Origin of the sequence: Methanolobus sp. (genome assembly GCF_016278365.1) — an archaeon.
GTDB lineage: Archaea > Halobacteriota > Methanosarcinia > Methanosarcinales > Methanosarcinaceae > Methanolobus.
This window is the reverse complement of record NZ_JADQBZ010000011.1, coordinates 114,679-172,349: the sequence shown is the minus strand read 5'-3', so window position 1 is coordinate 172,349 and position 57,671 is coordinate 114,679. Positions and strand designations below refer to the sequence as shown.

Below are 57,671 nucleotides of genomic sequence, written 5' to 3'. Positions count from 1 at the left end.
AATCCTGCCTTTAACTACTTTCTGTACCATTCTACCAATACAGCCTGTCAGTTCCATTGACATTCTGTTGAGAGATATTTTCTAGTATTTAGTATCCATAGTTAATACGATGAGTTAATACGATGAAAGGAATATCCTGCGTTTCAAATACATTTTCAGCAAAATGCAAAGTGGCAGTCCTTGACCTGACGCATGCAGGTATTATCATAGCCCGGAAGCTGGCAGAAATGGGTTTTGATGTCACTGCTGTTGATGTTTATAATACTGTATCTGAGGATGTTCTCTTTTCCATGCATGAGGATTCTTTTATGGCAGTCTCCAGAACTCCTGTCCCAGTTGGCCCTTTTGATCTCATAGTGAGTCCTGTCCATCTGGATCCCGGATATCGTATGCTCATGGATGCAAAGGAGCAGGGCAAGGAGATCATCAGCCATCACAAGGCTGTGGGAATGATCTTTTCCGCAAATAAGATGCTTGAAGGGGTAAGGGTGATCGAGGTCACCGGCTCTAAAGGTAAGACCAGTACTGCATCCCTTCTGGCAGATATGCTCTCAAGGACCATGGTCGTGGCCCTTCACACCACCCGGGGTCTGGAGCTCTGGACTGGTGGTAAGGCCAGGATATTGCATCTGGGTCTCAGTATAGCGCCCGGGAGCATACTGCATGCTGTTGATATATTGAAGTCCATGGATATCCGTCCCGGCTGCTGTATATTCGAAGTCTCCATCGGAGGCACCGGATATGCTGATATCGGCGTGATAACTACGCTGGAGCCGGATTATGCCATTGCAAAGTCCACCTCACAGGCAAGCGACGCAAAACTCAGGATGCTTGACTACGGAAAAGATGGAAGCGTATTCTTCCTGAATTCCCAGGACAGCAGGTCTGTCAGCAAAGCCAGGGAGTTAGGCAGGGATTTCTTCACATTCACTGACTACGGTTCACAGGACACTCAGGCCGACCTGCGGCTGACTTTTAACGGGAAAAGTGTTGCTTTGAATGCAGGAGAAATAAGCATCTGTGCCGATGTTGACTCTTCCTACAATGTCTCCTCCTATACTCTGGCCTTTGCGGCTGCTGGCGCTGCAGCGTTGCATATGGGAGTATCCGGAGGGACAATTGCCGAGGTTATCTCAGGCTTCACCGGACTTCAGGGAAGGATGCAGGAAAAGAGCATTAATGGCAGGTCGCTCATTGATAACTCCAACTCAGGAATGGATATAAGATCCGCTGAACGGGCTCTGGAGTATGGCCTCTCGGGGCTTACCCCTAAAAATGCAGGAAAGGTGCTGATGGTGCTTGGAGAGGAGGCTGCACAGGTCTGTGAAGGTCTCCCTCCCGAAAAGGTGGCGGAGTTTGTCGGAAGGCGCATTGAGGATATCGACCGTCTGATACTCGTTGGGGATAGGATGAGGGATATCAGGCATGAGCGGATAAGCCATGCTGTGCACCTGGAGGATGGGCTTGAACAGGCAATGGGGATGTCGGGAAAGGGCGATCTGGTCTTATCCTGCGTGAAGTGCTTCAGATAATAATTGGCTTCTTTGCTGAAGTCATCTTCTTTTCAACTCCAAATCAACAGGCTTTTATGTTGAGAATATTATCGATATGGTTACTTATGTGGTGCACAGGATTACAGGCATTTAAAGACATGATTTCCTATATTTCTTATAGGACCGGGAACTACTCATTTCAGAAAAATTACCCGGACTTAAGTATACAATTTCACACTTATCCCGACAAAGATATTAACCAATTTCACTATTCATACTAATCAAAGCTGACAAGGTTATTCACTATGATGGGAAAAAATCTATCTATCATGCATCCGCGGCCAAGTTCTATCGTCGCTGCGTTATACACATTACGCGATCTGAATGTAGATGTTGCTATCCTGCACGGTCCGCCTGGATGTTCTTTCAAGCACGCGAGGCTTCTGGAAGAGGATGGGATACGTGTTGTGACCACAGCCCTTGACGAGAACGGCTTTGTTTTCGGAGGGCGTCAGGAACTTTCTTCTTTGTTGGTCAAGGTCAATGAGATGTTCAAACCAAAGCTCATAGGTGTGGTCGGGACATGTGCCAGCATGATCATCGGGGAGGAACTGCGTGAGCCTGTGGAGGACGCCAATCTGGACGTGCCTGTAATCGAAGTGGAAGTGCATGCGGGATATCCGGATAACACAAAAGGTGTGCTTATGACCTTGGAATCTGCTTTCGAAGTGGGTGTAATCGGCAAGGAAGAGCTTGAGAGGCAGAAAGTGCTTCTCAGGGAGGCCACTTTGGTGGAAAAGCGCCATGGTGCCGCCAGCAAGGAGTATCTTGAGCCATCCAGGGGCGATGTCAAGTACAAGGTCGCAGAAAAGGTTGTCCGGCTCCTGCAGGAAGGCAAGAGGGGCATAACCATCATGAACGCCAAGAAGGAGACTGGCTATATGTTCGCAGACGTCAGCGCAGCTGTGAACGAAGTGGCTCTGGCCGTGGGAAAGGAAGGCAATGTGGTCAATATGGCCAATATCGATGATTCCCTTGGGCTTCCCAGAGTGCGTCACCATGCGAAGTGCATCACGGATGACCTTCAGGAAAGAGGTATAATTATCCATGAGGTCATCGGTGGAATGGATGAGTATCCAATCACAGGGGTGAAGGTGAGCGAGCTCATAAAGCAGAAGTACAGCGACTATGATTTTGCTATCATCACCGGTGTACCTCATGCAATCCCCATGGAAGCTCTGGAAGGTATGGAAGTCATCTCCGTAACCAACGGGCCAAGGCAGGTCCTGCCTCTGAAAGAGATGGGTCATCAGCATGTAATCGTGGAAATAGATCTCCACCCAAAAACTCTCGGTGTCAATCACATAGTCGAATCCGAATTCGGTGCGACCCTGCGTGAAGTTGCAAAGGATATGCTTGGCAGATAATGTTACTGCCAAATGATTATCGTCAAGTATCAAGGTGATCTAAATGAAGGACCAGAAAAGGATAGCCATCTACGGCAAAGGCGGTATCGGTAAGTCCAGTACAGCTTCAAATGTTGCTGCTGCATGCGCCGATGAAGGCTACAAGGTAATGATAATCGGATGCGATCCCAAGAGCGACTCATCCATCACCCTGCTGGGAGGCAAGAGGATACCGACAATCCTCGATCTTCTGAAGCAGCATCTCGATGTAAACGAAAAGGATATAGTCTTTGAGGGATACGGCGGAGTTAAATGCGTAGAGGTAGGTGGGCCTGAGCCGGGTATTGGTTGTGCGGGCAGGGGTATCATTGTCGCCATCCAGAAGTTGCAGAAGGTATGCCCCTCTATAAACGATATGGACCTTATAATCTATGACGTCCCGGGGGATATCGTATGTGGCGGCTTTGTAGCACCCATACGCAAGGGACTGGTCACTGAAACCTACGTCCTCACATCCGGAGAATACATGCCCCTCTATGCAGCTAATAATATCTGCAAGGGCCTTGCCAAAATAGACACGCCCCTGTCCGGCATAATCTGTAATTCAAGGAGCGTCACCCGTGAAGAAGATATTGTACGCAAGTTCTCCGAAGAGATAGGCAGCAGGCTGGTGGCTTTTATCCCCAAGGAACAGGTAGTTCAGGACTGCGAGAGGGATGGCTTCTCGGTACTCGAGAAAGCTCCAAAATCAGACATTGCACAGGTGTACAGGAATCTTGCCAGGTCTATAATGTTCAACAACCAGTCAATTTTACCCGGTTCACTGGATGACGAAAGGCTTCGTGAGCTCACAAGATAAAGGTCCGTTTATATCAAAATATGATAATCATGCAGCAAACCCCTCCCACAGATGAGAACCCTGAAGCAAGTCAGGTTCCGGCACCAACATTTAAGGAAATACCCCGAATACTCCTGTCGGCAGGCAGCTCCTCTTCGGGCAAGACCACAATAACTATCGGTCTGCTTGCAGCCCTTACCGAGGCTGGTTACAATGTCCAACCTTTCAAGGTGGGGCTTGATTATATCGATCCCAGTTACTATTCAGAGATAACCGGGCGAAGGGCTCGCAATATGGATGGTTTCCTGATGAACGGGGAGAGTGTCAGGGATGTGTTCATCCACGGCTGCGAGGTTGACGGAGAGGCTGACATTGCTGTTATAGAAGGTGTCCGCGGACTTTTTGAAGGCTTTGACAGTTTTACGGATGTCGGAAGTACTGCACAGATAGCCAAGATACTCAAGTGCTCGGTGGTATTGATCATTAACGCCAGAAGCATCACCCGTTCTGCAGCAGCCCTTGTCAATGGTTTTAAGGATTTTGATAAGGATGTACATATCGCAGGTGTCATCCTCAACAACATCGGCGGCCCGAGGCATGCCAAAAAAGCTAAAGAAGCTATAGAGTTCTACACCGGCATCCCGGTTATCGGGGTAATCCGCCGCAACGGTTCGATGAAAATATCCATGAGACATCTGGGTCTGGTTCCCGCTATAGAGGAGCGGCGCAGGGCTGATAATTTTGACGAGCGCATCACATTTATCAGGGATACGATAAAAGAAGGTGTGGATATTGACCGCCTGCTGGAGATTGCGCACAATGCCCAGCCTCTGGAGAAACCCGCAAATACGGCCTTCCTGGCCAAAGAAACACATGGTGAGCGTCCTGTCATCGGCATAGCCCTGGACGAGGCATTCAACTTTTATTACCATGACAACCTGGAACTGTTACAGCTTGCGGGTGCAGACCTCCGGTATTTCAGCCCCATACATGACAGCAAACTTCCGGATGTCGATGGCCTGTACATTGGTGGCGGCTACCCTGAACTTTTCGCGGCCGAGCTTGAGGATAACGTTTCCATGCGCGAGGACATACTCACCGCCTCCCGTTCTGGCCTGCCCATCTATGCAGAATGTGGCGGCCTGATGTACCTCACGGAAAAACTGACTACCGGTGTCAAGGACAAAGGCACATATCACATGGCAGAGATGCCGGAATCCACACACGAGATGGTGGGAGCACTCCCCGGTCACACTCTCATGGGCCACAAGCGCGTTGTTAGCTACAACATCGGCTCTCTTGAAATAGATACTGTCATCGGCAAGAGGGGCAACTCCTTCCGGGGCCACGAGTTCCATCATTCTGAGGTCACCGATATTCCCAGAGATGCGAAGTTCTCCATCAAACTTTCCCGGGGTACCGGCATCGTTGACGGCTGGGATGGGCTGACGGTGAATAATACTTTAGGTTGCTATGCTCATCTGGTAGCGAGCTCGTACAGGGAGTTCGCGGGGAGTTTTGTGGAATCTGTTGGTAGGGAGTGATTAGCGTAGATGAATTATTAAACCGTCTGTAAGCTTACTCGAAGTTCTTAATTCTTGGTATGGCTCTATGCAACTCATAATTGATATATAGGAACGACTTTTATTATATAATATGCAAAATTATATTGTCGGAGATATTAAGGTACCAGGAGGAAGGGTAGGATGCCGCATTGTTGGTAACAACAATCAAGGCACCCCTCTGATCATTGTCCATGGAGGCCCCGGGGCAAGCTACGATTATCTGGAACCGCTTGAAGCTCTTGCGGATGAGCGTCCTGTCATCTTCTATGACCAGCTAGGTTCACACCGTTCTTCGGCACCCGAAGACCCTTCGATCTGGACACTGGAGCGGTATGCCGATGAACTCGCAGCTGTGAGAGATTCCCTCGCTCCTGGCCCGGTTCATATTCTCGGCCAGTCATGGGGTGCTATGCTTGCCATCGCTTATCTGTCCCGGCATGAGCCAAAGGATATAGCTTCCCTCACTTTCTCCGGACCGTGTATCTCAGCTCCCATGTGGTTAGATGACCAGCGCAGGCTTCTCGCTGAAATGCCGGCAGATGCCCGATCAGTAATAGATGAATGTGAAATCAGGGGCGTTTTTGACAGTCCGGGGTATGAGTCCGCGATGATGGAGTACTATCGACGCCACCTCTGTCGCCTTGATACCTGGCCGGAATGTTTGCTCAAGACATTTGAGGTCATGGCGACCCCGGTTTATAATTTCATGTGGGGGCCTTCCGAGTTCACCCTGACCGGGACACTGAAAGAAACAGATCTGACGCCGAATCTTGCGTATATTAAGGTCCCTGTTCTTTATACATGCGGGGAATTTGACGAAGCCACTCCTTCAACGGTCCGGCATTTCCGGAACCAGACAAAGGAAGCGACCATTAAGGTCTTCCCAGGTGCTTCACATTCACATCACCTGGAGGCAGAAGAAGATTATATCGCTACAGTAAGGTCGTTTTTGAAAAATCATTCTTCCAAGTCCGGTCTTCTATTACCCGGGGGACTAGCCACAACTTAAGCCCGGTCAGGACCCTCAAGAGTCATATTCCTTTCTTTCCCTTCTGGAAGACGAATATGTATAGTATCGGTAGTATCCCTATGCTGTTGATTATCAGCATTGCGATGAACCAGTATTTTTGCTCGTTCTTCGCAGCTTTCCACAGGGCAATGCCTTTCCATATAAGTTCCCAGAGTGCAAGGACGATTATAAGGGCAAGAAATCCGCCCGACTGAGTATCTGTCGCCAGAACCGACATGTCAACCATATCTACCACCGAAAGATAGTTATCTCTTATTTGTTAAAACTTTACCGGGGAGAATAAATAGCACACAAGCCTAATTGTATCAGGAAGGGTTTAACTTGGACTGGGATGTTGACTGGAAAAAGCTGATAGCATCGATTGTTGTATGCCAGCTTGCAGGACTGCTCGGAGCTATATTCACAAGTTCCGCAATTCCCACGTGGTATACAACCCTTGAAAAACCTCTCTTTGTACCTCCAGAATGGACGTTCTCTGTAGTATGGACATTCCTTTACCTGCTTATGGGTCTGGCTCTATACATTGTATGGAGAAAGGGCTGGGATCGCCGCGATGTCCGGTTGGCAACGGGTGTGTTCGGGATACAGTTGTTCCTGAATTTCCTCTGGTCTGTGCTGTTCTTCGGCCTGCGTTCGCCCCTGTTGGGGATAATCGAGATCGTATTCCTGTGGTTTGCTATCGTAGCAACGATATGGCTCTTCTACAGAATCTCACGGCCTGCTGGCGTGTTGCTCATGCCGTATCTTGCATGGGTATCTTTTGCAGCCTTGCTGAACTATTATATCTGGCTGCTTAATTCGTGAGGAGCGGTGCATATGTTTTACTACTCTTTATGGTACACTTTCTGGAAAGTCATAGTAATGCCCGAAAGTTGAAACGTAAAAAGACCTAAATAAATAATTAAAATAAAATAAGTAGTTAACTAAAAATCAAATGTCTTGATAAGCTCATCAAGACAATATAATGGTCAAAGCAAAAGCACTTGAAATTATTTTTTGCTTACTTTCTCCTCTTTTAAGACTTTCTTTGCAATGATGAACACCACAAATGCAATTATAATGAAATTGACCAATTCTCCTACAAATGCACCCCAGCTGATCACAATAGGGCCAAGTTCTAAAGTTGCTGTTTTCCATGCACCGTCAGCTATGAATGGAGTGATGATCGGCATAATTATGTTCTCTGCAAAGGATTTCACAAGAGCGGTCGCCGCAAGACCTATTATAAAAGCAATTGCTAGCGGGATTACTTTATACTCGTATAGAAAATCTCTAAAGTCGCCAAAAAGTCCCATTTTTCTACCTCTTTTTAATACTTTTCGATGACACTGTTAAGTATTACTGTTCGGATATTTAATTACTATGAAGGCCTGAATGTTTAAAATATTTGTAATACTAATATCACTCCTGGCAGAAAAACCTCTATGACATTGGTATGTTAGTTATAATATGCCTTTCAGGCCATTTGCAGCGGTGTAGACACTACCCACTCCTGTGATGTACTGGGCTATCCTGACAGCTTCCATTATCTCCTCTTTTGTAGCTCCCTCGCTCATCGCCTGCATGGCAAGCATTCTTACTCCGTCAGCTGCACCCTCAGCAGCATCCAGGGCCATGGCTATGAGAAATTTATACTTGAGAGGGATGGCACCTTGAGATAGCGCAGTTTCACGTGTCTTTCCAATCAGGCTGGCCAGCTCCGGGTCAGCATCTATTATTACTTGAAGTGGATTTTCCATTCTTTTGTCTCCTTCACTTTAAGCTTAAGTTTCTATACTTCAGATGCTTTCTGTATGGTTAACTCTTTTGTACCTGTCTTAACCGGGTGACATAATAGTGCTCTTGGCGTGGGTAGCCCATCATGGTTAAATAGCTTGTCCTATATCTGGACCCTGTAGCTATTTTCTAATTCAGCAGGTGACATTTTTGATAGGGAAACTCGTAAAGGACCGTATCCTTGCAGGCAAGCAGGCAATAAATGAGCTCTATAACACCGGTTATTACGGACGCCCCAAAGGTGATAACCTTGAACTGACTCTTGTTGAGGCAGCTTATCTTCTCTACAAGAAAAAGCTGGATATAGAATCCCAGGACCGGATTCTGGGATTTGAAGAGTTCTTTACTGAAGCTTCAAAGATGCAACAGCATTTTGAATTGAAGTATATTGTTTACAAGGACCTCAAGGAAAGAGGTTTCTATGTCCAGCCCAGTGTGACGGATTTTAGGGTATATCCAAGGGGCGGGCACCCGGGAAAGACTCCTGCAAAGAGCTTTGTCTATGTTAGGTCAGAACGCATCCCCATGCCGCTTCCAGATCTGCTCACGTCCCTCCGTGCCGCTGATAATGTTCACAAGCAGATGGTATTAGCAATAGTCGATGAGGAAAGCGACCTTACATATTATGAAGTAAGGAAGCTGAACGTAAAGGGTGGGATGGAGGGTATCTCTGTACCGGAAATACCTGTCAGGTCTACCCTGCTCGAAGACCGTGTGATCGTGTGGGATGCAGCCTCCTCGCAGCACCTGCATCAGACCGGTTTTTACGGCAAGCCACTTGACGATGAACGCCTGCAGTTGTCTCTGGTGGAATCCGCTTACCTGATGGAGCGCGGCTGCATCAGCATAGGGAACAGCGAGACAGGAGTAATTCTTGATATCGATGCTTTCTCAGGCGTGGCTTCATCCATCGAGCCGGATTTCCTGCGTAAGTACAAGGCATACGCTAATCTCAGAGATGGAGGGCTTGTGCCAAAGACCGGGTTCAAGTTCGGTACACATTTCAGGGTATATTCGCAGGTAAGTCTCACCGAAAAAATGCCTCATTCAGAATACCTGATGCATGCTATCCCATGGGATCATGTGTTCATGCTGCCTGTGATGTCCAGGGCTGTAAGGCTTGCCAATAGTGTAAGAAAAAGGATGTTATATGCTGTCGAGGACAGGGGTTCTGTTACCTATGTCGATATCGGCAGGATTAAGATGTGAAGTGTGGATTCGGTTTGCACTCTGTTTGAATGCCTGTTGACTGTTACGCTTATATACGATACTTACTCTACCTTCAAAAGATGTTTAACATAATTGCAGTGGATATCTCCGGTCGTCATAGGGTCGACGGATACTATTTGATGGTCTGCGCAGCTGTTGCTGCTTCAGTCACTGCCGATCATATAGAGAAAGTCCACCAGGTACATATCCGTTCCTTCAGAAGTGAATCCGCACCAGATGTTCCCTCTGTAGTGCGCATCATGGAGGAAACAGTTTCTGAGATTCGCTTTGGAGGTACAATAGTCACAGAGCCGGGTGACATGTACAATAAACCCCAGTGGCTTGTTGACAGCATGTTCTCAGGTAATTTCAAGTACGAGGAATCATTGAGCGAGAGACTCTGCATGCAACTTGCGCACCACATATCCCTTAGTGCCAGGAAACTTCTTCTCAGGGAACTGGACATCTAATCCCTTATATCTTTAATGACAATACTCCATTGTTATGAAACGCGCTATCCTGGTAAAGAGAAATGATCCCCGTAGTGACGAGCACAAGAACGAGCTTCAGATGCTCGAATTAAAAGAGCTCGCCTACTCAGCGGGTTACACTGTCGTTGCTGAACTGGTCCAGGCAAGACATCCTGATAGCAGGTACCAGGTAGGCAGGGGGAAGGTGGAGGAACTGGCTCGGATAGTGCAGGGACTGAACGCGGACAAGGTAATTTTCCATAACCCCCTGAGCACGATGCAGATATACAATATCTCTGAGACATGTCGCCGGGAAGTTATTGATAAATTCCAGCTCATCCTTGAAATCTTCGCCACCCGCGCCACGACTCCCCGCTCCAAGTTGCAGGTGGAGCTTGCAAGGTTAGAGTACGAACTTCCCAGAGCAAGGACAATCATCTCGATTCTAAAGAAGGAAGAAAGGCCTGGTTTCATGGGCCTAGGAGGCTATGAGAACTCATATGCCCAGGATGTAAAGAACAGGATCAATCGCATCAAGAATGAACTGGAGAGCATGGAAAGGGACAGGGATTCCTTACGCAGCCTGAGACATTCGAAGGGTTTTTCACTTGTAGCCCTGGCAGGTTATACCAATGCAGGTAAAAGTACGCTTTTCAATTCTCTTGCTAAGGAAGAAGTCCCGGTAAAGGATATGATGTTCACCACACTGGTGCCCACCACAAGATCCCTTGATGTAGAAGGCAGGAACGTACTGCTGACAGATACCGTAGGTTTCATAGAGGATCTGCCTCATTGGATGGTAGATGCCTTCCGTTCAACGCTGAATGAGATATTCCATGCTGATGTAGTCCTGTTGGTAGTGGATTCGAGCGAGCCCGTTGAAACTATCCGCAGAAAACTTCTTGCATCGCATGAAACAATGTGGGAGCAGCTACAGGAAGTCGAGATTGTTACAGCTTTCAATAAAGCTGATATGCTTACACAGGAAGAGCTGAGTGAACGTATGCTGGCACTTGAGTATCTTACGCCGAATCCGGTGGCTATCTCCGCCAAGAAAGGTTTTTGCCTGGATATCCTGAAAGCAGAGTTGCGCAATCACCTACCCAAATGGAAAAGGATACATCTCTCGCTCCCGTTATCTGAAGAAGGAATGTCCATGGTTTCCTGGCTATTCCGGGAAGGCGTGGTTCATAATATCTCTTACGGGGATTCGATAGATATTGACCTGGAAGCCCGGGATGCGGTAATAAATAAGGCACTTTCGTTTGCAAAAAAGCATGCATCACCCTCATAATTTCTAACATGTTCAATACGCAAGGTATATATATCATAATGTTGTTTGTATCCATGCGAACGGGTAACTTCTCTATGTACCACCAATCCTATCCAACCACCCAACCAACCAAAACTTCTATCCTCCCGTTCGCTTAAATTTTCCTAATGTTTTTCATCATTTTCTGTTTGCACTATAAGAATCCTTATAAATCCCAGACCCTTACATGCTATCATGCGATTCGATCTTCATGTACATTCGCTTTTTTCAAAGGACAGCAACGCATGCATTGATGATATCCTGGAACTCGCCTCAAAGAATGGGCTTGATGGCTTTGCTATCTGCGACCATGATTCCATCGAAGGTGGCATAGCATGTGCTAAACGGGCAGTTGAGACGGGCTCCGGACAGATTGTCATTCCCGGGATCGAAGTCAGTTCTTCAAAAGGTCATATACTGGTGCTGGGTGTTAAAGAAAAGATCGAAGCTGGTTTAAGCCCGGAAGAGACCATCAAAAGAGCACGAGCTCAGGGAGCTGTTGTGATAATACCTCATCCTTTTAAGATGACATCGCACGGTATAGGTTATGTGGAGGGGCTTGATATCGATGCAGTGGAAGTCCTTAATTCCCGCTGCCTGACGGACGGTCCCAACTCTAAAGCCCGGAAAGTTGCAGAGCAACTGGGTATTCCGCAGGTTGGCGGCAGTGATGCACACGAAGCTGTGATGATAGGCAGATCCTATGCCGAGATAGACATTTCCGAAAGAAGCGTTGAAGCTGTACTGGATGCCATACGCCAGGGAAAGACATCTCCCGGAGGTTGTAAAACTCCTCCTTCATTTGTTGTTAAGCAAATGTTTGCAGGTCACATGAAGAAAGCGAAAAAACGTTTCATGAAACTATTAAAGCAGGAAACAGTTTAAGCAAAAGACTAATGACCTTTCTCACAGGAACTCATAGACTTTCTTCAAAGCATTTTTTTCAGCATCTCCGCCGCATTTTTCCACGATATCTCCATACGCCTTGATGAGCTTAAGATATTTTTCATCGCCTGTAAGCTGGTATCTGGTTGCATGTATGCAGGCTTCTATAACTCCGTAGAATCCTCTGTTGGGTGCTTTCACCCTGCATTTATTAAGGCGCGCATGGATGGGTACAAGCTCTGCAACCATGGCTTCTGACGTTATTTTTGTATTCATGCATTCAAAGGCAACCCAACTCTGCGCATCTTTTAAAGAGTACATTGTATGGTTTTCATGTACTGTCTGTTCAAAAGCGGAATCTTCCAGGTTAGTGAATGTGGAAAGTGCAAAAAGCATCGGATCATAGGTTATATTTGCGACAATGAATTTTTCGGCCAGTACATTCTCATAGGTCTTAGAACCCTTGTAAAGGCGCACATAGATTTTATCCTTCCTCCGGATAATGCCCATGGGGGCTGCATTTGGTGTCCATCCTTTGCATGTTGTGACTATGGTCTCACATATCCCCTCGTATATCCCTAAATTCTCCAAATTGAAGTCTGTTCCCAGCATTAGTATCTAACCCCTCCAAGTAAAGCGATAAATAAGCCTGCTATGACTATATCCGCAGTAGATCCCGGATTTATCTTCCTTTGTAGAAGCTCCTTGTCCATTTCTATAATAAAAGGCTTTATAATATCAAATTTATGTTCATTATTATATATCTTATGCACTTCGCCTAAATTTTCCATTCTTTGTATTATAGATCTTGCAAGGCCTGAAACATAGTGTGCGAGCTCAGTGCCGGATTTAGTGATAATGAATGTGTCCTCGTTTCGGGACAGGATACTCAGGAATGTGTATACGATAACATCGTTAATATCAGCGGCAAGCCCAGGCAGTTTGCCCTCCATGCCATTTATGATCATCTCTGCGCATTCTGCGGACCTGGTAAACCCTGAAGTCCATTCGCTTGCTATCATATCATAGCTGCGGGCGATTATCATCAGATCGTACAGACTTACATGCTTTTCTTTAAGGTCAGCTATAGCACTATTTTTCTGAAGGTCGAACTCTTCTACCGGATTGACACGCACGCCTGCAATCCCAAAGCAGTCGTAAAAGTCAACGGCATCTTCTGTGCTTGTTCCCTTCACTACACTGTGTGCACATGCAGTCAGTTCGGGAATCGTGAAGGTTTCCTTTTCCGAAATTATGCGTCCTGCGGCCATGGCAAGTGGTATTAGCAGGATGATGGCACCGAAGTGGGTGTTACCTCCGTTTTGCCAATTAATGCTCTCCTCTACTGCAGCTTTTATGCACTTGCCAGCACCCTGGACATTTTTAGAAGCTTCCTCTGCAGCCGGATATATGCTGACAGCAGAAGCAAGAAAGTGTTCATAACGTGTATCGGCGTAATCATCGTACCTGTCTATATTTCCAGGTTTTGGGGATGCTGATACTTCCAGGCACATTGCAAGCTGAGCACAGCGTGCAATATATGATGCAGGTCCATAGATTCCCTTTTTGATGGTAAAGACTTGTGTCTCATCCATTTTTAGGACCGTGTGAGGACTTGCTAGCCTGTTCAATTATGTAATCCCCAAGTTCTTTTTTAAGGCGCATGTACTCTGTATCTGAGAGGCCCAGTGTCTCAAGCACGCCATCCCTGAGGAAGCATGGCTTGGATATCTTACAGCACCACACAAGGCTCCCAAAACATGTGCTATCGCCATATTCAAGCATAGTTCCCTTTGCAAAATCCATTTTTATATCGGCAAACTGCTGCGCGGTGATCCCAAGTTTCTTAATATTGCTGTGTACCGGGCATGATTTGACAGGAAGGCAGCAGAAAGCAAGCCCGCGCAGATCACCCTCTCCTCTGCACACATGTTTGGGTGCATTGTACCAGCCAATATCTTTCTGGGTGGCTGATATGTCCGCGACAAGTCTGCTGATGAGACCGGAATCATCCAGTATTCCACGTGCAACCGAAACCATGTCTGCTCCTCTGGCAAACATCTCTTTTGCAGTATCTGCATCGGTAACAGAGTTGTTACATATAAGGAACATACGTGTAGAATCGCGTATCTCCTTGATAAGATTGAGGTCTGCTCCTGCACCTTCTTTCATTGCATCGAGGTGCAGTATGTCCGCTCCTGCGCTTTCTATGGCTCTTGCAAGTGCAGTGCTTTCAACAACATTACCTCTGATTTTTACAGAGAGCACGGCTCCCGTATCTTTGATCCTCCGAATCCACTCAGTAAGCCTTGGAATATCGTAGACCAGTGCCTGCCCCGCGCCGATGTCGATCATTTCCTGCTGTCTGCAATGTGCATCCAGCTCAATAATGGCACCATTGTCCTTGATAATGGCTGCAGCTTCCACAAGAGGTTCAATTGTGGCGCTCCTTACATTGACTGCAACGGTATTGCCATTTTTGATTGATCTGATCTCTTTTTCAATGAGTGTCATCGGGTTCTCTGAGATAAACTCTTCTCTCCCTCTGGCCACCATCTGTGAAGCTGCTTTTTGTGTCAGTGAGTCAAGGTTGTAACCTCCGAGTATTACAAGCCCTGCCTCTGCAGCATATTGGTTTGCGAATTTGCTGTCAGTCATACCGCCCATTGGGGCAAGAGCAATAGGATTCTTAAAATATGTGTATCCCACTTTCAGATCGAATAGTTCATCAGGCACGCTTTACCTCGTTAATGTAGTTTGGTTATGTTGCTCAGTATTGATTATTTTGATATTAATGTGACGCTGAAGGGTTAAATTGTTTTTAATGGTGCCTTAGCAGATATCATTTATGGAGCCTGCCACCAGTAGCCGGCCATCATTATATACTATTATTACAAACTTTAAAAACGGGATATGTTTATTCTTATGGGGGTCTTTCAATGAAATGTGTTGTATGCGGAGTAGAAAGTGAGAACAGGTATTGTCCAACGTGTGGGAAGGTAATGGCCGATGTTGTGAACATTGTGGGCGAAGAACGGTGGGGTAAGATTGATGACTGCTCGTATATTTATCCTACCGTATTGCGTGTTGCAAGAGGGGAGCTTACTGTAAATGATATTATACAAGCTCTGGAGGCGGAGGACTGATTAGTCAGTTATCCTTCTCTGTTTTATAAGCTCCTGGAAAAGTATAGTTCCGGCATAGTCTGTGACTTATGACCCTTGGTGTAGAATGACAATTGAAAACATTGCATAGCTGCTGTTTTTTGTGGTTGCCTAATAAACAGTAATAGAAAACATCTTATACTTAGAAGTAGGTTACTATCCACCTTATTTCAACATATATATCGCACGTAAAGAGGTAAACCAATGTCCTTAGAAAACCCATTTGAAAACTCAAGAAAACAGTTGGCAAAGTGTGCTACTATTCTTGGACTAGATGACAGTGTACATGAAATGCTCAGGCACCCAATGCGTGAGCTGCGTGTTACGCTCCCCGTTCGCATGGATGACGGTACTATCAAGGTATTTGAAGGCTTCAGGATACAGTATAATGATGCCAGAGGTCCTACAAAGGGCGGCATCAGATTCCATCCTGAAGAGAACATCGACACTGTAAGGGCACTTGCTGCATGGATGACCTGGAAATGCGCAGTAGTAGACATTCCGCTGGGTGGCGGTAAAGGAGGAGTCATCTGTAATCCCAAGGAAATGTCCGATGGCGAACTTGAGCGTCTCAGCCGCAAGTATATAGCTGGTATTGCTCAGATAATTGGTCCGAGGAAGGATGTTCCTGCACCTGATGTGTACACCAACCCGAAGATCATGGCATGGATGGTCGATGAATTCTCAAAGATCTCTTCATTCAACCAGCCCGGAGTTGTCACAGGTAAGCCTCTGACAATGGGTGGTTCACTTGGAAGAGGAGACGCGACCGCAAGAGGAGGTCTCTACACTATCCGTGAGGCAGCCAAAGTGCTCGGTATCGAGCTTAAGGATGCCAGGATAGCTGTTCAGGGATACGGGAATGCCGGGTACTTCGCAGCAAAACTTGCAAAGGAATTGTTTGGCTGCAAGATCGTGGCAGTAAGCGACAGCAGGGGCGGCGTCATGAACATGGACGGTATTGATCCCGAAGCTGCAAACCAGCACAAGATAAAGACCGGATCAGTTGCAGGCCTGACAAACACCACGCCTGTCAGCAATGAATCTATCCTTGAGCTCGATGTGGATATACTTATCCCTGCAGCTCTTGAAAACATTATTACCGAGAAGAACGCGCATAAGATCAATGCCAAGATCGTTGCAGAACTTGCAAACGGCCCGACAACGCCCGCAGCAGATGAGATCCTCTTCCAGAGGGGTATTCACGTTATTCCTGACTTCCTTTGTAATGCAGGTGGAGTAACGGTATCATACTTCGAAATGGTCCAGAACTTCTACATGTATTACTGGAGTGAGATCAGGGTCCACACCCGTCTGGACAGGAAGATGACCGAGGCATACAAGGCAGTCTATGCGGCATCACAGAAATACAACATCGATATGAGAACAGCTGCTTACGTAGTTGCCATCGAGCGTGTCGTAGTTGCAATGAAAGACCGTGGATGGATCTGATCCTTCTGGATCCAATCCTGCAATATATCTAGTTAAGCAACATTTATATGGCCTGGGATCACAGGCCATATAGACTCTTCCATTCTTGGCAGGGCTGCTGATATTATTTATATTGTCGTTGATGGGATTATCATGAAGATTGCAATAATTGGCGGTACAGGCAGTATCGGTAAAGGTTTTGCCCTCAGGTGGGGGCAGGAACATCATGTTATAGTAGGTTCAAGGGAACTGGAAAAGGCCCGGTCCAAAGCTGCCGAATATAATGCCATACTGAAAGAATATGGTTACAAAGCAGATATAACCGGGGATGTAAATGCGAATGCAGCCTCAGAAGCCGACGTGGTGCTCCTTGCTATAAGGTATGGCCAGATAGCTTCTACCATCGGGCAGATCAAACCGGGGCTTGAGGGGAAAGTGGTCATATCCGTGGTAGTGCCAATGGAAAAAGATCGCTGCATCATTGTTCCGGACGGTGTTCCCCTGGAGATATCGACAAATTCCCGGGAGGATTACAAAGCAGACTACTTCTGTTATGTCACTCCTCCTGCAGGAAGCGCTGCACAGGAAATCGCTCCTATGCTCCCGGAAGGAACTGAGCTGGTCTCTGCATTCCATAATGTCCCTGCGGCCAAGCTTGCCAACCTTGACATCGAACTCAATTACGATGTCGGTGTTTGCGGGAACAGCATGCATTCAAAGAACATTGTCTTTGACCTTGTCAGAAACATTCCTGGAATGCGGCCTCTGGATATTGGTCCTATTGAAACATCCTCCATGGTGGAATCAATTACACCACTGCTTGTCAATGTGGCCATACGTAACCACATGAAAGATGTCGGTATCAAATTCGTAGATTAAGATCCCTTTGTGGATTCCTTTTTTTAGTGCCACTGGCCTTTAAGCTTGTCAAGTTTCCATGTTCTGGTACCTGTCTGTTTCTCAAGGTAGCAGATAGCATCCTGTTCATGCAGGTTCGCAATAACCACCGCCTGGGCTCCGCCTGATGCCTCGTGGACATTAATTACCTTTACCACATCTTTGAATTGCTCATGATCCGGAAACAGGTCTGTAAGCATGTTTTCAGAACCTTTGAAGAATACTTCGTTGAAGCTCGATTTTTTCGTGTCCGGATATATGGGCATATAGATGATTTCTTCTTCCACGATATCCTGGAAGAAATGAGTCCCATAAGAGACTTCAGGCGTATGTCCTGCTTTCTCACGTGCAATTTCCACGAGCAGGGATGTACGGTCTATTTCACTATATGTAGCATTGACTCCCAGTTCAATGTTGCTGCTACCCCATCTGCCAGGCCCCATAAGTATGAATGCTGCACCCATACCACCTATCTTTTCATTGATGCGCCCGACAACACGCCCGATTGACTTTTTCAGATCCATGTCCGCAGTTTCATATTCTTTTGGATCTATGTACACAATATACTCTATATTTTCCACTTTTCCTTCGTTTATGAGCATGTTGGACCTGAACAATATATTTTCTTCCTTTATATTGTCCGGTATAGCTATCTGCTCACTTCCCCCAGGTGTTGTCATGGGTCTGCACTGGACTATATTGATCCTCACATTTCCCTTTTGATCGGCGGATGCTGTGAACTCTATGTCTACCGGATGTTCGTATACTCTTTCCACTATTCTGAGTACCTCTCCCATGATATCAACGAATTTAGTATTCTTTATCAGGTTGTTGAATGTAAGCACCATTTCATGTGAGCAGTCTATTGCATTGGTATAAGGATCTGTAAGATATCCGTCATCCATGACCGAGACAAACATTCTAAGGGCCGGATAATTGCAGTCTTTTGCAAGGTCACTGAAAGGTATGGTTACAAGATTCCTCTCTGCCAGATCAAGCACATCCACATCCCATTGTGAGTATTTGATCACCTTCGTACCAGCTTCCGGACGGAGCGTCGGGTGGCTGACTGCGATCATTCGGGGGTAGTCTCTTCCCACACGGTCAACAGCTCTTGTTCCCAGTCCAAAGACAAGCCTTATCAATCCTTTTTCAGGATCTATGCGCTTTGTCCAGCGAAAGAGATTCTTTGAGAATGCAACTCCTGCAATTGCCGGGAAAAAATATTGTTTGTAAGGCATCCCGGACACACGCTGTACCAGTATTGCCATCTGTTCATCCTGATAGTGGAGTCCCCTGGTCCTCCGATATGCAAGAGCATCCGGGTTAAGGGCGCTGGCGTAAACAAGTTTGACCGCATGCATGAATGCTTCAAGACGCTCTTCCGGGCTTCCCTGATTGGCACAGAATTCACTCCGATATTTGCCCGCGAAAGCATTCCCGTAACTGTCTTCCTGTAGGCTGCTTGACCTGACTATGATAGGAGCCTGTCCGAAATAATCCATCAGGTCCCTGAACTGTTCCGTTATCTCTTCCGGGAATTTCCCTTCAAGGAATCTTTTCTCGACCTCTTCAAACTCTTCCTTTGTCATATTGGAGCTGTCCGATAGTCTGACCCTGAGACGGAATAGGTCGTTATTGATCATAAAGGTGAAAAATACGTCAGAGCCGATGTAAAATGAATCGTGAGGCTCGATTATCTCTGTGAATTCCTTTTGATTCTCACTGCTCAGGAGTATGCTACGTGAGAGCAGCATTCCAACAGCTTTTCCCCCGATACGCCCGGAGCCTATCATCCTGTCCCTTATACTGAGCAGGTCCTCCAATGTGAGATAGGTGTCTGCAAGGCGGCTGAAACGGGGGTGTTCACCAACAACCATCCTTGAAAGTTCCTGCTTGAGTGCTTTTACTTCGGGTTCCGGGATGGCATCCAGCATTCCCATCTCATAATGGAGTCTTAGTTTCGTGTACACCGTGTCCCATGGGGCCGTGCCGCGGCTACCTGCTCGAAGAACTTTTTTGCGGTCACCTGAGGATATGGTGGCAGCTTTTCCACTATCAAATATAGGCTCCCATCCTTCCTCTGTTATCAGGTGGGGCAGGAACATGCTGTGTGAATAGCGGTCGTAGACCTTCAGGGGATGTATGTATGCCCTGTTGTTGATGTGATAATAATCAATAAGTACCTGTGTGGTTTCCCTGATACCGGCGACTGTTGAATGACTATGCTTTCCTCTGGTGAGGCAGAAGTATCCAATTGTTTCAAGCTCGAACAGGTAAGGGCATGTCGCCTTAAAGAAATTGGCTACCAGCTCATCAGTAGCCCACTCAACCATAAGTGAGGAAAGGTTATCGAACACATAATATGTCTTCTCACCGTAATATTCTATCATCCTGTGGACCTGGCTGCTGAAATAGTCAAAGCCGTTACCGGGGTCGATCTTTACTACTTCAATTCCTTCCATTATCTCAAGAATGGGTTCATGAGGTGCGAATCTTACGTAAACACACTTATGGCCGGAATTAATGCCTTGGCTGATGAACTTGCCGGCAAAATACCTGTAGTCGTTTAGTTCCTCCACTTCCCAGACTACATTATCTCCCAAACGCAATGAATGAAGCACTTCATCAAGTTGGGAAACACCGCTGGTCATCTTTTCCTTGTCTGAATACTTGAGGACATTTGATTCTACCTTGACCATTTCCTTCACGCTTTTTACTTCCTTTTTTTGACAGTAATAGGATATCGGTTAGTTAGTATCAATATATAGTCTTTTTGTACTAAACCACAAACTTATTCTATATTAATAAGGAAGTAGTTTTCCGTAATTAACCTGCCTTAAAGCCACATTAGTTGTGTCTGGCAAATGTATATATTTGAATACGGTATCTGCATATATCGTGATTCAGGACATACTGCTCCCTTTCCTGTTGGTAGGACTTGCAGAACTTGGTGATAAAACACAGCTTGCAGTGCTGGTGCTTTCTACGAAAACCCGCAGATATAAATCACTGCTTGCGGGTGTGATGTTGGCTTTTATCCTGACGGATGGCATAGCCATACTTTTCGGCAATTATATTGCTCAGAGAGTGCCGCTGGATTATGTACGCATAGGCGCTGGTCTGATGTTCATTCTGTTTGGTCTGATGACCTTGCTCCAGAGGGACAAGGATGAAGAAGAAGGTTCCTACGAACTGAAAAGCCCTTTCATGTCGGGATTCTGGCTGATTCTCATTGCAGAGATGGGCGACAAGACACAACTTGCAGCAGCCCTGTTTGCTACACAGTATAATCCGCTCCTTGTATTTGTCGGAGTGATAATGGCTTTGTTCATTCTGTCTGTCTTGACTGTATATCTTGGAAAGATAATAATGGAAAAAATCGATAAAAAGATAATCTCCACGATTGCAGGAATCATGTTCATTCTTATAGGCGCTTCATTCTTCCTTTAATAGGGATTCCAAATGAACCTTTTTCAATAGTTGAGCAAAGTTAATAAGCCATTAACATATATTCTTCAAAGGGAGGTTTTAATTAGTGATCATAATGAAATGCAGGGATCTTGGATTTAATGACGACTTCATAGTCATTGACAATGACCCGGAGACAGTCAAGGAAAAGATGTTCCAGCATATAATGGATAAACATAAAAAAGAGTATGATCTGCTTTCTGATTTCCACCAGGATGAGATCAAAACCAAGATGGATTTCCTTATCAGGCGGGGATGCGGGTGTGGCGTCCTGAAGCTTTAAGTTACCTGTCAGCAGTCTCTTTCTTTTTTTGTCCTGCCAATCTGTAAAGCACCGCTATCGCAAGTGGTAGGAGCATTCCAATGGCCACGCTCCAGTAACTTATTTTTGTATCGCTTATACTTCTTGAGTGAATGTAACCTGATATGGGGTGGGAGATCATGAATATGTCAGCAGCCATAATAAGAATAAGTGCAGTGAGCAGGATAGCGCCCATTATAAGGTATCTGTTATATCGCAATACACCACCAGTTATTAAGTAAAATCTACTGTGCAATAAACTTTTCTAAAATGTCACGTTGATGACAGCGTCTGGTGAAAAATGATTGCATGTTTTATCTCAAATATGGGGTTGATTGTAATGGGAGAGACAGTTATATATATCTTAACCGGAATCTTCCTAATTCCAGTGAGAGAGGAAGGACGGCCGCCGGGCCTTTGGCCTGAGGAAAGTCTCCCCACCATCTAAACACACGAGTGCCTGTAAAGGGCACCGGGCGAGAGTCCGGGCAGTTGCAATGCAACTCATGCATTTACTGCATGCTGGCACAGAAACGATACCGCGCCATGTTAATGCTGTGATACTGAGAGGTTGAGGTCGCGTGGAATGCGGATGGAACGGCGAATCCTCGTGGGTGCAAGTCAGGAGGGGTAAATGGGTGTTTAGACCATCCCTCGGTATATGACGCTTAGCCGAATGCCGTCAATGCAGCTCGCAAGAGCGCATTATCCTGCCAGGCAGGATAGTGTATTGCATCAACAGAAGGGAGCTTATTCTCCTCACTCACATCCTTATCCTTTTTTCACAATCCAAGCTGGTTTAAAATTGAGAAGGAGCCATTTCATATACTGTTTGTAGTCGGTTTTGAATGCAACCACTTCCAAAAATTTATCAATGACTCTTGGTTCCTGTGTAAAAATACTGAAAGCCTTTTCCGAAAACCGGTGCATAATGCTGGCGAAATAGAGGGAATATTTCAGATGTTCTCCAAATTCGGAATAACATCTCTTTTCATAAGTTTTAAGATGTTCCGGCCCCCGGCTGGAAATAATTGTCTCAGCCACGATTTCTGCTGCTATCTGGCCTGACCGAATGGCATAAGCAAGCCCTTCTCCTGTGAAAGCATCCACAAATCCGGCGGCATCGCCAACCAGCAGTATTCTGCCCTTGACAAGATTCCTTTTGTAGCCTCCGCATGGGATGACATGTCCATTAAGTTTATAGCTTCCGTCGAAATGGTTCTCCTGAAGGTATTGTTGGATAGTGCCCCTTGGGTCAGGTAACATATTTGCAAGACCGCCGGTACCAACCGAGTAATAACCATCGTGTGGGAATATCCATCCGTACCCCATGCCGGCAACCCCAAAACGTAGTTCTACAGCGTCTTTTATGTAGCTGTCAATTGTCCCGTTACTTTCCGGCACTTCTGCGACCATACATATGCCATATTCTTTCTTGCTGTCTTTCCTGCGAACATGATGCTTTAGCATCCCCTGCGATCCTGTTGCCAGAATCAGGAATCTGGCTGCATAAGTTGATTCCGCCGTCCTGACTGTCACATGGTCCTCTTCATCTAAGACCTCAATGACCTTTTTCCCCGTGATATCTTCTATCCCCGTTTCCCTTGCCTTTTCAAGAAAGAAATTGTCAAGTCTGCTGCGGGTAACAATAGCAGAGAGGCGATAATCTTTTGAACGTTCAATGACCTGGTCCCTGAAACATATCCTGGCTCCGAAAACTTCCTTTTCGATTATCTCCTCGGGAATTTCAAAATCCAAAAAGGACATTGCATGCTCAGAGAGGGCACCCCCGCATGGCTTGTATCGTGGGAAGGACGCCTTCTCTATCAATAATGTCTTCAATCCCATTTTACCTGCCACTCTTCCTGCAGCCGTACCTGCAGGACCACCGCCCACAATGATAAGGTCAAACATGTTAATTTCTCCGCTGATCAATTACTTGCATTACGGGAAAACATTTCCAGTGCCTGAAGTACTTTCTCGTATTCTACTCCTGTGTTGAAACATCCATCACTATACATCGGAATTCCGTATGTGACGATGTCTTTCCCTTTCAGCCCCATCATCACTTTATTCAACTCGTAATCGCAGGCTATCAGGAGGGCGCCTTCATATTTTTCCTCTTTTAGTACATGCTTCACAAATGAGGAGCCTGTCACTATGTAGAGTTTATACCCATACCTTGCAGCGTCCTCTTTCAATTTTGAGAATACACATTTTCCGCAGGACACACACTGAATACCGGTCCTTGTGGAGGACGCAGGACATTCGAGAAAACGCATGCAATGAGGTGCAATGATCATACGCTTTTCCGTCCGTGTAAAAGCGCTCTGGTTAGCAATGTTTTTCAGGGATACCATCCATTTATCAAGGATCCTCGTATCCGATAACTTGAAGAAGAAGAATTTCAGGGGCAGATAGAAAAAATCCAGAACTTCTGCAAAGAAACCTGCAAGCCATACATGTCTGTTAAGGCTGATCCTGCTGACCGCAAGGGCGATGCCTGCCAGAAGCACTGACAGGACGATCAGAATTGTTATTATTTCACCAAGAAGCCTATACATTGCATTCCTCCATCTTCCTGATTACTTCCTCAACATCAACTTTTGTATCGAAACACCCGTCGCGAATCAGGGATATTCCCTGTACTACCATAAAAGGTGAAGCTCCCTGCATTGACTCCGATAGCTCAGGATAACAGGCTACTCCTATGCAGCTGTCAGGTTGCTGGGTCTTTATGATTTTCTTCACAAAGCTACCCCCTGGTATTACATAAACTTCGAAATTGTGTTTCAACGCAGCTTTACAGATGATGCCTATGTCACAAAGGCCGCACATCTTGCATTCGTATCCGATTATAGGGTCACAGCGGGCTTTGCATTTAGGATGGCGCATACACTGGGGTAGGAATATGACGCGTTTGCCTTTTATGTTTTTGAATTTTTCAAGCATCACAGCATTGCGCACCTCGACCAGTATCTCATCAACAAGCGTTTCCTTAATTTTGAAAACGCGGCAGATTATCTTGGCCGGGCCGTAGAACATGTAAAGGATGAATAATATGAAATTCGGAAAAAGCATTCTATGCTTTCTGAAACTGTACGCTCCTAGCAGGAGTGCTATTATTATCCCTGCTATTGCAAGCAGAGCAATGGCAATGAAGACTTTTCCGAGTATCTCGTAGGGAATTTCCATATGTAGGCAAAATGGGAAAAAATATTATATTTAGGTTATCCTCAAAAAGTTACAGTAAAAAATAAGAGTGAATAAATCACTCTTTTGGTGCGTCGCTAAGGTCTATTCCCATTGCTTCTGCAACAAGGACCACAACGTCTTCAACTTCAAGCTGCTTTGCACCAAGTGCATCCCTGCCATCGCTGAGGTTTCTCTTACAGAATGGACAGGCGCTTGACAACAGATCTGCTTCGGTTTCAAGAGCATCTTCAACCCTTGTCTTTGCAACGCCCATTGCAAGGTCAGGAACACCGGCCTTTACTCCGCCTCCTGCTCCACAGCAGCGCTGGTTCTCTTCGATTCTTTCCATTTCAATGAACTCGATACCCGGTATGCTCTTCAGCACAGCCCTGGGTGGCTCGAATACTCCGACATGGCGTCCAAGGTGGCATGGGTCGTGATATGTGACCTTCTTGTCGATGGACTTCTCCCACTGGATCTCTCCCTTTTCAATGAGGTCCTGCAGGAACTGGGTGATGTGAACTACTTTGAACGGAAGTTTCTTACCAGTGAGCCTTGGCCAGTCTATCAGAGAGGCTCTGTAACATCCTGCACATGCGTAAAGTACAGTCTTTGCTCCCTTTGCCTTGATGTTGTCGATGTTCTTCTGGGCATTCACTTTTGCGGTGTCGTTGATGAAGTACTGCCCGGTCCTGATAAGTGCTGAACCGCAGCAAATCTCATCTTCTCCAAGCATCGTGAACTTGATACCAAGCTTGTTAAGCACGCGTGCTGTTGCCAGGGCAAGTTTCCTTTGCTTGAGTTCTGCAGTGCATCCTCCGAAGTAGAGTACCTCAGCTTTGTCCTCGACCTTTATATCCTTGGGGAACCAGTTGACTCTGTCGGCATTGTTTGCCATGTAGGGGTTCTTGTATTCTGCAATGAGCTTGATGAACATTCCTTGTTTTCCGTATGGGCCGTTGCCACGCTTTACAAGGTTTGCACGCATTGACTCCCAGAGTTCAACAGTATTGATCGCGGATTCACAGACTGTTGCACACATCCCGCAGGTTGTGCATTTGTATACGTCATCCTTGAATTTCTCGATGTCTTCCTCTGGTATCTCTTTTGGTCCGAAGAGCCTTGCACGAAGTCCGTAGGACTTGTTCATGAATTCTCTCCATCTGAGGATCTTGTCCCTTGGTGCAAGCCCCGGGTCCTGTGCTGATGCATCGTATGTGGGACACCAGTTCACGCATTCTCCGCATCTGCTGCAGGAGTCAAGTTCCATTATCTGGACAGCTGTTAAGTTCTGTGTATTAACTGAAGGTTCTCGCTTTGCCATTATTTATTCTCCTCCTTTGTTCGCAAGGAGTGCAAGCGGTATTGCAATCATATGTATGTATTTACTGAATGGTATATATGCGATACAGAAAAGCAGTGATATTACTACGTGGAATAGGGCCATTGGAGGTGCCAGGTTTGGGTCTTCAATGCCAAATCCCCAGAATCTTCCAGTCCTTATTCCGTCTGCAACAAATCCTGAGATGGTGATGACTGTAAGGCCTATGAGAAGGATGGAATCGTAAGCAATGGTTGATTCCCTTACCTTGGCAACGAACAGTCTCCTGTATATTGCTATTATGATACCTGTAAGCAATATGTAACTGAAGATGTCGTTTGGAACTGCGAGCAATTCTCTGAAGATTTCCGGGGAAAGAAATTCCGGCAGGGCGTGAACTCCGAGTTGTGCGGATATCAGGTGTACCATTTCAACTGCGAACATAGCAAGTGAGAGCACAAAGAGTGCCATCCATCCAAAGAAGATGGTAAAGTGCATGAACCATCTCAGGGGGCTTCTTCTCAGTATTCTTCTCTGGAAGAGAATATCAAGGACAAAGGTTTCCAGGACGGACTGATTATGCACGTGTGCATGTTCACTCATTTGCTGGGCAAGCATCCTGGGGAAAGCGAAGATGCTGCCAGATGGCTCCTGCCCGTAACCCGTGGAGCCCATGCCCCATTTTTTCAGGTTTATATACATTCCAATAATGAAAATACCGATGGACAGGTTAGCCATTATCATAACCTGAACAAATGTAAGTCTTAAAGCGTCGGATACGCCGGCAAAATAATCCATTTTAATCTTCTCCTGATATATCTATATAAATTATTACTATCATACTTTTAGAATCGGGATTGGTTTTTACTTATAAGTAACCGGTTTGGTTTGCATGAGTGTGGTAACGATATTATTTAAAGATTTGCATTAAAAATATATGCAGCAGGCGGCTGGGTCTTCAAAAAGGATTTGAAGCACAGGCATTTTTAAGCCACTCTGCTTTCCTGTCCGATTACACTTATATGCAGGTAGCACTATAAGAAATCTAAACCGGATACAGTTGTAAAATATGTCTATTGATGTCAGAGTAGTTCTTGTGGAACCCCTTTACCAGGGGAATGTAGGTTCTGTTGCCCGTGCGATGAAGAACTTCGGCTTTTCTGAGCTTGTACTTGTGAATCCATGTAAACTGGAAGTCGAATCAAGGGCCATGTCTTCTCATGCGTGGGATTTACTTCAGGGTGCTACAATCGTTGACTCACTGGAGGAAGCGGTTGATGGTGCCAGTATTGTCATAGGAACAACTGGCATCGCGGGTGTGGCTTTTGACCTTCATCTGAGGGTCCCTGCATATTCGCCTCGTGAGATAAAAACCCGTCTGTCAGGTACCCAGGGAACTGTGGCTGTGCTTTTTGGCAGGGAGGACCATGGCTTCAGCAGAGAGGAGTTGAAGATGTGTGACATGATAATGACCATTCCTACATCGGATATCTACCCCGTGATGAACATGTCGCATGCAGTCGCAGTCGTCCTCTACGAACTGAGTGATATCAAGGCGGGAGAGAACAGGCTTGCTGAAGCTTCTGATCTTCATCTTTTATACGAGCATCTATTTGAACTTCTTGATGATATCCAATACCCTGTACATAAAAAAGAAAAGACCAAACTCATGCTAAAAAGGATATTCGGGAGGGCTGTCTTATTAGAACGGGAAGTACAGACCTTAAGGGGTGTTTTGAGGCGTGTTCAGCGCAATCTTTCCACTATGGGCGATACTGAATAGTGTTTCGAAATATTCATATTACTTTAAGTATATCTTGCATCGACTTGATTTATAACGCTTATATATTTGTGTAAAACATGACTGAAGGTAAGTGGGACGAAAAGTTCAGGACTTTTCTAAAAAAATATTACTGGGATAGCATTCTCCAGCTTGCAAACGAGTATCCTGACCAGCGCAGCATTTATGTTGATTTTTCCGACCTTGAGATATTTGACAGGGAGCTTGCGGATGAACTGCTCATGCAGCCGGATGAAGTCATACCCTGTGCAGATAGTGCACTCCAGAACATCGATCTTCCTATCGAGAAGTCACTGGACAATGCCAAGGTCCGCTTTATCAGGATACCGAACAAGGTTCCCAACAGGGATCTAAGAAGCAAACACCTGTTGCAGCTTGTCGCAATAGAGGGCATGGTTCGTAAGGCAACGGAGGTCCGTCCAAAAATCGTCGATGCAGCCTTCAAATGCATGCGCTGCGAGCATGTCACAAGGATACCTCAGACTGAGCTGAAGTTCGTGGAACCTCTTGAATGCGAGAATGACACTTGTGGCAGGAAAGGCCCTTTTAAGCTTGATATCAACGAATCGGTCTTTATCGATGCCCAGAAACTGCAGATCCAGGAATCTCCCGAGAATCTCCGGGGGGGCACACAGCCTCAGAGCCTGGATGTGGATGTGGAGGATGACCTTGCTGGAATCGTCAAGCCGGGAGACCGGGTTATCATCAACGGTGTGCTCCGCTCTCACCAGCGGACAACAAGGGAAGGAAAGTCTCCTTTCTATGACCTGGTGTTGCATGCCAATGCACTGGAATACATGGATCAGGAGTTCGATGAACTTGAAATAACACCTGAAGAGGAGGAGCAGATCAGGGAATTAAGTCGCAATCCCGAAATATATGAGAAGATCATTAAATCGATAGCTCCTTCCATCTATGGTTATGATGATGTGAAAGAAGCCCTCTCACTGCAGCTCTTTTCAGGTGTGGCGAAACACCTTCCTGACGGTTCCAGGGTTCGTGGCGACATTCATATGTTGTTCGTGGGTGATCCGGGTGTTGCAAAAAGTCAGATGCTGCGTTATATGGTGAAGCTTGCTCCAAGGGGTGTGTTTGCATCCGGTAAGAGCGCTTCCTCAAGTGGTCTGACGGCAGCAGCGGTCAAGGATGATCTGGGTGACGGCCGATGGACATTGGAAGCAGGTGCCCTTGTAATGGCTGACATGGGTATTGCTGCAATTGATGAAATGGACAAGATGAGCACAGAGGATAAGAGTGCCCTGCACGAAGCCATGGAGCAGCAAACCATAAGTGTCGCAAAGGCCGGTATAATCGCAACCCTCAAATCCCGATGTGCATTGCTTGGCGCCGCAAACCCTAAATATGGGCGCTTTGACAGGTATGAAGGCATAGCCCAGCAGATAAATATGCCACCTGCTCTCATGTCCAGGTTTGACATGATATTCGTGCTCCTTGATACTCCTAACGAGGAGATGGACTCCAAGATTGCCAAACATATCCTTAAAGCGCATTATGCGGGTGAACTTTCAGAGCAGCGAAAGAACATTCCGGCAAGTAAGGTCACGCAGGAGCTCGTCGATGAGCATATGGAAGTCGTGAAACCGGATATCGATCCCGAACTGATGCGCAAGTATGTTGCATACTCAAGAAGGCACATCTATCCTATAATGGAAGAAGCTGCTCGTGAGCATCTCGTCAAGTTCTATATGGATCTTCGTAAAATGGGTGAAGGTAAGGATTCCCCGGTGCCGGTCACAGCGCGTCAGCTGGAGGCCCTTGTCAGGCTTGCGGAAGCACGTGCCAGGGTAAGACTGAGTAATGTAGCTACTCTTGATGATGCAAAGAAGACCACTCGTATTGTCTATGCCTGCCTTAAGCAGGTAGGTGTTGACCCTGATACCGGTGCTCTGGATGTGGATGTTATCGCCTCGGGTACAAGCAAGAGCCAGAGGGATAAGATTAAAGTCATTAGGGAAATCATTAAAGCAGTGGGTGAAAGACATTCCGGGGGAAAGGCACCTCTGGAGGAAGTCTTTGCTGAAGCCCAGGCTCAACAGATTGATAGGCAGCATGCCGAGGAGCTTATAGCGAAAATGAGGCGCTCCGGAGATCTGGTCACGCCTGATAACGATCATATAAAAGTAGTATAACTGATGTGATTTCATGTATCTTAAGATTCACAGGGCTGGAGAAAGCTTCATTGTTGCAGTATGCGACGAAGAACTGCTTGGAAAGAACCTCAAAGAGGGGAATATCAGTGTAACAATATCCGAGGATTTCTATAAAGGGGATCTGGTCTCGGAAGAAGATGTAATAGGGATCATCTCCAAAGCAGGTAATCTCAATCTCTTTGGTGAGAAGGCCGTATCCTGCGCTATAAAGTGTGGTATTGTGAATCCCTCTTCTGTAAAGATTATTGATGGTGTGGCACATGCCCAAGTATTTAGAGTATAGACTCCGGTGAGGTTTGTTTATGAGCGAAGGTGAGAACCAGAATGACAGTAATACATCTTTCAGGACTTATGAAAGGAATGAACTCCTTAATAAGGTGATTGATAAGCATAGACGGCTTTTAGATGAGTATAATGTACAGTTCGATGAAATTGGTAAAAAAGTCCGTTCATTGGACGAACAGATTTCCTCCTATAAAGATAAAAAGGAACAGGCTACTACCCGGACTGAAGTTCTGGCTGAAAAAAGACAATTATTCTATCATCAGGCTGAGAAATTGCTTGATGAATTCGTTTCAGCATATGATGATGATATCGCCGTTCAAAAGGAATTGAGGAATGTAGCTGAGGAATTCCCTAAAGTGAAAAATACTTTCTCACCTGAAGACGAGGGAAAGTTGCTAGATCCAATTTTAGTGAACATTTCTCTTATGTACTCAAGGCTTCCCAAAGCCCATGGGTCCATAGATTCTTTCAGGGCAAGGATACACGATGCTGTTGCGGCGAACACCGAACTTGCCCTCCTGAAAAATCCTGAAGAGGATTTCGATAAAGTCCAGGCGGACATTGAAAAAGAACTGGGTGAACTAAATCTCAAGTGTAAATGGCTTGAGAACAGGATAAGCAGTCATACTGAGGCGCTTGCCTACTGGGAAAATATCTCAGTGAGCCCGGTAGAAGAAACAGGGGTGAAAGCATGACTGACGTTTCAACAATGACTGAAAAGGAGCTTAAGAACAAAGCTGATGAGCTTCGTACCGAGCTAAGTCATCTTGACCGTGAATTAAAATCCATCTATAAGCAATTAAAGCTTCACCGCACTAACATGGATGACACAAAGGCCAAGCGTGATGAACTCAATTCCAGGGTAAAGGGTCTGGTTGCAAAAGCTCGTGATGCAAAGTCAAAGAGGGACTCTTTAAATGCACGGATCTCCTCGCTCAAATCCTCGAGGAATGAGGTAGAGGATAAAAAACGCCAGTGTTCAGGCGAGATTTCAGATCTTAAGAACAAGCGTGACAGCCTGAACAGTCTCTCAAAGGGCAGCGTTGAAACCCTTTCAAGGGCGTATTTTGCAGATGTTGATACTTTCTTGAATGCGGATATTCCTCTAAAGCATGAAATAGATCTCTTCGAGAGACTTGTCTTTATGAAAGAACGTCTTGATGCGGCTTTTGATGCAAATGAGGTTCATAAGAAACTCGTGGAAGCCTATGAGAATTCAAAGGAAGTCTTTGCTTCCAGGGATGATCTGGGTGGGGAGATACACCAACTCGCAGAACAATCACAGAAGTATCACCTTGAGATGATCGATCTCTACAAACAGGTGGACGAACTACGCAAGCAAGCTGACCTCGCACACTCAGAGATATCCTCAAAGATAGCTGTCACTGCTCCTCTTCGGGAGAGGATCGATCCGATCAAGGCAAAAATGACACTCCTCAGGGATGAGCTTGGTATCTACCTCGGGAAGCTGGAAGATATACATCTTGAAAAAGATGAGAAAAAGCAGGAAGAACATCTGGTCGTGGCAAAGGAAAAGCTTGATAAGAATGCAAGAATGAGCCTTGAAGACCTTAAAGTTCTCATGGAGAAGGGCAATCTTAAGTTCTAAGCCCTTTTTTTAATTCTATTTATTTTTTTATTTATTTTTTCTGCGGGAACAATATCTGCAAATCCTGCAAATATAACTCCGGCAAGCGCCCACAAAATGCCAAATCCTGGCGTGGAGAAAATATCATCTTCTTCAACTGGTGTCTGGGAACCATGTTCCCCGGATTGCCCGTCCTGTCCGTTATCCTGAGCTTCAGGTGCAGAAAGCTGTGGATCGAGGTACTGGTAAACAGGCATGAACGTGACCAGTTCACCTGTGGGGCTTGAATATACTGTGTCCACAGTAATATTTAGAACCTCTTCTTCGCGGGAATAAACCAGAGTATCCTTCTCACGGAATATGCCTTCACGCAGAATGTTCTCGTTAAGTGATAGTTCCAGCCAGACTTCATTGGTTCCCTGATTAACGCTTTTTACGGTAAGGGTATATCCTTGTTCAAATGTCCATGGTTCGCCTGTAGTGAGGAATATTCCTGTCCCGTCCATCAGGACTGTATCCTGTGATCCTGATGCAACGGGCAATAATGAGCTGCATAGCAGAAGCAGAGCTATCAGGAGTTTAGTTGCAGGTCCTCTGGACACCGGCCATATTAATGTTTCATGTCTTTGCATACCTGCAGCGCCCGGCAATCACTTCTTCCCTTGCATTGTTTTTGGTTTTTACAAGCAGCGCTCCCTTATCAGTAATACCCACTGCCTTTCCTTCGATGATCTTCATGGGAGTGGTAACCGTTATCTCCTTCCCTATCGTATCAGAAAGGGCTATCCATTCACTGACAATGTTCGAGAATTGCTGGGTTTTGAATTTTATGTACTGCTGCTCGAGTTCATAAAGCAGGTCTTTGATCAGTTCTATCCTGTTGACAGGCTTTCCAAGCTCAGTCTCAAGACTTGTAGAACTTTCTTTGACATCTTCCCTGAAATCCTTCAGTTTCACATTTGCATTGATGCCTATTCCCACTACCAGATAGTCAACCTTTTCTACTTCCGCATCCACTTCGGTAAGTATGCCGCAGACCTTTTTCCCATTGATGAGTACGTCATTTGGCCATTTTATACGGGCATCAACTCCCAGCCTGCGTAGTGTTTTGGTAACAGCAAGGCCCGCCACCAATGTGATCCTTGGGGTATATTCAAGAGGTATGGATGGCTTCAGGATGAGGGAGAACCAGATACCTCCGGGAGTAGACTGCCACTCGCTGCCCAGACGGCCACGACCTTTTTTCTGTGTTTCTGCAATAACTATAGTTCCTTCGGGATATCTGGCTGCGATATCCTTTGCGATGCTGTTCGTGGACTCGACTTCATCGTAATACAGGATCTCTTTTCCGAAAAGACCTGTTTCGAGCCCTATCTTGATCTGCTCAGGATAAAGCATGTCCGGGGTGGATAGGAGCGTATATCCGATCTTTGGAGAGGACTGGATATCGTATCCTTCTTTTTTAATGTCCCTGACATACTTCCAGACCATTGCCCTTGTGATCCCGAGTTTTGCCCCAATCTCCTGCCCCGACACTGCCTTATTTCCCGCAGCTTTAAGTATCCTGATTATTTCGATTTTGTTGTCATTCACAGATACTCACCAGTGAATATTAGTTCACTATTGTATATCATACTCACAGGTTTAATTATTTCGTCTGCTTTTGGGCGTTGCTCATGTAGGAGCCTACTGCTGCAGTGATAGCCGCAATTTTCTGCTCCTTGTTCTCAAGTGCTGATGCCAGAGTTGCTCCCTTTGCAGAATCTTCAATAACTACCCTTTTTACATCTTCAATGATCTTATAATCATCAATAAAATGTGTTGTAAGTTTGCCTTCACGGAACGCCGGGTTGCGTAGTACCGCCTTGTGGAAGGGGATATTTGTGGTCACGCCAACAACTACATATTCATAGAGTGCCCGCTTCATTCGGTCTATTGCCTCTTCCCGGGTCTGTCCCCATGCGGACAGTTTTGAGATCATGGAATCATAGTAAGGAGATATTGTATATCCCATGTGCACTCCGCTGTCCACGCGTATACCAGGCCCTCCGGCTGAGCGGTATCTCTTTATCTTGCCGGGTGAAGGTGCAAAATCGTTAAGCGGATCTTCCGCATTAATACGGCACTCGATGGCCCATCCGTGTATGGATATATCTTCCTGCTCAAAAGCCAGTTTTTCTCCGCATGCAATGCGCAGCTGCTGTTTTGCAAGATCAATACCTGTTATCATTTCAGTTATAGTGTGCTCGACCTGTAATCTGGTATTCATTTCCAGGAAATAGAAATTACCTTTGGAGTAAAGAAACTCGACGGTCCCTGCATTCTCATAACCTATTGCCTTTGCGGCCCTGACGGCAGTCTCTCCCATCTGTTTACGCAGTTCAGGTGTCATTACGGGCGAAGGGGCCTCTTCTATGAGTTTCTGGTGTCTGCGCTGGATGGAACATTCCCTTTCCATAGCATAAACGGCATTTCCATATTTGTCCGCAAGTATCTGGAACTCTATGTGTCGTGGTTCTTCAACGTATTTCTCTATGAATACGGTCGGGTCCCCGAAGGCAGACGCAGCCACAGACTGGATGGATTGGAGTGCGTTTTTGAATCCGTCACTGGAGTGGACTATCTTCATGCCGATCCCGCCTCCTCCGGCGGACGCTTTAATGATCACAGGATACCCTATAGAGTTAGCTATTTCTATAGCTTCTTCTTCATTGGCAACCGCCTTATTGGTGCCTGGTACCACGGGAACGCCGGCCTTAACCATGGCGTTCCTTGCTGCTATCTTACTTCCCATCTGCTCGATGGCATGGCTGGGAGGGCCGATGAATACGATGCCTGCATCTTCGCACTTTTTTGCAAACACGCTGTTCTCTGAAAGGAACCCATAGCCTGGGTGAATCCCATCTGCTCCACATTCCAGGGCTACTTCAATTATCCTGTCCATGTTCAGGTAGCTCTGGCTTGAAGGTGCAGGGCCGATATAGTATGCCTCGTCTGCATACATTGCAAAAAGAGCGTTCCTGTCAGCTTCCGAGTATACTGCTACTGTTACTACTCCCAGCTCCCTGCAGGCACGCATGGCCCTGATGGCTATTTCGCCACGGTTTGCGACAAGTACTTTCTTGAACATTTGCAGATCTCCATTAGTCTATGCACAAAAGAACGTGGCCGGAACTTACAGCATCACCCTCAGCGATGAAGATCTCCTTGACAACACCATCATGAGGTGCATGTATGGCATTTTCCATTTTCATGGCTTCAATAACACATACAATGTCTCCTTCACAGATGCTATCTCCTACATCAACCTTTACAGACAGCACCATACCCTGCATATGGCTGGTGACCGCTCCGGTCAGTGAGGCAGCATCAGGTTTGGATGCGCCCTTAGCTTCTGAAACAGTGACCGATCCTCCTACCGGATTAACCTTGACGTTGAACATTTCCCCGTCCACCTCTACCTTGAACTCGGTTGGAATAGAGGTCATGTTGGCAGCGGAAGCAGATTGTTGCTGCTGGGTTTTAATGGGCACAAGTTCCTCTTCCTTTGCTTCTCCCTTGAGGAACGCAGGAGCTATTGCAGGATAAAGGATGTAGGTCAATATATCTTCTTCTTTCTTTACAAGGCCCATTTTCTCAGCTTCTGCCTTCATCTTCTCGTATTCAGGCTCGAGGAGATCTGCAGGTCTGCATGATATGGGTTCTTCATTACCGATTATCTTTCCGACAATTGCAGCGTCTATCTTCTGTGGCGGCCTTCCGTAGAGTCCGCGTACATAATCCTTTACTTCTTTGGGAATTACTTTGTATCTTTCTCCCATCAGGACATTAAGCACTGCCTGGGTGCCCACTATCTGGCTGGTAGGTGTCACAAGAGGCGGGTATCCCAGATCCGCTCTCACTCTTGGCATCTCTGCAAGCACATCTTTGTACTTGTCCAGTGCATTCTGCTCCTGGAGCTGGGATACAAGGTTTGAGAGCATGCCACCCGGAATCTGGTAGAGTAGGACATTAGTGTCTATCTGTTCAGATATAGGGTTAAGGATGCACCTGTATTCCTCTTTCATCTCCTTGAAGTAAGTAGAGATCTCTGAGATAAGCTCCAGGTCCAGACCTGTTGCACGCCTGCTTTCGGCAAGTGCAGCAATGATAGATTCGGTTGGAGGCTGTGAGGTTCCCCATGCGAATGGGGACAGTGCCGTGTCAAGTATGTCGACACCGGCCCTGCAGGCTGCCATATAACTCATCGGGGCCATGCCTGAAGTACAATGGCTGTGCAGGTCTATGGGAAGGTTGACTGCAGACTTGAGTGCTTTCACAAGGTCATATGCCTGTTGCGGGGATATGAGACCAGCCATATCCTTTATGCAGATAGAATCACATTCTAGTTCTGCAAGTCCTGTTGCAAGCTCAACATATTTATCAATAGTGTGCACCGGGCTAATGGTATAGCAGATAGTACCCTGAACGTGTGCTCCTTCCTTTTTGGCAACAGTGATAGCCTTCTCCATGTTGCGGATGTCGTTAACAGCATCAAATACCCTGAAGATATCTATGCCGTTCTCATGGGCTTTCTTCACAAACTTCTCTACAACATCATCCGAATAATGCCTGTAGCCTACAAGGTTCTGCCCGCGCAGAAGCATCTGTGCAGGCGTGTTCTTCATATGCTTTTTAAGTTCTTTTAGCCGCTCCCAGGGATCTTCATTAAGATATCTGATGGAACTGTCAAATGTCGCACCGCCCCACATCTCAAGTGAAAAGTATCCAACTTCGTCCAGCTTGTCAACGATTGGCAGCATGCTGCGGGTGCGCATGCGAGTGGCTATGAGAGACTGATGCGCATCTCGAAGAATGGTTTCTGTGATTTTGACTTTCATGGAAATCCTCCGGGAACTCCTATATTATAGTATCAGTGCGAATACTACGATCTATGGAGTCATCTGGTACCTGGTCTCAGGTGAATTCTTATCTTATATATCACGTTCTTTTATGTAGTTTCTGGTGAGTGCTTATATAATGTATAATACGTTAGCTTTACAGAAATCACGTCACAGTCATCATCAACTTCTGTTGCAGTGTAACTCCACTTATCAATCTTGCCCATGAAGAAATAAGTGATGATTCCCGTATAATAGTTGTGGAGATTGGAAATATGGTCGCAGGAATGGTCGTTGACGCAGTTACTGAAGTACTAAGAATATCGAGTGAGAATATTGAGTCTGCACCTGAGATCATAACCTCAAAGATCACTGAGAGGTACATCCAGGGTGTAGGTAAGATCGATGAAAGGCTGCTCATCTTGTTAGATATCGATAAGATATTCACTCAGGAACAAAAAAAGCAAATAGGTCAGTTGGAAAACACGGGTGCTATTCCCGCATAACTTTACAGCATACGTCTTATCTTTTTCTATTTTTTATTATACATTCAGATTGTTACCGATGTAGTACAAGGATAATTCAGCTGCTATTTTATGCGTTACAGTTCTAGACAAGATCTAATCTCTAGAATACTCTTAAATATAGTATTACAAAATATATAATGTCATATATTTTTATATTAGTACTTTAATCTATAATATTAATATTATATTTATGAAGGTACTTTGCTATTTGCCTAACCTCGATTGAACTTTCTAATATATGCAATTGATGAGGGTTTAAAATGCTTGGAATTAACAACAAACTGAATAAAGAGATCGATCGTGTGCTTGAAAGCGTTAGTAATGGCAATCTTAACACACGTATAAACGCAGAACTGACCGGCAAGGACAAAGAAACTGCTGAAGCATTCAATGTTTTCCTTGACAATGCCATGCAATGGAAAAAAACTGCAGACTCTCAGGTAGCTGTCACAGTTGAAGTTGATAAATTGAAAAAGTGTGTACAGGAAGGACAACTTGATGCCCGCGTAAATGCAGATAAATTTGATGCTGATGCAAAAGGACTTGCAGATGATGTGAACAGCCTGATGGACTCGATGGTAAAACCTTTCATGGCTGCATCAAAGTTTGTAGAAAGGCTTTCCAAGGGTGACATTCCTCCAAAGAGTACAAAGGAATTCAAGGGCTCTTTCAATGACCTGAGGAACAATCTCAATACATGTGTGGATGCGATAAATGCCCTCATGGTAGATTCCGCAAAGCTTGCAGAAGCAACTGCCGCAGGTAAGGTTGATGTGCGTGTGGATGCTTCTCAACATGGCGGTGATTTCAGAACGATAATTGAGAGCATGAACAGCAATCTCGATGCGATATCAAAGCCTCTCAATGAGAGTACATCCATTCTCCTAAAGCTGGCGGTAAATGACTTTGAAGATGGTGTGACCGGCGAATATCCAGGCATCTTCAAGGATAATGCATACGCTGTGAATGAGGTTCGTAACAGGTTGCTCAACATCGAGCGCACATTCGAGTATATGGCTGTAGGGAACTTCGATGATCTTGAGAAGTACAGGAAAGTAGGCAAACGTTCTGAGAACGACAAGCTCCTTCCAAACACAATAGCAGTGATGGAAAAAGTCAAAGGCATGGCAGATGAGTTCATTGTGCTGGGCAAAGCTGCCGAAGAGGGCAATCTGGCACACAGGACAGATGCTTCCGGGTTTGATGGCCTGTTCAATGAAGCTATTGTGACCGTAAACAAGGCATTTGATGCAGTTATTAATCCTCTGAACCTGACAGCAGAGTATGTCGAGAGCATATCCCGGGGAGAGGTTCCGGAAAAGATCACTGACGACTATAAAGGTGATTTCAATGTTATCAAAAATAACATCAATGCCTGTATCGATGGTCTCGCAGGACTTCAGGAGAGCAACGAAGTATTGCAGCTTATGGCAGAGAACGACCACACTCGCAGGGTAGAGGGGCACTATCAGGGTATCTTTGCAGATATGGGTACTGCTACAAACTCTGTCCGTGACAGAATACGCACAGTTATGTCAGTCAACAAGAAGATCGCTGTAGGTGACCTCAGTGACCTCCAGAACCTTAAAAAAGTGGGCAAGCGTTCTGAGAACGACGAACTGATACCCTGCTACATTGCAATGATGAGCAACATCGAGGGCATTGTTGATGAGTTCATAAAACTGGGTCATGCCAGCGAGGCCGGAAATCTTGATTACAGGGCTGACGGGTCTGCTTATGAAGGTGCTTTCCAGGAAGCCATCAATACCGTCAATAGTGCCATTGATGCGCTTGTGACACCCCTGAATGAAGCTATCAGAATAGTCAATGAATACTCGGAAGGTAACTTGGGTGTCAGGGTAAGCTTTGAAACACAGGGAGATTTCAAGATATTTGCCAGTGCTCTTGACAACTTTGGAGAGAGTCTTCAGGCAATCATTGATGATTCCAGCGAGGTGCTCAGTGCCATGTCAGACAACAACCTGACACGTGCAGTGCAGGTGGAAGGTGTTGGTGAGTTCAAGTTGCTCACAGACGGTATCGAGAACACCCGAAAATCCCTGAATGATGTCGTTTCCATGGTGCAGGGCACCTCCAAGAATGTAGCTGCAACCGCAGAAGAGATGTCTGCATCTGTGGAAGAGCTGACCTCTTCATCCTACCAGATAGCAGATACGGTCTCAGAGATATCCAAAGGAGCGCAGAATCAGGCGTCTAAGACCGAGGAAGTTTCCCGCGCGATGGTTGATATGACCATGACTGTCCAGGAAGTCGCGACAAACTCCCAGAAGGCCGCAGAAACTGCCAAGGAGTCCAATGAACTTCTTCATGATCTGGGTGTTATCACAAAGGACCTGCTTAAAAAGATGGAAGGCATCAAAGATGCATCTTCAGATTCCTCTTCAGCTATAATGGAACTTGACGGTAAATCCAAACAGATCGGTGAGATAGTGAGTCTTATAACAAGCATCGCTGACCAGACCAACTTGCTTGCTCTCAATGCAGCAATAGAAGCTGCAAGGGCAGGAGAGCATGGTCGTGGGTTCGCTGTAGTTGCAGATGAGGTAAGGAAACTGGCCGAGGATTCCGGTAATGCAGCCAAGCAGATAGCTGGTCTTATACACCAGATACAGGCAGGTACATCCAATGCCGTGACAACTATGCAGCAGGGTGCTGTAGAGGTTTCCACAGGTGCCGCAGCTCTCAATGAAGCTGCAGCTGTAATAGAAAAAGTCGTAAAGGCCGGGGACACAATAGCTCACATGGTTCAGGATATCGCAGCGGCAGCCCAGGAGCAGTCAGCATCTATTGAAGAGGTTACATCTTCTGTTGAAGAAGTATCAGCAGTTTCAGAGGAGTCTGCAGCCGGTACTGAAGAAGCTTCAGCTGCTGTCCAGGAGCAGACAGCTACTATGCAGGAACTCTCAAAGTCAGCAGAGGATCTGGCACATGTTGCCGGAGAAATGCAGAGTGTAGTTGATAAATTCCTCCTTGATGAAACAACAGGCATTGCTCCGGCGCAGCAAATAGATTCCCCAAAGAACAAACAAGGCTCCATATCCACAGGTAGTAAACGCAAGGGACATGCCCTTCTATAATATTTAGGGGACCTATAACATGGTTGACAATTCATTCGAAGGAAAAAGTAATGCAGCAGATCTGCTGCAATTAGTTGTTTTTGAGCTGGGCGGCGAAGAGTTCGGTGTGGAGATCATGAACGTACAGGAGATAATAAGGATGCCTGAGCTGACTCAGATTCCTCAGTCTCCTGATTTTGTAGAGGGTGTGATAAACCTCAGAGGCAGGATAATTGTGGTTGTGAACCTCAGCAAACGTTTTAATCTGCATTCCAGGGTAGCCGATGAAAATTCAAGGATAATAGTAGTGGAAATCGGAACCACTGTTGTCGGCATGATCGTGGACTCGGTGAATGAGGTGCTGCGGATACCTGTATCCAGTGTCGAACCTGCTCCCGAACTTGTTATGTCCAAAGTCAGCAGGAACTACCTGAAAGGTGTCGGAAAGATCGATAAACGGTTGCTCATACTTCTTGATCTTGGCAGGGTCCTGACAGTTGAAGAGATAACTGAGATAACAAATCTTGCCTGAACGGCAAGATCTCTTTTCCCATTATCATGGCTTTCACTTATTTTTTCAGAGATATGCAGACCCTTGAGATGATTCGCGACTATGTTATCCCGGGTCTGAGAACGCGCAGGTACATCCACATATGGGATGCAGGCTGTGCAATGGGACCCGAGCCATATTCGCTGGCTATAGTGCTGCGGGAGAATATGGGCATGATATTCAGGAACGTGAAGATCCACGCAACAGATATCGATGGCAGCAATCTATTCGGAGATATCATCAAAAAAGGTACATACCCATTAGAACAGGTGCAGAGGATACCCGGGCCGATATTTGAAAAATACTTTTCTCCTGCAGAAGAGCCTGGCCATTATACAATTTCAGAGGAAATCCGGAAAAGTGTCTCATTTACAAAGCATGATCTCCTGAGCATGAAACCCATAAGGTCAGGCTTGAATCTGATCATGTGCAAGAATGTGCTCCTGCATTTCAATGAGCAGGAACGTGTCGATGTTATAAGGATGTTCCATGATTCTCTGGACGAAGGATATTTTGCAACGGAGCAGACCCAGAAGATGCCTGAAGTTCTTGAGAGCCATTTTGAACCGGTTGTTGCAAACGCACAGTTGTACCGCAAGTTGTGCGTTTGAATTCTCAGAAATAATCACCTTACACAACTTTATTCATTCGAGAACAAGTAATGGACCGGGATTCAAGCACAACAGGGCTGACGTCTAGTGCTGGTTTGTAATATATCTATGTTAGTAGAATAATAATACTATGAATGACTCATGCTTTTTTTTATTTGAAGGTCAGCGCTATCGCCATAGAATTCGATTCTATGTCCATAATATATATATACTGATTTGTATAGCCTTTTTATTATCAATATGTAAAGTTATGAGGCATTACTGTGGTTACCCCTGAAAATTTCCAAGACGGAATTGATATTGTTGACGACTCCGTTGTGCCTGAAGATAATGAGAATATTATTTATCTGGGGATTGACCTGGGCACTTCGAAGATAAAGATATGTACTAATGATGGGATCATGTTCTCAGAACATAGTCTCATTGCCCACAGTGATGGAGATTTCTCTCAAATCGGTGACGGAGATGAGATATTTTTCGGAAAGTCAATCTTTGAGAGAACGGACCTCGAAAGAAAGTGGCCTGTAAGGGACTTGATCAAAGATGAGGATGCAGTAGGGCCGGGTTGCCTGAAAATATTGCTGGAGCATTGTATCCAGGCTGCTGGTGTTTCTGCCGATCCAGGGCAGATGTATGCTATGATAAGTGTACCTTCAGTTGCCAGCGCATCCTATAAACGAACGGTGCTGGAAGCGGCGCGGCATCTCTTCAGAGGTGTGATGATAGCAAACGGGCTCTTCTGCGTTGCATACGGAAGTCAGAAGTTTGAAGGCTCTCTGATCATCGATATGGGCACAAGTAAAACGGATATATGTCGCATAAAAAGCAACATTCCAGAAGAAGAGGATTATCTCAGTATCTCTGTTGCCGGTGAAGATGTTGACAAGGAACTTGTTGATCTGCTGGCAGAAAAATACGACGGCTTAAAAGCAACACCGGAACTTGCAAATGGGTGGAAAGAATCCTATGGTTTTGTAGGAGATGTGGATGAGGAGTACAAAGTAGCACTGCCCCTGAGTGATTCATCCCAAGAAATGATCATTACTGAAGAATTAAGGCTTGCTTGTGAGTCTATAATTCCGGATATAGTTTCAGGGATCATAAAGATGGTTTCCGGTGCAGAACCACACTTCCGTGAGGCTTTAAGGAACAATATCTGTCTATGTGGAGGTGGCAGCAAGATAAGGAACGTGCGCAGCTTTATCGAAAACGAGTTAAAAGGATTTGGTGGCGGCAGGGTTTTCCTCATAGATGATCCCGAGTTTGCCGGAGCTTACGGGGCGTGCAGGCTTGCAGAAAAAATGCCCGGGGAATTCTGGGAGAGGCTGAATAACTGTGATAATCTGAAAACGATCTGAAGTGATATTTATGAGTTCATTAAACTGGTCAAAAAATTCCAAACCGAGTGCGAAAAGCCGTCCAAATCCTGATTTTACTCCTAATATATATCGTAAGCCTGTTATTAACGAGGAAAGCCGTGATAAGGACTCTGATTCTCATACCCCGGAAAGTCCCGGTATCTATAATCAGAAGACCATAGTTAAAACTCTTGAGTTCGATCTTGAGCAGTTGCGGGAACAATATGAAGCACAAATAAAGGAGTACAGGGAAAAGGAAGCTGTACTTACTGATGTGAAGGAAAGATATAATTCCCAGATGAAAGAATACGAGGAAAAGCAAAAGCATCTTGAAGCACTAAAAGAGGATATGTCCAGACAGGAAGAGTTGCTCGGTCGCAAATGCACCATACTTAAATCTGTGGTGCTGAAAGCTGAAGAGTCTATTCCTGCTGCACAGGTTAAAGAGCTCGAAGAGAAACGTTCTGTTTTTGAGAAGGACAAAGCTGAATTTGAAAGGCAGGTGGAAGAGTTCGAAACATCACAAAAGGACTATGAACAGCGTTTTGCTTTGCTCGAAAATAAAAATACGGAGCTTTCTTGCCTGATGTCCAGCTACGAAGAAGGGATGCAGGAGTATCTTGATAAACAGAAAGAGCTGGAGGAAAAAGCGCATTCTCTCGAGGAGCAGCTTGCTTCAGGAAATGATCTTTCAATGAACATTGAAGGATTGAACTGCGGCACTGCCATAGACCTTGTCAAATCCCGGTATTACTCAGAATTGAAGGAACTTAACCGCAAGCGTGCTGATCTTGGTACACTCAGGGAGGAACTGGAGAATGAAGAATCATTGCTCAATGCTAAAAGTTCCAGTATCATGGAAATAAAAGAGCAGGTCCAGAGCGAATTCTCCAGACTGATACCGCAGACCGCAGAACTTGAGGCTGCTATGGAGGCCCACGATAACATGGTCCGTGTTCATGAGGAGAATGAGCGGACACTTGCACAACTTACTCAAAAGTATGATGCCGATTACGCTCTTTTCCGGCAGCAACAACATGAACTTGAAGAGTTCCTGACCGAGCAGGCAAAAAAAGAGTATGCACTTGGCAAAAGGAAGCTTGCAGCATATGAATCCCGCAAACTCGTGGATATTGAGATTGCCAGGATCAATTCAAGGTCTGTGGAGTTCCAGGAAAAAGTATGTGCCTTTGAGAAAGACATCGAGGTTTACCAGCAGAACATCCTTGAGTATGAGGAAAACCTCCGTATCTATACAGAGAACAATAATAAACTGCAAGCTTCAACTTCTTTGTACGAGGAAGAGTTCAGGTCCTTTGAGGAGAGACGTGCAGCACTCGAAGAACAAAAGCTTTCCATATCCTATGAAGAAGATGTTATCAAGCAAAAGCAATCTGAGATAGATTCCAATAAGAGTAAACTTGAATCAGAGGAGACTAAAATCGTTTCGTGGAGGAGTGAGATCGAGTCCGAAAAAGCTTCACTGGAATCGGAGCTTGAGAATATTCGTCTGAAACGTGAAGACACCTCTAAGCTGGAAAGTGACCTTGAATCGGGCTTCAATGAACTTGAGTCCCGTCGCAGGGAGCTTGAAGACCTTTTGGGAACCACTGAGAAGGAGATTGGAGCACATATCACTCTCCATCGCCAGCATCTGGACATCCGGAAAGTGAACACAAGACTTGAGCAACAGTCCGTCTACATTAAAAGCCTTGAGGATTCCCTGAAAGAAATGCAAAGGACCCTTGAAGACGCCATGTCAGATGCAAGGAAACAAGAGATGTTTTCCCATATACTTAAAATGAATATGGAACTCTCAGGGTGAATATAAGAAATATATAAGCGGTCAGAAAGTAGTAATAAGCGTAAGTACTAAAATGTGCCTCAGTACTCATAGGGTTCATCATAGATCAGAACGATTTTCTCATCACAGGCACATCTTTCTTTAGTCCTTCTTTACTTTTGATCTTGTTTTGTCGCAATTGCGGACATGTTCTCTTTTCAGATCCCGGTCTTTATATCGGCAACGATGTCTGCTGCAGCTCTCGCCGGTTCTTCTGCCAGGTAGATGCTCCTGCCCACAATTACCCAGTCGGCACCAGCCTTGATGGCATCGGAAGCGCTTCCTCCCTGCGCACCTACCCCTGGTGAGATTATTGTCAGTTCATTACCTATTATCTCCCTGATCTTCCTTACTCTCTCGGGGCGTGTTGCAGGAGCAACCACGCCGGAAGCTTTCTCATCTGCAGCCATCTTCGCAATAGCTCCGCCTGCAGCCTGCATGAAGTCAAGTGCACCCGGATGGCTCATCTCGGTGACCACGAAAATATCCTTGTTGCTGCTCTTTGCCAGTTCCACACAGCTTCTGAGGCTGTCATGCCCTGTAAAACCCTGTATGATCACGGCATCTGCACCGGCCCGGAAGACCTGCTCGCAGATAAGGCGGTTGGTGTTGGGGATGTCCGCAACTTTGAAATCTGCGATGATGGGTGCATACTTTGACAACTCTGTTATTATCCCGAGTCCGGTCGCCAGTATAAGGGGATAGCCGACCTTGATGGCGTCCACGTATCCTGCCACATCCCCGGATATCCTCAGAGCTTCATCGCCGTCCAGCACGTCCAGCGCGAGTATAAGTCGTGTGTTCTTTTCCATGAGTGTATTCCTTTATGCTCCATGTGCCTGTTCTTATTCAGCGGAACTACTTATGATTCTAATCTTTTTATTCTATTCTTTTGCAAGCCTGCTCCTTGCAGCTGCAACGAGTATCGGGAGGGTAATCGTGGCGTCAGAATGCACAGTAACTGATCGTGCGGTTTCGCTTACTTTACCCCATGAGCGCGCCTCGTCCAGGGTTGCACCGCTCAGGCCACCGGTCTCAGGTGTGTCCATGGTCAGCTGGATGGCATACTCGAATTCCTGGTGCGTGATGAGCATTGACTGGAAGATGTAGTTCTTGGGGACGCCGCCTCCTATGAGCAATGCTCCGGCCCTCTTTGCCTCGTAGCACAGATCTATGATCTCCCGCATATCCTCAAAGGCGTCAACTTTCAGGGGATTCTTCTGCTTGTAAAGCCAGGCCTGCAGTCCTATCATGGAGTCCTGGATAGCCGGGCAGAAAACGGGCACATTCATATCGGCTGCTACTTTCAGTATGGAATCCTTGTCATCGATGTGATTGCCGATATGCGTCATCATCTGCCTGATGGATATGGGTTCGCTGCCCATATCGGAGAAGATGGCCTGCATCTTTTCCTCAAAATCCACAAAATATGGCTCAGGGAGGTAAACGTCATATATCCTGTTGATCTCTTCATGTTTGAGCTCGATGTCATCGCACTGCGAACATCCTTTGTAGTGGTGCAGTCCCATGGATTCCACGATCTCGTGCACCATGTTGGCTCCGGTGGTAACAAGCACGTCGATGTAGCCGTCCTTTATCAGGTCCGCCACAATGCAACGCATGCCGGCAGGCACCATGGCGCCGGCAAGTCCGAAAAAGCTGGTGGAGCCCCCGGCCAGCATCTCATGGTAGATATCCACAGCATCAGCTAGTTTTCCTGCTCCGAAAGCGCATCCGCACATAGCCTGGACAAGCGAGTCAACATCCATACCCTCTGTGATCCTTGCCTGGTTTATCGGGTGCTGGAGTTTTTCCTCAGGTGAATGATGTTCCATTTACTATCATCTCTATCTCTGTTTTGTTGGTTCTATGGCAGCCTTCTTCTTTAAGGTTTCTTCTTCAGCTTCAAGACCAGTTTCAAGACAATGATGCTCTTCGAGGCAGGCAGTATCTTAAATATGGTCTTTCAGGCTGACTGCACAATTTAAATAATGCATAAATTACATATAATCTGTAATGAATTCAATTCTTTCCAGACTTATTCCGCGGCAGAGGAAGATGTCCACCCAGCTTGGCGGTTTACTCATCATTGTGGGTGAGACCATGTTCCTGTTCTCGATACTGAACTTTCTTATGATTACAAGGTTACAGTACTACAGTTCGGGGGATAATTTCTTCAGGCTGCTGTTTCCCAACTATCTGCTGTTCCTTATAGGTCTATCAGCAGTCGCATTCATCGGGATGTGGCTGACTTATGTCTATGTTTTCCCGAGCAAACAGAAGTTCTCTCAGGAGCAGGCTATTAAGGATGACCGCAGTCCTATGTATAATACTATACTGGAAATGCAAAAGGAACTCCGCGAGATGAGAGCCACCGTCGAATCGCTTTCCGAGAAAGTGGAAGCAATGGCTGAAGAACGGAAGTGATCTTTGGTTGAAATGGTAATAGAACTTGAACCTGTGGTTGATGAGCCTGCACTTATTGTCAGAAGTACGACAACGGCACTTGTAGTCGGGGATATACATCTGGGGATAGAATGGGATCTATATCGGAGCGGGATATCAATTCCCAGCCGTATGAAGCACGGACTTGAGCGTATACTCGGATACATCAGGCAGAAATCTCCTGACAGGATTATCCTGCTGGGGGACCTCAAGCATAACGTGCCCCAGATATCATGGCAGGAGAGAGATGAGATTCCCTATTTCCTGGAATCCCTTGCAGAATATGCTCCGATAGACATCTTTCCGGGAAATCATGACGGAGGTATTGAGCATCTGGTTCCCCGGAGGCCGGACATCCGAATCCATCCTGTGCGTGGCTCTGTCATAGAAGGAGTTGCTTACTTCCATGGTCATACCTGGCCGGATCCTTCCCTGCTTAGTGCACAGTACATCGTTACAGCTCATAATCATCCTACCATCCGTTTCACTGATTCTCTCGGCTACTCGGTAACAGAGCAAAGCTGGATCAGGACAAAGCTCAATATGGATGTTCTGGGGGAACATTTCCGGGATTCCGGGATGCAGCTGCGTAAAGGCAAGGATGTGCCTGAACTTATCATCATTCCTTCATTCAACGAGCTGTGCGGAGGCGTAGCGTTCAATGAATCCCTTGATGACGACCTTCTGGGTCCGATATTCTCTTCGGGCGCTGTGGATATCGATAATGCGCAGGTCTATCTTCTCGATGGGACCTGCCTTGGGGCTCTCAGGCATGTCCGTAAACTGGTGGAGAGCCGGCCCGGAACTGGAAAGCGTAAAAGGAAGGTGGTTAAAAAATGAGTTTTGGGAATATTTTTAATACACTGGACCCACGGATACAGGAGGCTCTCAGAAAACAAGGTTTTGAAGCGCCCACGGAACCTCAGGAAAAGGTTCTCCCATTTATTCTAAGGGGAGATCACACTTTCCTGGTAGCTCCCACAGGCTCCGGTAAGACCGAATCCGCAGTGCTTCCAATATTTAACGCCATCCTTGCCAAGAGTCAGGAGCAGCGTGCCGGCATCTCGGCACTCTATATTACACCCCTAAGGGCACTCAATCGGGACATGCTTTCCCGTATACAATGGTGGGGAGCTGAGCTGGGCATCGATGTGCAGGTCCGCCATGGGGATACTTCCCAGTACGAAAGGCAGAAACAATCACGCAAACCGCCGGATTTCCTGATAACGACTCCTGAAACCCTTCAGGCCATGTTCACAGGCTCCCGTCTGCGCAAGAATTTGCAGTCGGTGACCCATGTTGTAGTGGATGAGATACATGAGATGGCATCTTCAAAACGTGGTACCCAACTTGCTGTTGGTCTTGAGAGGCTTGTGGAACTGTCAGGTGAGTTCCAGAGGATCGGGCTCTCGGCAACGGTGGGCAATCCGGAAGAGGTCGCAAAGTTCCTGGCAGGCACGGACCGCAAGGCCACTGTTGTGTCCGTATCCATGCTTAAATTGCTTGAATTTAATGTAGTGAGCCCTTCAGTGACTGATGAAGACATTGTGATCGGAGGCAAGGTTGGCTCGGAAGCAGAGTTTGCATCCCAGCTGCGGTGTATCCGGGACATCGTTGAGAATAACATCTCTACGCTTGTCTTTGTGAACACCCGCCAAAGTGCTGAGGCATTAGCGGCTGGTTTTAAGATGCTTGGCCTGCCCATCGGCGTGCATCACGGTTCCCTGTCAGTAGACTCCCGCATTGAGGCTGAGGAATCTTTCAAGAGCGGCGACCTCCGGGGCCTGATATGCACGTCATCAATGGAGCTGGGCATAGACATTGGTAATGTCGACCATGTTGTACAGTATGGTTCTCCAAGACAGGTGTCCCGGCTCCTGCAGCGTGTCGGGCGTGCCGGCCACAGGATACATGAGATCTCCAGAGGTACTATCCTGACTATCGGGTCTGATGATGTGGCTGAGAGCATGGCTATATGCAGGCTCGCAATGAACGGGAAGGTGGAGGCGATATCTCCTCACATGAATTCCCTTGACGTGCTGGCAAACCAGATATCGGGCCTGGTAATAGATTTCGGCGACGTGGATATTGAAAAGGTGTTCACTATCTTTAAGCGCGCATATCCATTCAAGGACCTTAGCGAGCGAACCCTCCGAAAAGTGATCTCACAGATCAATGATTACCGCATGGTCTGGAATGAGGAGGGGTCAGATATCCTTTCACGCCGGAAGAAGAGCTGGCAGTATTACTATGATAACCTGTCCATGATACCGGATGAAAAGAAATACGAGATATTCGATATCGTCACCGGTAGACCAGTGGGTGTGCTTGACGAAGCCTTTGTGATCAATTTTGTTTCCCCGGGTGCGGTCTTCATAACCAAGGGCGATATGTGGCGGGTAATTGAGATGAGCAGTGACCGGGACAGAATAAAGGTCGAGCCGGTGCGTGGAATGGGAGAGATACCAAGCTGGGTGGGTGAGGAGATACCTGTGCCCTTCGAGGTTGCCGGAGAGGTGGGCCTGATCCGCCAGGTTATTGGTACGAAGGTGCTTGAAGGCCTGGAGGATGGTGAGATAGTTGATCTTATGCGTGAAGCCTACCCTGTGGATGTTACAGGTGCAGAAACACTAGTGTCCCTTGTCAGGGAGCACGTTGAAGCCGGATTTCCGGTCCCGCATGCAGGTATGCTCGTGATAGAGAATGATGGGGATGCTGTTCTTATCAATGCATGTTTTGGGCATAATGTCAATGAGACTCTTGCGAAGGTGCTGACGTCCCTGCTCGCTGCAAGATACGGGAGCAGTGTGTCCCAGGAGATAGACCCCTACAGGATAAGATTGCAGCTTCCGCGAAGGATAAAAGCGAAAGAGATCTTTGACCTTCTTATGGAAATAAAGCCGGAACATATCGAGCCTATCATTGAGATGACCCTGAAGAACACTTCTCTGATGAAATGGAAAATGGTGCATGTAGCCAGGAAATTTGGTGCACTGAGCAAGGATATCGATTATGACCGGATAAGCATGAAGAAACTGCTTGATATCTACAGGGATACGGCGATGTATGATGAAGTCATCAGAGAAATATTCCACAACATGCTGGATGTGAAGCGGGCTTCTGAAGTGCTGGAAGGTGTTTCGGCTGGCAGGATACAGGCTATGATTAGTCCTTCTACTCCTCTGGGCAGAGCGGGCTTTTCCATGAAAAGAGATCTGGTGGCTCCTGAGAAGGCTGACAGATCTATTGTAATGGCACTTAAGGATAGGATCATGAACGACAGGGTGATACTCTTCTGCGTTCACTGTAAGAAATGGACCTCGCGCAGACAGGTAAAGAACGTTCCGGAAACTATTATTTGTCCTGTGTGTGATTCCAGGATGATCGCATCCCTGAAGCCCTGGGAAGAAGAAGAGATCAAACTGGTGCAGAAGCAGGAGAACGTGAGTTCCGGAGAAGAACTTAAACGTGTCAGGAAAGTGTATCGGAATGCCAATATCGTTATGACTCATGGGAAGCAGGCTGTTATTGCCCTTGCAAGCAGGGGTGTCGGTCCTGAAATGGCGACACGGGTCATACAAAAAATGCGACAGGATGAGGAAACTTTTTATCGTGATATCCTTGTAGCAGAGCGAAACTATGCCAAGAACAAGAGATTCTGGGGCTAAAGCTTGGTTTTTTGCATACTTTCCAGTACTTTGTGTGGTTCCATTCCTCCGCTGTATGCTTTCTTCCTGCGATTTTCATGTATAAGTAAGTGAAAGCGGCTTCAATCCAATAGTTTTATATCTGATGTAACGCAAATCAGGATGACTAAAATCTACTCAATAGAGAAGGATTCATTATGAACATGAAAGAAAGGTTTATCAAAGCATTGAAAGGTGAAGAAGTCGATAAAGTTCCGGTCGTATCTGTAACACAGACCGCCATCGTTGAACTTATGGATAAGACTGGCGCTGCATGGCCTGAGGCACACAGCGATGCACAGAAAATGGCCGACCTTGCAATGGCATCACACACAGAATGCGGTCTCGAGGGTGTAAGAGCTCCATACTGCCTTACAGTTCTCGCAGAAGCAATGGGCTGTACCGTCAACATGGGTACAAAGAACAGACAGCCATCTGTTACAGACCACCCATACCCCAAGGGTGTTGAAAACCTTCAGATGCCTGAGAACCTTCTTGCACAGGGCAGGATACCTGTAGTTCTTGAAACTATGAAGATTCTCAGAGCAAAGCTCGGAGATGAGGTTCCTTTAATAGCCGGTATGGAAGGTCCGGTAACTCTCGCATCTGACCTTGCAAGCGTCAAGAAGTTCATGAAATGGTCCATAAAGGACCAAGAGGCTTTCCAGACAATTCTCGACTTTTCATGTGACGCATGCATACAGTACGCAAACGCCCTTGTAGAAGCAGGCGCAGATGTTATCAGTGTACCAGATCCGGTAGCGTCCCCTGACCTTCTGGCTCCTGAGACATTCGGTACCATCCTCAAGCCAGTACTGCAGAGATTTGCAGATGGTGTCAATGCACCAATGATTCTCCACGTATGTGGCGATGTGTCCCCGATCCTTGAAATGATGGCAGACTGCCACTTCACATCAATCAGCATTGAGGAGAAGGTCAAGGACCTCAAGGGAGCAAAGGCAAAGGTTGCCGGCAAAGTAACTATCTGTGGTAATGTTTCAAGTCCGTTCACTCTGCTTTCAGGTGACGAGGCAAAGGTCAAGGCAGACTCCAAGAGGGCTCTTGAAGACGGTGTTGACGTACTTGCTCCGGGCTGTGGAATTGCACCGGACACACCATGCTCCAACATCAGGGCAATGGTTGCAGCAAGAGACGAATTCTTCGCATAAATTGAATTCTCTGGCATGACATAGTTTATCTATGCCATGTCACTTTCTTTCTTTTTTCGATTGCTTTGCTTTAGCGGTTTATGTTTTTGTAAAGGTTTTAGTACACGTTGTTCTACTTAGCATAGTGCTTTATTCTGATCTTACAGGCACAGCTAGGTCCGGATATTATAGGAGTTCAATATCATGCAGTTCAGCCTTGGAATAGATGCAGGGGGTACTTATACTGATGCAATTTTGGTCAGAAATTCTGATAGTTCTATTGTAAGTTCAAGCAAGGCACTTACAACATACCCTGATCTCATAAACGGTATAAGGGATGCGATTGATGGCCTGAAGCAAGAGGATATCGGAAAGGTAAGCCTTGTATCGGTTTCAACAACTCTTGCCACAAATACTGTGCTTGAGGGCACAGGCAGTCCGGTTGCTCTTATCCTGGTCGGTGAGCATCCAATAAAAGGAGATTTTCCTGCAAAGCATACTGTTATTGTAGATGGCGGCCACACTTTCAATGGCGAGGAAGTTCTGCCATTGGATGTTGAAATGGTCCGGAATTTTGCCTTGAAGGTTAAAAACGAAGTTGCTGCGTTTGCAGTTTCCGCTTTTTTCAGTATCCGTAACCCTGAACATGAAATTGTCATACGTACTCTTGTTCATGAATTGACCGGAATGCCGGTTGTATGCGGGCATGAACTTTCCCAGGAGCTGGGTGCATACGAAAGGGCTGTAACTGCAGCACTGAATGCGCAGTTGTTGCCCATTTCCAATCACTTTATCAAATCAGTGATGGATGAAATCAAGCGAAGGAATATTAATGCAAAGTTACTCATGTTGAAGTGTGATGGTACAGTCGTTGGATTGAAAGAGGCTCTGGAAAAACCTGTAGAATCTATATTTTCCGGCCCTGCTGCAAGCCTTGTGGGTGCATCTTACCTTTCTCATTGTGATACCTGTGCTGTAATAGATGTTGGTGGGACCAGTACGGATGTTTCGGCTGTATATGATGGTGTTCCTGAACTCACGGATGCCGGTGCCATGGTCGGCGGGTGGAGAACGCGGGTCCGGGCAACAAGGATGGAAACCTCTGCCATGGGTGGTGACAGTCATGTATGGACGCGATCAAAAAAGATATTCATCGGTCCAAGGAGAGTTATTCCACTCTGCATTGCTGCTACCCGATATCCTTCTTTCCTGGAGAAACTGCAAAAGAGTGTGACTCCTCCAAGACACATGCTCGACTGGAACGTTCAGCCGACTAAGTTCTTCATGAGATCCGGCTTTAATGCTTCCGACCTTAATGAGTCCGAGATTGCAGTACTGGATGTGCTTGGTTATGAACCAATGCCCCTGGATGAAATAATCTCACTTTCAAAGAAGTATCCTTCAAGTATTGTTCTTGATTCTCTATACAGAAACGGTTAATTCAGCCAGTAGGTTTCACGCCTACTGATGCGTTGCATGTTCTTGGTGACTATGTCCGCTGGGATGCTGAAGCTTCAGCTCTCGGAGCTGAAAAACTTGGACGCATGAACAAGATGGATAAATCGGAGTTCAGTTCTATGGTCAAGAATATGGTTGCAAAGAACATGGCCTTTAACCTGATGTCATTTCTATTACCGGATGTCGAAAGGTCAGGGGTTAAGAGGATAGTGGACGGACAGTTTCCTGCAAGATTCAAAGTGGATGTTCCTGTAGTATTGCTGGGGGGCCCGGTAAGGGCTCTCACTCAGGAACTTGCTAGTGTTATCGATGCTGACATCATTGTTCCGGACTATGCTGAGGTCGGAAACGCTGCAGGTGCACTTTTTGGTAAGGGGATCAAAAGGATCGAGTTTATCATAAGGATGATCTCTGTGGCTGAACCGGATGCCGGATTCTACGCTTTCTCTCCTCTTGGCAGGGGAGAGTTCAGGACTTATGGTGAAGCAGTCAATTCTTCAAAAGAGCTTGGGAAAAAAATGGTTACCGAATATATGGGTGACTGCGGGGTAAGTAAAGAGAACCTAGAGGTGGAGGTCACTCATATGAGTTACTCTCCCGAGGGCTGGAAATACGACCCGCTGGAAACAAAACTGATAGTTGTAGGTGTAGGTTATCCCAAGGACCTAAGGGTACGCTTACATTAAGATTGGACTGCCTGCATTATATATCTTGAATTGACTTAACTTTGCAAGTAATCATTAGCAAATAATCGATTATCGTAAAAGAACAATGTGTTAGTAATAGAATTAAAAAAAGAAAAAGTACAAGTTCTAGATTTAGAACTTGTAGTTAGCTTCTGGCTTGAACCTTGGTTCTTCTGCCTTGTACTTCGCGAGACTGTCGCTCATGAAGGAGTCGGACTCGTTGGTCAGTGCTTCGACAGCTGCCTTTGCGTCTGCAAGTGCATTCTGCTCAAAGCGGGACATTAAGAGTTTGCCTTCCTTCTTGGATGCTTCCAGAATCTTGATGGTCTCGACGACAGCGTTCTTTGCACGGAGGTACAGGTCGTTTCCGTCCTTGACGATTGCCTGACCTACCTTGAATGCGTTGTCGTATGCAAGGATGTAGCCCTGTGGGTCTCTGTACTTGTCAGAGAGGCACATCATGTCACGGAGCACTTTTGCATTTCCGGTCTGGATTGCAGTGTTCATAAGAGCTGCATCCATGTTCAGGGTCTGGGACCAGCACTGTACGCTTGTACCACCGAACTCACCGTGGTATTCGACAGACTCGTTGGACCACAGGTCACAAACCTGCATTGTCAGGTTACCCATAACATCTGCGTGTGCGCAGGTTGCGGTCTTTCCTTCCTGGGCGATTGGGCATCCGGTGATGGCCTTGATTATGGTGTTCTCATAACCACAGTCCTTTCCTGGGCCCTGTGCGCCTGCTTCATATCCTACAAGTGTCCTTGAACCAGCCAGCACTCTTGCAAGGATTGCGAGGGTGTGTGCGAGGTTCTTGTCAAGGAGACCACCGGCAATGAACATTGCAGTGTTTGCCTGTGCACAGTCTGTGTCACCGGCTGCAATTCTGCCCTTCTTGTCTGCGATCTTCTTGATGTCGGTCCAGATCATTTCCATATCGATTCCGCCGAGGCAGCCGATTGCGTAGATCATACCAGGTACATCGTTCCTGAGGATTGAGTAGTCGAGGATTTCCTTTCCACCCATTGTCTCGATTGACAGGAAGTCTGCTCCACCATCTGCTACTGCTTCGAATGACTCCATGAGTTTGTCATATTTGCCACCGATCAGTGCAAGAAGGTCACGGTCTTCACGTATGTCACCAGGGGTGTGCCTGAGACCACACTTTATGCCATATTCTTCGTGGTATTCTTCGAGGATTGTCTTCTGTACGTGAGCTATTTCTCCTCCCCATGTTGGGTTGTTGGTCATCTGCTCTACGTGTTCTGTCTCAAGTGATACTGCTGGGAAACCGATCTGTACAGCTCTTGCGAGAATGTCAGTTGTCAGTTTGCGGTATTCAGAAATAAGTTTCTCCTTGGAGACACCGGCTTCTGGCCTTGGTGCGTAGTTTACTTCTGCTGTAACGTATCCGGCTCCGACCTCTAATCCGAGTTCAGCTTTTACCGGGTGAACAGCAGTTCCGAAAATCATATCATCGGCATTCTTGTATGCCATGGAAGTGTATCTTTTAACCATTTGCTTCACCTCTCCTTAGTGCTTGTGGAACTGATCCTTCAACTGTGCAAGGCCCTTGCCTGCCAGTATTGCGCTTGCCATCTTTGGTGCATCTGCAGCTTCTTCGCCATATATTCCAAGCTCGTAGGATGCGACGAAGTCCTGATTGACTGCTCCGCCACCGCACTGGAATGGTATCTTTATGCCTGCTTCGAGGAGTCTGTCGTTTATTTCCTTGAATGCATACATGGTTGTTGTCATCAATGCTGTACCGGTGAGCATCATTGGGCTCTCCTTCTTTACAGCTGCAATGACTTCATCGACTGGGACATCACGGCCGAGGTCGACAACTGTGAATCCTGCAGCTCTGAGGAGTGCTGCTACGATTGTCTTTCCTATGTCGTGTACATCGCCTTCTGCTACGTGGCATACAACTGTGCCCTTTGGCTTTGGTGATGTGCCTGCTGTCTCTTTACAATATTCGATACCTTCGAGCATTGCATCGGCTGCCATCATAACGTTTGGCAGGAAAATTACACCCTGGTCATATAAGTCGGTTACGATCTTCATTCCAGGCATGAGTACGTCGTCAATAAGTGCTATTGGGTTTGCACCATTCTCGATTGCCTTCTCCAGGGCCTCGATAACGTCGTCCTCTTCTCCCTCAAATATAGCCTTAGCGACTGATCTTGCAGGCTCTGCTTTTGGGAACATTTCGGTTGCCATCTGTTCAGGTGACTGTGCTTTCTCTTTCTGCACATTGTACCTGACTAAAATTTTGGTTGGGTCTATATCCATCTATTCTACCTCCTTAGTATCTAGATTGATCTTTCAATCAATTTTGTGCTACTCTATCGCTCAAAACATTCACGATCAGAGCAGCAGATGGATTTCAGCCGGTCTCAGGCACTCTTTGCCGCGTAAGAATCTCCACAATTCTTTTGCAGCGATTATCAGCCTGTGGCCAACTTCATCTTTCCACACAACCACTTAATCTAAGTTTGTATATAAACCTAGCGGTTTTGATTATTTATATTACTATTTGAATAAATCACGGGTATATATTTTTCTAATGTCTCTCTTGATAACATTTTTTTCGACAAAAAAGTGGCCTTCGGAGTCATTATATTTTAGAAGTCGTGCATTCACTTATTTATTAAATGTATACAGTTCTGCATTTTAGGGGATAGCTTCTTATATCTCTTTCAATTGAATCAACTAATATTGATTTATATCAAGAATACTTTATTTGGGCGCTTTAACTTATTATATATATTACTTAGAAAACTGCAATTTTTCTTGCCTTTTTCATATTTTTCTGCCTTGTAAATAGCATCTTTAATTAAAACAGTATTACTTTTCTATTTATGTTGCATTGCTCTGATCTTTTGTTTACCGCTTGCTTTAAGTAAAAGTGTTACTTTGTTGACATTTTAGGACGTGTGTATGTTTCTTTGCACTGATTCATACAAATCACTTCGAGTCATGTGTGCGTTATACTTAAATAGTAACGATTTCAGCTTGCGCCTTTTACCCGATAATGTAACCATTTCAGGCACTGCACAAGTAATCAACATGAAAATAAATCATAACCTGTGGAACTTCCCAGAATAGATAGGATTAAGATCTACGGGGTTATGACGAATGGGTAAGCACCTTTGAAGTGCTTTTCAATGTGCATTTAATTTATGTGTGAAACCGATGCCTTCGCCTTTGAGCCGTTCCTCAATGGCATTGTTGACAATAGTGATCAGTCTCTCACGCTTGATGTTGGATACAGCTGAAAGTATCTTTAGTTTGCGGGTATGCTCATTTCCAGATGGGATGAGCTCATACGTAATATCCATATCAAATGCTGTCAGATTTGCCTTCACAGTATCCGTTTCTGATTCCATGAACAGTTTGATGTGCCCTACAAATTCCGGACTGGACTTTATAACTTCGGCTTTGATATTTTCTATCAGGTCCTGGACAACTGACTTTGCATTATCTGTGGAGATATCGCCTATGCTGTACTCGGTAGCATAACTGGTGATCCCTGAAGCATTGATGGAATTCATCTCATATTCGAGTGGCTTACCAGTCGCTTTATCTACCATCTGGATGCCCGGAAGGACTGTCTTCAGTTCATCGTGACTTCTTTCTCTTAGCATCTCATCGTCACCTTCACCAAACAACAATTTCACAAAATCATGCCAGTGTTCGTCTTCGTATGTGGCAGAAAGCGGAACTACTTTAGCTTTTGGGTTCAACTGGTGGACAGAAGTTTCGATGATGGGAATCCGTATCTTGT

The 57,671-nt window shown here is 46.0% G+C and carries 54 protein-coding genes and 1 other RNA gene (1 of these 55 running past the window's edge); 33 read left to right on the top strand and 22 right to left on the bottom strand.

All coding sequences use genetic code 11. From position 1 onward, the window contains the following. Positions 1-122 precede the first annotated feature (122 nt). The 5 genes from cfbE to QZZ22_RS12535 all read left to right on the top strand — a co-directional run bounded on the left by cfbE (position 123) and on the right by QZZ22_RS12535 (position 6,311). Positions 123-1,532, top strand: coding sequence for a coenzyme F430 synthase (cfbE, locus tag QZZ22_RS12555; RefSeq protein WP_292465421.1), 1,410 nt, complete (start codon positions 123-125; stop codon positions 1,530-1,532). A 266-nt stretch (positions 1,533-1,798) separates the two neighbouring features. Further along, complete coding sequence (gene cfbD, locus QZZ22_RS12550; protein ID WP_292465419.1) at positions 1,799-2,920, top strand: Ni-sirohydrochlorin a,c-diamide reductive cyclase catalytic subunit; 1,122 nt, start codon at positions 1,799-1,801, stop codon at positions 2,918-2,920. Between the two features lie 43 nt (positions 2,921-2,963). Next, positions 2,964-3,758: a Ni-sirohydrochlorin a,c-diamide reductive cyclase ATP-dependent reductase subunit gene (gene cfbC / locus QZZ22_RS12545; RefSeq protein WP_292465417.1), complete on the top strand. Its 795-nt coding sequence runs from the start codon at positions 2,964-2,966 to the stop codon at positions 3,756-3,758. A 29-nt stretch (positions 3,759-3,787) separates the two neighbouring features. Next, positions 3,788-5,281, top strand: a complete 1,494-nt coding sequence (gene cfbB, locus QZZ22_RS12540) for a Ni-sirohydrochlorin a,c-diamide synthase (protein ID WP_292465414.1) — start codon at positions 3,788-3,790, stop codon at positions 5,279-5,281. A gap of 112 nt (positions 5,282-5,393) precedes the next feature. Beyond that, positions 5,394-6,311, top strand: a complete 918-nt coding sequence (locus QZZ22_RS12535) for a proline iminopeptidase-family hydrolase (protein ID WP_292465412.1) — start codon at positions 5,394-5,396, stop codon at positions 6,309-6,311. 22 nt (positions 6,312-6,333) lie between these two features. On the opposite strand, the gene QZZ22_RS12530 is transcribed toward QZZ22_RS12535, so the two are convergent. Beyond that, positions 6,334-6,558: a DUF5652 family protein gene (locus QZZ22_RS12530; protein WP_292465409.1), complete on the bottom strand. Its 225-nt coding sequence runs from the start codon at positions 6,556-6,558 to the stop codon at positions 6,334-6,336. Positions 6,559-6,653: 95 nt separating this feature from the next. Between QZZ22_RS12530 and QZZ22_RS12525 the strand changes: the two genes are divergently transcribed. Beyond that, on the top strand, positions 6,654-7,136 hold the full coding sequence (locus QZZ22_RS12525) for a TspO/MBR family protein (RefSeq protein WP_292465407.1): 483 nt from the start codon (positions 6,654-6,656) through the stop codon (positions 7,134-7,136). A 185-nt stretch (positions 7,137-7,321) separates the two neighbouring features. Here QZZ22_RS12525 and QZZ22_RS12520 read toward each other — a convergent pair whose 3' ends face one another. Both QZZ22_RS12520 and QZZ22_RS12515 read right to left on the bottom strand, forming a co-directional pair. Further along, positions 7,322-7,627 carry an MscL family protein gene (locus QZZ22_RS12520; RefSeq protein WP_292465405.1) on the bottom strand — a complete coding sequence of 102 codons (306 nt, stop codon included), beginning with the start codon at positions 7,625-7,627 and terminating at the stop codon, positions 7,322-7,324. A gap of 147 nt (positions 7,628-7,774) precedes the next feature. Further along, positions 7,775-8,071: a carboxymuconolactone decarboxylase family protein gene (locus QZZ22_RS12515; RefSeq protein WP_292465403.1), complete on the bottom strand. Its 297-nt coding sequence runs from the start codon at positions 8,069-8,071 to the stop codon at positions 7,775-7,777. A gap of 187 nt (positions 8,072-8,258) precedes the next feature. On the opposite strand from QZZ22_RS12515, the gene endA reads away from it, so the two are divergent. From endA to QZZ22_RS12495, 4 genes are all read left to right on the top strand, one after another. After that, the gene (gene endA / locus QZZ22_RS12510) at positions 8,259-9,317 is read left to right on the top strand and encodes a tRNA-intron lyase (protein WP_292465401.1); all 1,059 of its coding nucleotides are present in this window, start codon (positions 8,259-8,261) and stop codon (positions 9,315-9,317) included. 80 nt (positions 9,318-9,397) lie between these two features. Next, on the top strand, positions 9,398-9,787 hold the full coding sequence (locus tag QZZ22_RS12505) for a DUF2209 domain-containing protein (RefSeq protein ID WP_292465399.1): 390 nt from the start codon (positions 9,398-9,400) through the stop codon (positions 9,785-9,787). A 34-nt stretch (positions 9,788-9,821) separates the two neighbouring features. Continuing rightward, a complete protein-coding gene (hflX, locus tag QZZ22_RS12500; protein ID WP_292465397.1) occupies positions 9,822-11,081 on the top strand; it encodes a GTPase HflX in 1,260 nt (419 codons plus the stop codon). A 213-nt stretch (positions 11,082-11,294) separates the two neighbouring features. Beyond that, on the top strand, positions 11,295-11,984 hold the full coding sequence (locus tag QZZ22_RS12495) for a PHP domain-containing protein (RefSeq protein ID WP_292465396.1): 690 nt from the start codon (positions 11,295-11,297) through the stop codon (positions 11,982-11,984). 21 nt (positions 11,985-12,005) lie between these two features. Here the strand turns inward: QZZ22_RS12495 and QZZ22_RS12490 are convergent, their stop codons facing one another. Genes QZZ22_RS12490 through QZZ22_RS12480 form a run of 3 tightly spaced genes read right to left on the bottom strand, consistent with a single transcriptional unit; the run spans position 12,006 to position 14,720 of the window. Beyond that, positions 12,006-12,596, bottom strand: a complete 591-nt coding sequence (locus QZZ22_RS12490) for a DUF447 domain-containing protein (protein WP_292465393.1) — start codon at positions 12,594-12,596, stop codon at positions 12,006-12,008. After that, positions 12,596-13,615: a triphosphoribosyl-dephospho-CoA synthase gene (locus QZZ22_RS12485; protein ID WP_292465392.1), complete on the bottom strand. Its 1,020-nt coding sequence runs from the start codon at positions 13,613-13,615 to the stop codon at positions 12,596-12,598. Before QZZ22_RS12485 ends, QZZ22_RS12490 begins: the two co-directional genes overlap by 1 nt. Beyond that, positions 13,572-14,720, bottom strand: a complete 1,149-nt coding sequence (locus tag QZZ22_RS12480; protein ID WP_292465390.1) for a methanogenesis marker 9 domain-containing protein — start codon at positions 14,718-14,720, stop codon at positions 13,572-13,574. The genes QZZ22_RS12485 and QZZ22_RS12480 overlap by 44 nt, the downstream gene beginning before the upstream one ends. Positions 14,721-14,923: 203 nt before the next feature. Between QZZ22_RS12480 and QZZ22_RS12475 the strand changes: the two genes are divergently transcribed. From QZZ22_RS12475 to npdG, 3 genes are all read left to right on the top strand, one after another. Continuing rightward, the gene (locus tag QZZ22_RS12475; RefSeq protein ID WP_292465388.1) at positions 14,924-15,130 is read left to right on the top strand and encodes a hypothetical protein; all 207 of its coding nucleotides are present in this window, start codon (positions 14,924-14,926) and stop codon (positions 15,128-15,130) included. A gap of 222 nt (positions 15,131-15,352) precedes the next feature. Beyond that, the gene (locus QZZ22_RS12470; protein ID WP_292465386.1) at positions 15,353-16,600 is read left to right on the top strand and encodes a Glu/Leu/Phe/Val dehydrogenase; all 1,248 of its coding nucleotides are present in this window, start codon (positions 15,353-15,355) and stop codon (positions 16,598-16,600) included. Positions 16,601-16,732: 132 nt separating this feature from the next. Then, a complete protein-coding gene (gene npdG / locus QZZ22_RS12465; protein ID WP_292465384.1) occupies positions 16,733-17,458 on the top strand; it encodes an NADPH-dependent F420 reductase in 726 nt (241 codons plus the stop codon). Between the two features lie 23 nt (positions 17,459-17,481). Here npdG and QZZ22_RS12460 read toward each other — a convergent pair whose 3' ends face one another. Then, positions 17,482-20,178: a PEP/pyruvate-binding domain-containing protein gene (locus tag QZZ22_RS12460; protein WP_292465382.1), complete on the bottom strand. Its 2,697-nt coding sequence runs from the start codon at positions 20,176-20,178 to the stop codon at positions 17,482-17,484. Positions 20,179-20,377: 199 nt separating this feature from the next. Here QZZ22_RS12460 and QZZ22_RS12455 point away from each other — a divergent pair, with 199 nt between their 5' ends. Continuing rightward, positions 20,378-20,929 carry a TMEM165/GDT1 family protein gene (locus QZZ22_RS12455; protein WP_292465379.1) on the top strand — a complete coding sequence of 184 codons (552 nt, stop codon included), beginning with the start codon at positions 20,378-20,380 and terminating at the stop codon, positions 20,927-20,929. A 94-nt stretch (positions 20,930-21,023) separates the two neighbouring features. Continuing rightward, positions 21,024-21,230 (top strand): hypothetical protein, encoded by a 207-nt coding sequence (locus QZZ22_RS12450; RefSeq protein ID WP_292465576.1) that lies wholly within the window; start codon positions 21,024-21,026, stop codon positions 21,228-21,230. Between the two features lies 1 nt (position 21,231). On the opposite strand, the gene QZZ22_RS12445 is transcribed toward QZZ22_RS12450, so the two are convergent. Then, the gene (locus QZZ22_RS12445) at positions 21,232-21,468 is read right to left on the bottom strand and encodes a hypothetical protein (protein WP_292465376.1); all 237 of its coding nucleotides are present in this window, start codon (positions 21,466-21,468) and stop codon (positions 21,232-21,234) included. 170 nt (positions 21,469-21,638) lie between these two features. On the opposite strand from QZZ22_RS12445, the gene rnpB reads away from it, so the two are divergent. Next, positions 21,639-22,013, top strand: an RNA gene (rnpB, locus tag QZZ22_RS12440) — RNase P RNA component. 6 nt (positions 22,014-22,019) lie between these two features. On the opposite strand, the gene QZZ22_RS12435 is transcribed toward rnpB, so the two are convergent. The 5 genes from QZZ22_RS12435 to QZZ22_RS12415 form a co-directional block, all read right to left on the bottom strand. After that, positions 22,020-23,162 (bottom strand): geranylgeranyl reductase family protein, encoded by a 1,143-nt coding sequence (locus QZZ22_RS12435; RefSeq protein WP_292465373.1) that lies wholly within the window; start codon positions 23,160-23,162, stop codon positions 22,020-22,022. A 17-nt stretch (positions 23,163-23,179) separates the two neighbouring features. Continuing rightward, positions 23,180-23,812, bottom strand: coding sequence for a DUF116 domain-containing protein (locus QZZ22_RS12430; protein ID WP_292465370.1), 633 nt, complete (start codon positions 23,810-23,812; stop codon positions 23,180-23,182). Then, on the bottom strand, positions 23,805-24,443 hold the full coding sequence (locus QZZ22_RS12425; protein ID WP_292465367.1) for a DUF116 domain-containing protein: 639 nt from the start codon (positions 24,441-24,443) through the stop codon (positions 23,805-23,807). Before QZZ22_RS12425 ends, QZZ22_RS12430 begins: the two co-directional genes overlap by 8 nt. A 76-nt stretch (positions 24,444-24,519) precedes the next feature. Next, positions 24,520-25,767, bottom strand: coding sequence for a (Fe-S)-binding protein (locus QZZ22_RS12420; protein WP_292465364.1), 1,248 nt, complete (start codon positions 25,765-25,767; stop codon positions 24,520-24,522). 3 nt (positions 25,768-25,770) lie between these two features. Beyond that, positions 25,771-26,562 (bottom strand): disulfide reductase, encoded by a 792-nt coding sequence (locus QZZ22_RS12415; protein WP_292465361.1) that lies wholly within the window; start codon positions 26,560-26,562, stop codon positions 25,771-25,773. A 271-nt stretch (positions 26,563-26,833) separates the two neighbouring features. Between QZZ22_RS12415 and QZZ22_RS12410 the strand changes: the two genes are divergently transcribed. The 5 genes from QZZ22_RS12410 to QZZ22_RS12390 all read left to right on the top strand — a co-directional run bounded on the left by QZZ22_RS12410 (position 26,834) and on the right by QZZ22_RS12390 (position 31,630). After that, the gene (locus QZZ22_RS12410) at positions 26,834-27,547 is read left to right on the top strand and encodes an RNA methyltransferase (RefSeq protein ID WP_292465358.1); all 714 of its coding nucleotides are present in this window, start codon (positions 26,834-26,836) and stop codon (positions 27,545-27,547) included. 77 nt (positions 27,548-27,624) lie between these two features. Next, on the top strand, positions 27,625-29,715 hold the full coding sequence (locus tag QZZ22_RS12405) for a minichromosome maintenance protein MCM (protein WP_292465355.1): 2,091 nt from the start codon (positions 27,625-27,627) through the stop codon (positions 29,713-29,715). Between the two features lie 13 nt (positions 29,716-29,728). Next, a complete protein-coding gene (locus QZZ22_RS12400; protein WP_292465353.1) occupies positions 29,729-30,019 on the top strand; it encodes a DUF424 family protein in 291 nt (96 codons plus the stop codon). 19 nt (positions 30,020-30,038) lie between these two features. Next, positions 30,039-30,716: a hypothetical protein gene (locus QZZ22_RS12395; RefSeq protein WP_292465350.1), complete on the top strand. Its 678-nt coding sequence runs from the start codon at positions 30,039-30,041 to the stop codon at positions 30,714-30,716. After that, a complete protein-coding gene (locus QZZ22_RS12390) occupies positions 30,713-31,630 on the top strand; it encodes a phosphoserine phosphatase (protein WP_292465347.1) in 918 nt (305 codons plus the stop codon). The genes QZZ22_RS12395 and QZZ22_RS12390 overlap by 4 nt, the downstream gene beginning before the upstream one ends. On the opposite strand, the gene QZZ22_RS12385 is transcribed toward QZZ22_RS12390, so the two are convergent. From QZZ22_RS12385 to oadA, 4 genes are read right to left on the bottom strand one after another with little or no spacing between them, the layout of a single operon-like run. Further along, positions 31,627-32,211, bottom strand: coding sequence for an S-layer protein domain-containing protein (locus QZZ22_RS12385; RefSeq protein WP_292465344.1), 585 nt, complete (start codon positions 32,209-32,211; stop codon positions 31,627-31,629). The genes QZZ22_RS12390 and QZZ22_RS12385 overlap by 4 nt on opposite strands. Before the next feature lie 16 nt (positions 32,212-32,227). After that, positions 32,228-33,202, bottom strand: coding sequence for a biotin--[acetyl-CoA-carboxylase] ligase (locus QZZ22_RS12380; protein WP_292465341.1), 975 nt, complete (start codon positions 33,200-33,202; stop codon positions 32,228-32,230). A 55-nt stretch (positions 33,203-33,257) separates the two neighbouring features. Beyond that, the gene (locus QZZ22_RS12375; protein ID WP_292465338.1) at positions 33,258-34,739 is read right to left on the bottom strand and encodes an acetyl-CoA carboxylase biotin carboxylase subunit; all 1,482 of its coding nucleotides are present in this window, start codon (positions 34,737-34,739) and stop codon (positions 33,258-33,260) included. A 13-nt stretch (positions 34,740-34,752) separates the two neighbouring features. Beyond that, positions 34,753-36,489: a sodium-extruding oxaloacetate decarboxylase subunit alpha gene (gene oadA, locus QZZ22_RS12370; protein ID WP_292465335.1), complete on the bottom strand. Its 1,737-nt coding sequence runs from the start codon at positions 36,487-36,489 to the stop codon at positions 34,753-34,755. A gap of 179 nt (positions 36,490-36,668) precedes the next feature. Here oadA and QZZ22_RS12365 point away from each other — a divergent pair, with 179 nt between their 5' ends. The 6 genes from QZZ22_RS12365 (at position 36,669) to QZZ22_RS12340 (ending at position 44,437) form a co-directional block, all read left to right on the top strand. After that, positions 36,669-36,995 carry a chemotaxis protein CheW gene (locus tag QZZ22_RS12365; RefSeq protein ID WP_342765110.1) on the top strand — a complete coding sequence of 109 codons (327 nt, stop codon included), beginning with the start codon at positions 36,669-36,671 and terminating at the stop codon, positions 36,993-36,995. Positions 36,996-37,276: 281 nt separating this feature from the next. Further along, the gene (locus QZZ22_RS12360) at positions 37,277-40,114 is read left to right on the top strand and encodes a methyl-accepting chemotaxis protein (protein WP_292465333.1); all 2,838 of its coding nucleotides are present in this window, start codon (positions 37,277-37,279) and stop codon (positions 40,112-40,114) included. A gap of 19 nt (positions 40,115-40,133) precedes the next feature. After that, positions 40,134-40,625, top strand: a complete 492-nt coding sequence (locus QZZ22_RS12355; protein WP_292465330.1) for a chemotaxis protein CheW — start codon at positions 40,134-40,136, stop codon at positions 40,623-40,625. A gap of 26 nt (positions 40,626-40,651) precedes the next feature. Next, positions 40,652-41,254: a CheR family methyltransferase gene (locus QZZ22_RS12350; RefSeq protein WP_292465328.1), complete on the top strand. Its 603-nt coding sequence runs from the start codon at positions 40,652-40,654 to the stop codon at positions 41,252-41,254. Positions 41,255-41,517: 263 nt separating this feature from the next. After that, on the top strand, positions 41,518-42,612 hold the full coding sequence (locus QZZ22_RS12345) for a rod shape-determining protein (protein ID WP_292465325.1): 1,095 nt from the start codon (positions 41,518-41,520) through the stop codon (positions 42,610-42,612). Between the two features lie 10 nt (positions 42,613-42,622). Continuing rightward, the gene (locus tag QZZ22_RS12340) at positions 42,623-44,437 is read left to right on the top strand and encodes a hypothetical protein (RefSeq protein ID WP_292465323.1); all 1,815 of its coding nucleotides are present in this window, start codon (positions 42,623-42,625) and stop codon (positions 44,435-44,437) included. 176 nt (positions 44,438-44,613) lie between these two features. On the opposite strand, the gene pyrF is transcribed toward QZZ22_RS12340, so the two are convergent. Both pyrF and QZZ22_RS12330 read right to left on the bottom strand, forming a co-directional pair. Then, positions 44,614-45,267, bottom strand: a complete 654-nt coding sequence (gene pyrF / locus QZZ22_RS12335) for an orotidine-5'-phosphate decarboxylase (protein ID WP_292465320.1) — start codon at positions 45,265-45,267, stop codon at positions 44,614-44,616. A 72-nt stretch (positions 45,268-45,339) separates the two neighbouring features. Continuing rightward, on the bottom strand, positions 45,340-46,290 hold the full coding sequence (locus QZZ22_RS12330; protein WP_292465318.1) for a deoxyhypusine synthase: 951 nt from the start codon (positions 46,288-46,290) through the stop codon (positions 45,340-45,342). 181 nt (positions 46,291-46,471) lie between these two features. On the opposite strand from QZZ22_RS12330, the gene QZZ22_RS12325 reads away from it, so the two are divergent. From QZZ22_RS12325 to QZZ22_RS14075, 6 genes are all read left to right on the top strand, one after another. Next, the gene (locus tag QZZ22_RS12325) at positions 46,472-46,882 is read left to right on the top strand and encodes a hypothetical protein (protein WP_292465317.1); all 411 of its coding nucleotides are present in this window, start codon (positions 46,472-46,474) and stop codon (positions 46,880-46,882) included. 12 nt (positions 46,883-46,894) lie between these two features. Next, the gene (locus QZZ22_RS12320) at positions 46,895-47,740 is read left to right on the top strand and encodes a metallophosphoesterase (protein WP_292465313.1); all 846 of its coding nucleotides are present in this window, start codon (positions 46,895-46,897) and stop codon (positions 47,738-47,740) included. Then, positions 47,737-50,568, top strand: coding sequence for a DEAD/DEAH box helicase (locus QZZ22_RS12315; protein ID WP_292465311.1), 2,832 nt, complete (start codon positions 47,737-47,739; stop codon positions 50,566-50,568). Before QZZ22_RS12320 ends, QZZ22_RS12315 begins: the two co-directional genes overlap by 4 nt. Positions 50,569-50,744: 176 nt before the next feature. Then, positions 50,745-51,755 carry a methylcobamide:CoM methyltransferase MtaA gene (gene mtaA / locus QZZ22_RS12310; RefSeq protein ID WP_292465309.1) on the top strand — a complete coding sequence of 337 codons (1,011 nt, stop codon included), beginning with the start codon at positions 50,745-50,747 and terminating at the stop codon, positions 51,753-51,755. A gap of 183 nt (positions 51,756-51,938) precedes the next feature. Next, positions 51,939-53,174, top strand: coding sequence for a hydantoinase/oxoprolinase family protein (locus QZZ22_RS14080; RefSeq protein ID WP_342765108.1), 1,236 nt, complete (start codon positions 51,939-51,941; stop codon positions 53,172-53,174). A 32-nt stretch (positions 53,175-53,206) separates the two neighbouring features. Continuing rightward, positions 53,207-53,878, top strand: a complete 672-nt coding sequence (locus tag QZZ22_RS14075; RefSeq protein WP_342765107.1) for a hypothetical protein — start codon at positions 53,207-53,209, stop codon at positions 53,876-53,878. A gap of 132 nt (positions 53,879-54,010) precedes the next feature. Here the strand turns inward: QZZ22_RS14075 and mtaB are convergent, their stop codons facing one another. From mtaB to QZZ22_RS12290, 3 genes are all read right to left on the bottom strand, one after another. Then, complete coding sequence (mtaB, locus tag QZZ22_RS12300; RefSeq protein ID WP_292465305.1) at positions 54,011-55,399, bottom strand: methanol--corrinoid protein co-methyltransferase MtaB; 1,389 nt, start codon at positions 55,397-55,399, stop codon at positions 54,011-54,013. Between the two features lie 15 nt (positions 55,400-55,414). Further along, positions 55,415-56,176, bottom strand: coding sequence for a methanol--corrinoid protein MtaC (mtaC, locus tag QZZ22_RS12295; RefSeq protein WP_292465302.1), 762 nt, complete (start codon positions 56,174-56,176; stop codon positions 55,415-55,417). Between the two features lie 872 nt (positions 56,177-57,048). Continuing rightward, a protein-coding gene (locus QZZ22_RS12290) for a GTP-binding protein (RefSeq protein ID WP_292465300.1) crosses the window boundary here: on the bottom strand, positions 57,049-57,671 show its 3' portion. The gene runs 469 nt beyond the window's last position; the window shows 623 of its 1,092 coding nt (coding positions 470-1,092); its start codon lies beyond the right edge, outside the window; the stop codon is at positions 57,049-57,051.

Bases quoted from the DNA above. Each gene is read 5' to 3' on its own strand.
- cfbE (WP_292465421.1), top strand. From the start codon at position 123: ATGAAAGGAATATCCTGCGTTTCAAATACATTTTCAGCAAAATGCAAA.
- cfbD (WP_292465419.1), top strand. From the start codon at position 1,799: ATGATGGGAAAAAATCTATCTATCATGCATCCGCGGCCAAGTTCTATC.
- cfbC (WP_292465417.1), top strand. From the start codon at position 2,964: ATGAAGGACCAGAAAAGGATAGCCATCTACGGCAAAGGCGGTATCGGT.
- cfbB (WP_292465414.1), top strand. From the start codon at position 3,788: ATGCAGCAAACCCCTCCCACAGATGAGAACCCTGAAGCAAGTCAGGTT.
- QZZ22_RS12535 (WP_292465412.1), top strand. From the start codon at position 5,394: ATGCAAAATTATATTGTCGGAGATATTAAGGTACCAGGAGGAAGGGTA.
- QZZ22_RS12530 (WP_292465409.1), bottom strand. From the start codon at position 6,558: ATGGTTGACATGTCGGTTCTGGCGACAGATACTCAGTCGGGCGGATTT.
- QZZ22_RS12520 (WP_292465405.1), bottom strand. From the start codon at position 7,627: ATGGGACTTTTTGGCGACTTTAGAGATTTTCTATACGAGTATAAAGTA.
- QZZ22_RS12515 (WP_292465403.1), bottom strand. From the start codon at position 8,071: ATGGAAAATCCACTTCAAGTAATAATAGATGCTGACCCGGAGCTGGCC.
- QZZ22_RS12505 (WP_292465399.1), top strand. From the start codon at position 9,398: ATGTTTAACATAATTGCAGTGGATATCTCCGGTCGTCATAGGGTCGAC.
- hflX (WP_292465397.1), top strand. From the start codon at position 9,822: ATGAAACGCGCTATCCTGGTAAAGAGAAATGATCCCCGTAGTGACGAG.
- QZZ22_RS12495 (WP_292465396.1), top strand. From the start codon at position 11,295: ATGCGATTCGATCTTCATGTACATTCGCTTTTTTCAAAGGACAGCAAC.
- QZZ22_RS12490 (WP_292465393.1), bottom strand. From the start codon at position 12,596: ATGCTGGGAACAGACTTCAATTTGGAGAATTTAGGGATATACGAGGGG.
- QZZ22_RS12475 (WP_292465388.1), top strand. From the start codon at position 14,924: ATGAAATGTGTTGTATGCGGAGTAGAAAGTGAGAACAGGTATTGTCCA.
- QZZ22_RS12470 (WP_292465386.1), top strand. From the start codon at position 15,353: ATGTCCTTAGAAAACCCATTTGAAAACTCAAGAAAACAGTTGGCAAAG.
- npdG (WP_292465384.1), top strand. From the start codon at position 16,733: ATGAAGATTGCAATAATTGGCGGTACAGGCAGTATCGGTAAAGGTTTT.
- QZZ22_RS12460 (WP_292465382.1), bottom strand. From the start codon at position 20,178: ATGGTCAAGGTAGAATCAAATGTCCTCAAGTATTCAGACAAGGAAAAG.
- QZZ22_RS12450 (WP_292465576.1), top strand. From the start codon at position 21,024: ATGAAATGCAGGGATCTTGGATTTAATGACGACTTCATAGTCATTGAC.
- QZZ22_RS12435 (WP_292465373.1), bottom strand. From the start codon at position 23,162: ATGTTTGACCTTATCATTGTGGGCGGTGGTCCTGCAGGTACGGCTGCA.
- QZZ22_RS12430 (WP_292465370.1), bottom strand. From the start codon at position 23,812: ATGTATAGGCTTCTTGGTGAAATAATAACAATTCTGATCGTCCTGTCA.
- QZZ22_RS12425 (WP_292465367.1), bottom strand. From the start codon at position 24,443: ATGGAAATTCCCTACGAGATACTCGGAAAAGTCTTCATTGCCATTGCT.
- QZZ22_RS12420 (WP_292465364.1), bottom strand. From the start codon at position 25,767: ATGGCAAAGCGAGAACCTTCAGTTAATACACAGAACTTAACAGCTGTC.
- QZZ22_RS12415 (WP_292465361.1), bottom strand. From the start codon at position 26,562: ATGGATTATTTTGCCGGCGTATCCGACGCTTTAAGACTTACATTTGTT.
- QZZ22_RS12410 (WP_292465358.1), top strand. From the start codon at position 26,834: ATGTCTATTGATGTCAGAGTAGTTCTTGTGGAACCCCTTTACCAGGGG.
- QZZ22_RS12405 (WP_292465355.1), top strand. From the start codon at position 27,625: ATGACTGAAGGTAAGTGGGACGAAAAGTTCAGGACTTTTCTAAAAAAA.
- QZZ22_RS12400 (WP_292465353.1), top strand. From the start codon at position 29,729: ATGTATCTTAAGATTCACAGGGCTGGAGAAAGCTTCATTGTTGCAGTA.
- QZZ22_RS12395 (WP_292465350.1), top strand. From the start codon at position 30,039: ATGAGCGAAGGTGAGAACCAGAATGACAGTAATACATCTTTCAGGACT.
- QZZ22_RS12390 (WP_292465347.1), top strand. From the start codon at position 30,713: ATGACTGACGTTTCAACAATGACTGAAAAGGAGCTTAAGAACAAAGCT.
- QZZ22_RS12375 (WP_292465338.1), bottom strand. From the start codon at position 34,739: ATGTTCAAGAAAGTACTTGTCGCAAACCGTGGCGAAATAGCCATCAGG.
- oadA (WP_292465335.1), bottom strand. From the start codon at position 36,489: ATGAAAGTCAAAATCACAGAAACCATTCTTCGAGATGCGCATCAGTCT.
- QZZ22_RS12360 (WP_292465333.1), top strand. From the start codon at position 37,277: ATGCTTGGAATTAACAACAAACTGAATAAAGAGATCGATCGTGTGCTT.
- QZZ22_RS12355 (WP_292465330.1), top strand. From the start codon at position 40,134: ATGGTTGACAATTCATTCGAAGGAAAAAGTAATGCAGCAGATCTGCTG.
- QZZ22_RS12350 (WP_292465328.1), top strand. From the start codon at position 40,652: ATGGCTTTCACTTATTTTTTCAGAGATATGCAGACCCTTGAGATGATT.
- QZZ22_RS12340 (WP_292465323.1), top strand. From the start codon at position 42,623: ATGAGTTCATTAAACTGGTCAAAAAATTCCAAACCGAGTGCGAAAAGC.
- pyrF (WP_292465320.1), bottom strand. From the start codon at position 45,267: ATGGAAAAGAACACACGACTTATACTCGCGCTGGACGTGCTGGACGGC.
- QZZ22_RS12330 (WP_292465318.1), bottom strand. From the start codon at position 46,290: ATGGAACATCATTCACCTGAGGAAAAACTCCAGCACCCGATAAACCAG.
- QZZ22_RS12325 (WP_292465317.1), top strand. From the start codon at position 46,472: ATGAATTCAATTCTTTCCAGACTTATTCCGCGGCAGAGGAAGATGTCC.
- QZZ22_RS12320 (WP_292465313.1), top strand. From the start codon at position 46,895: ATGGTAATAGAACTTGAACCTGTGGTTGATGAGCCTGCACTTATTGTC.
- QZZ22_RS12315 (WP_292465311.1), top strand. From the start codon at position 47,737: ATGAGTTTTGGGAATATTTTTAATACACTGGACCCACGGATACAGGAG.
- mtaA (WP_292465309.1), top strand. From the start codon at position 50,745: ATGAACATGAAAGAAAGGTTTATCAAAGCATTGAAAGGTGAAGAAGTC.
- QZZ22_RS14080 (WP_342765108.1), top strand. From the start codon at position 51,939: ATGCAGTTCAGCCTTGGAATAGATGCAGGGGGTACTTATACTGATGCA.
- mtaB (WP_292465305.1), bottom strand. From the start codon at position 55,399: ATGGTTAAAAGATACACTTCCATGGCATACAAGAATGCCGATGATATG.
- mtaC (WP_292465302.1), bottom strand. From the start codon at position 56,176: ATGGATATAGACCCAACCAAAATTTTAGTCAGGTACAATGTGCAGAAA.